Here is a 54,098-nt window from a genome sequence, read left to right as displayed (position 1 = left end):
CGCCGCATCCGGCAATGGTGACAAATGCCTGATGCGACGCTCGCGCGTCTTATCAGGCCTACAGATTCTTGCGCCATTCGCAGGCCGGATAAGGCGTTCTCGCCGCATCCGGCAATGGTGACAAATGCCTGATGCGACGCTCGCGCGTCTTATCAGGCCTACTGATTCTTGCGCCACTCGTAGGCCGGATAAGGCGTTCACGCCGCATCCGGCATAAACATGTAAGTCAAACGCCGTAACGTTCGCACCAGCCAAGAATGGCTTTCTCGAAGCAGGCGAATGGTGGATGCACAATGCCCGCGCCAATCATGCCGACGCCTGCATCTTTATGAGCGATGGCGGTGTTGATCACCGGCAGAATGCCGCTGCTACCCACACGGGTGATGTCGATAGCCGATGGCACGCCCATAAAACCCAGCAGCGGAATGGTGACGTTAGGGTTTTCACCGAGGGTGATTTCACGCATCTGACGGGAGAAATCGATAGCCTCTTCCACCGTGCCGCCCACCAGCGCGACGATTGCAGGTGCGGTCGCCATAGCAAATCCACCAATGCCATAAGTTTCGGTAATAGCACTGTCTCCAATATCCAGCCCCGAATCTTCCGGCTTATAACCGGCAAACATCGGCCCGATGACCTGCTGCGCCGGGCCGGTAAACCATTGCCCCGGTAATCCACTGACCCGCAGGCCGAACTCGACGCCGTTACGCGCCATCGTGGTCACTACGGTGCTGTATTCAATGCCGTGCGCCGCATCCATCGCCGCTTTACACATTGCCATCCACGTCGGGCCGGAGAAATAATCGCTGCTGGCGACAAACTCAAACACTTCGCGCTGTTGTTCGACGGAATAACCTGCCTGAATAATCCCCGGCGTCAGCGCCTGAATCAGCAGAGTCGTCCCGGCGTTATTGCGGTTATGGCACTCATCGCCCATATGCAGCGCTTGCGCCAGCATTAAGCGCAGATCGATCTCACCGATAATTTTCATCGCGTCGCGCAGCATTGGCCCCTGCACATCACGCATCCAGTTGAGGCGGTCAATCACGCTCTGGTCGTTAGCGCCCATACGCAAAATCTTCGCCATCTGCTCGCTCATGTTGGTGTAAGCGATGTTGCCGTAGGTTTTGTTTTTCACGATGTGCATAAACATCGAGGCAGAGGTAACGCCCGCCATCGATCCCACACAGTCGTGTTCGTGGCACGGCGAGAAAGTGATCTCCCCGGAAGCCGCCAGTTCAGCCGCCTCATCGAGATCTTTCGCCAGCCCTTCAAACACCAGCGCACCGGTGACCGCACCTTTCATCGCGCCGCACATTTTTTCCCAGGTAACCGGCGGCCCGGCGTGAAGAATGGTTTTCGCCGTCATGCCCGGCACCACGTTAATCGCCTGATCAAAACCAATCAGCACCGGATGCGACTGGGTAATGCGCTCCAGCGCCTGCTGGTTAGCGGCAGCGATTTTGTCCGCCAGCGGCGAATCAGCAATGTTGTCCAGCGCCTGTACCACCTGCATATTGCCCTGTCCCGGCGGCGTCCAGTCGAGTTGGGTCACTTCTACATGCTGCTTTTTCAGATCATCGCTAAACATGGCGATGCCGACGTTAATAACGTTCAACGGTTGGCTAAACAGTGACTGGCTCATCAGGCTTCCTCCCCTTTGCAGATAAATTCACGCGCCAGCAATCCGGTATTGGTGCTGCTGCTGGCCAGAATTACCCCGGCATCAAGCAGCATCTGGCTTTGTTGTGCTAACGATGGCGTATCAAGATCGGTGCCCAGTACATAGGCGAGAATGATCAACTCACGGCCTTCGGCTGCGGCGATCGCTTTCGCTTCTTTGATCGCATCGAGGGTGGAGCCGACCGGATCTTCATGCGATCCAAATCCGAGCACGAAATCCATCACGATCACCGCCACTTCTGGATCGCGCGCTTCTTCGATCAAGCGACTGATACGGTTGGTCGGGTCAATCATCGGGTGCGGCTTGCCGTTGGTGAAGTCGTCATCGCCAAAGTCGAGGAAGGTGTGTTTGATGCTGCGGTTGATATCTTGCAGGCGGAATTCCGGATCGGGCTGGATGTTGCTATAAACATCGCCATGTTTTTCCATCACCGCGAACATGGTTTCGTCACACAGCGTGCCGCCGCAGAACAGTCCACGAATGTATTTCTGTTGTGGTTGCAGACGCGCACGGACATCAGCAATCAACGGCTGGTTCAAGGTATGCAGGTCGAGATGTTCTTGTTTCACGCCGGAGAGCATTACCGCTTTCAGCGCCGCCTCTTTGCTGCCGCGGGCAAACTGTAGCCCCTGCTCATCCACTGGTGTTTCACCACGACCGAGGAAGCAAACCACCACCGGCTTGCGGCAGGCGCGCGCACGTTCCAGCACTTTGCGAGCCACCGCAGGCGCAGGCGGTTTGGAGATCAGCGCGATGATTTCAGTTTGCGGATCGTTTTCCAGCATTCCGATGGCATCGAGCATCATCAGACCGCCAATTTTCTCGCTCAGGTCGCGCCCACCGGTGCCGATCAGTTGCGAAACGCCGCCGCCAAATTCATGGATACGGACGCTCAGTTCCTGGCTGCCGGTGCCGGATGCACCAACAATACCGATGTTGCCGCGACGCACGGCGTTACCAAAACAGAGCGCCGCGCCGTTGATAATCGCCGTGCCGCAGTCCGGCCCCATCATCAACAGCCCTTTTTCGTGAGCGAGTTGCTTGAGCGCCAGTTCATCTTCAACTGAGACGTTATCGGAGAACAGCATCACGTTGAGGTCGTTTTGCAGCGCCTGACGCGCTTCGCGCGCGGCAAACAGGCCATTGACAGAAATCACTGCCAGGTTACTTTCCGGGATATGCTTTTTGGCGCTGGCAAGGGTGGCGTAACGCGCCTCATGCGAGCCGCTTTGCGCTTTGCTGTTGAACAGTTCTTCAATCTCCGCCAGCAACTGCTCGTTGTCTGCGTCTGGTTTGCCGTTGATGACAATCATCAGGTCGCCGTTTTTGGCCTGTTCCAGCTCCGGCGTCAGCAGCCCTAAATTTTTCAACACGCCTTTGTTCATTTCGGTCGCCATCGCCACAAATGCCTGCTCGACGCCGTCGAGTTTATTTGCGCGCGTGGAGATGGACATCAGCGAGACAGAATCAAAATAGGTATTCGGTTTAATGACTATTTTAACTGACATAATTCCCTCCGTAGGTTTGGCTCAGCGCACAACCATCGGCCATGCCATACAGCATGTCGCAGCCGGAACTGGAGCCAATATGTTTAATCTTTTCTATTGCCTGAGTTGAGTTCCCAGAGACGCCATAAATAATGTCGTAAATAAAATGATGAATATTTTCCCGACAACGTTGTTGCAATGCCGCTTCTAACGTTATGGCACTTAATAACGTAGTGTTATTTCTGCCGCATTGCAGGCCGCGATAAAATTCCCCTTTGTATTTTTCTGCCGGATGTCCGTAAATAAATAAAACAAGCGCCAGACCTGTTAAATAATCATCGGCTGAAGGTGTCAGACCAATCCCTAACCCCATCATGTTAGCGACCGCTGATGCGATATTTTGTTTATCGCTTAATGCCTGAATTACACGACGTCTTTTAATCTGTAACTCTTTATTTAACGCCTGATAAAACGGATTATCACCGCAATAATTAAACAGGGTTTCATTTTCCCCCAGATGCTGATGAATAATGTCGTGCCACTGTTGCCAGGCGATAAAGTGGAAATTCTCAGTGGTCAATTGCAGTACTGGAGACAGCCAACGCTGGCAACAACGCTTATCTATATGAATATGTTGACCAACCGTAATCCCGTGATCGTCAAACTGAACCTTATCGCCATGACGGAACAGACCATCAAAGTGAGTGAGTGCCAACCGACAACTGTTTGGCGCATTGTCGTACTCTTCACAAAGTAGCGTCAGCAACTGTTGGTGAGCCGGGAGTGCAATGTTTACCGCTCTGGCAAAGACCTGTTCAACCTGACCTTCTCCCCGCTGCGCCAGAAAATCCGCATCCGCAGTTAGCGCCCACACACACCGTCTTTCTGGTGTGTCGATAGCAAGCCTCCCGGTTTATGCGCCTGCGGCAATCAGCAACTGCGCAATCTCTTCAAAACCGCGTTCCCGCGCCAGTTCCAGCGGTGTTTTGCCATATTTATCCGTCAGATGCGGGCTGGCACCGTGTTCCAGTAATAACTGGACTATCGCCTGTTGTTTAATCCCGCCATCATTAAGCACAATCGCTTCCAGTAGCGGCGTCCAGCCAACATAATTGGTCTGGTTGACGTTAATATCCGTATGCGTCAAAAGCTCTTTCACAATACTTAAATGGCCTTTTTCACAGGCTGGCGTCAGGCCGACACCGCCAAAACGGGTGACGCAATTAAGATCGGGTTTAGCCGGTAAAATAATTCGTAGTAGCGTTAAATCATCGTTCAGGCAACTCATTAAAAAAGGATTTAAGCAGATATGATCTTGTTTGTTAATATCTGCACCGGCATCAATTAACGCCTGCACACATGCATATTGCTGATATAAACTTGCCAGCGTAATTGCCGTTTTCCCCTGGCGATCGCAGGTATTAATATCGACACCCAGCGCAAGGCAGGTTTTTAATTTATCGATATCACCTTGTAGGGCAGCCAATAAATAGTCGGCAGGTAGATTTTTTATACTCATTCACATTCCCCTGGTTTTTGTGGCTGTTTTCGATGAATTGAGAATAGCAACGAAACTCAACCAAAAGAACCCGCTTAAATTTAATTCGCTGTATTCCGTCTTTTTGTTGAATGATGCTCAACAATCTTTTAGCAGTGTGCGCCAGTGCAATATTTATCTTTTTCTCCCCATACCCTTTCACTCAATCAGGTTTTATTTCTCTATAGTCTGCATATGTATTAACAGCTTCCGTCCACGTCTAACCAGAGGAGAACAAGATGAACGGACTCACTGCAACGGGTATTACCGTCGGTATTTGTGCAGGGCTTTGGCAGTTAGTGTCTTCACATGTCGGGCTTTCTCAAGGATGGGATTTATTAGGAACAACAGGCTTCGTCGCCTTTTGCAGTTTTTATGCCGCAGGCGGCGGTAAATCGGGGTTTATCAAGAGTCTGGCGGTCAATTATTCCGGGATGGTGTGGGCATTTTTCGCTGCACTGGCTTCCGGCTGGCTGGCCTCTGTGAGTGGGCTTTCCGGATTCTGGGCAAGCGTGATTACCACCATTCCCTTCTCGGCGGTGGTGGTCTGGCAAGGGCGTTTCTGGTTACTGTCATTCATTCCCGGTGGATTTCTTGGCATGACGCTGTTTTTTGCCAGCGGGATGAACTGGACAGTAACGCTACTGGGTTTTCTGGCGGGTAATTGCGTGGGGATAATTTCAGAATATAGCGGACAAAAATTAAGCGAAGCGACAACCAAAAGCGGCGGGTGTTAAAAGTTATTCAAAAATGATTATCTATCTTTAATAGATACCTCTACAGTCATGGCTGGAGAAATTCATATTAGAAAATGGCGGGAATGGTTTAATGAACTCAATTTTTACCGAAGAAAATCTGCTGGCGTTTACTACCGCTGCACGTTTTGGCAGCTTCAGTAAAGCCGCAGAAGAGTTGGGTTTAACGACTTCCGCCATTAGCTACACCATCAAGCGAATGGAAACGGGGTTAGATGTGGTGCTGTTTACCCGCAACACCCGCAGCATTGAGCTAACGGAATCCGGGCGCTATTTTTTCCGCAAGGCCACCGACCTGCTGAATGATTTTCACGCTATTAAACGCAGTATCGATACTATTTCGCAAGGCATAGAAGCGCGGGTACGCATTTGTATTAATCAGCTACTTTATACACCCAAACACACCGCACGCTTATTGCAGGTACTGAAAAAGCAATTTCCCACCTGCCAGATTACCGTCACCACCGAAGTGTATAACGGTGTCTGGGACGCGATTATCAATAACCAGGCGAATATCGCCATTGGCGCGCCCGATACGCTACTGGACGGTGGCGGTATTGATTACACCGAGATTGGTGCGATTCGCTGGGCCTTTGCCATCGCCCCGGCTCATCCGTTAGCCTTCATGCCGGAGCCAATCGCTGAAAGTCAGTTACGTCTCTATCCCAATATCATGGTGGAAGACACCGCACATACGATTAATAAAAAAGTGGGCTGGTTGCTACACGGTCAGGAATCGATTCTGGTGCCAGATTTCAACACCAAATGTCAGTGCCAGATTCTGGGCGAAGGGATTGGTTTTTTGCCGGATTACATGGTTCGCGAAGCGATGGCGCAATCACTGCTGGTTACCCGCCAAATTCATAACCCGCGCCAGGATTCGCGCATGTTACTGGCAACCCAGCACTCCGCAACGGGTCAGGTGACGCAGTGGATTAAAAAACAATTTGCGCCAAATGGCATATTAACAAGGATCTATCAGGATTTACTGCATCGGGAGAATTAATACCCGGCACTCTCCCGATGCACTCTGAACTGCGGCTTATATCAACCACCCGCTTTCATTACCCATTCAGAGATAAATTTATCACCCGGTACTGGCGGGGAGAACAAATAGCCCTGCAAAAAGTGAACGCCTTTGCCGATCATTAAATCCGCCTGCTCCTGAGTTTCAACCCCTTCCGCCACAATATTAAGACCAGGCTTACGTGCCAGTTCGACAATATTATCCACAATATGGCCGGAGATTTCGTCCACACTGGCCATTTGCACAAACGACTTATCGATCTTAATAAAATCGACCGGGAACGCCTGCAAGTAACGATAGGTCGCATAACCAGTACCAAAATCGTCCAGAGCAAATGTGATGTTATGGCGATGCAGGCTGTCAAAAATCGCTCTGGCTTCTGGCGTTACCGGAATTGGGTTACGTTCCGTCAACTCGAGAACCAGCTTGATTTTATCGTTGCCTAATTTCTTAACCAGGTTCAGACACTCCTTTTCAAACCCGGATGCCAGGAAACAACCCGCGGACACGTTAATACCAATATGGAAATTATCCGGCAGCAAATGTTTTACTGGTGCCAGAATATCCGCGGTTTGTTTCATCAACTGACGGGTCATTATCACAATCAAGCCGGATGATTCCGCCAGAGGAATAAACTGATCCGGAGGAATAATTCCCGTTTGCGGATGCTCCCAGCGAACCAGCACTTCACAGCCAGTCAGTACCCCTGTCTGTGCGCAGAAAACAGGTTGGATCCACGGTTTGAATTCATGGTTTTCCAGCGCCAGACTGATTGCCTCAGGTGTGACAATATGGTGATAGTGGTTGTCAGAGATATATCTGTGACTGTTATTACCACTGGCGGATATGATCTCCGGATTGTACTGGAAGAAAATATCGCGCCAGAAAGTAATATCGCTTTGGATCCCCAGTTTCTCAAAGAGCTGTTTCTTTTGATGTGAAATTGTCTTTGCGCTGCGATTTCTATATTGTGATATTTCTGTAACCGACATCCCCTGCATCAGCAGCTTGAGTAGCAGTCGCTCTTTCTCGGATACGTTACCGGGCAATGACAAATGAACCGTTGTACCGAACTCTTGCAGAAAAACACGAAAATCACATGAATCCATGAACACACCTTTTATCTTTTATCGCTGTTCAGTATGAGTTACTACTGGTGGATTCCCGAGCACGCATAAGGGGTAACCATAAACATCAACAATGCCGTATCGATAACAACAAACATCACTATCAATCAGTTTATCGTTACCTCTAATGTTTGCTCAATAATGTTTACGCTAAATACCTCAGAAATGTAATCACAAGTGAATCTCAGTAGATAATAACGCAAGTTTAATATTAAAAGCCAACAATCTCAGTCACGCATTTGGGGTACTATAGAAGTAGTTCGACTATTTCTATATTTATAATTTACCACTAAGTACTGACCTTCATTCACGAGCGAAGGCGCATTATATGAATTTAACAATCCAAATCAACTTAAAATATCCCAACTGATATGAACATGGCGTCAACATCCGATTACAAAATGAGTAAAGATGTGTCTTAAACACACAAATTATTCATACTATGCACATACTTTCATAGCATCAACTTTAAGGCTGAATCCATTCAGCTTATATTGAAATATTAATAAGAGATTAAGAATGAATAATATTTAAAACATCCAATAAAATATCATACACAGACAATTAAACCTTAATTAACATGTAGTTACAATAATTCTGACGCATTAACTCCACACGCCTTGCATGAATAAGACCCCAATTCGAATATGTAATTACAATTACCTCAAATAAGAATAAACTTATTGAACAATGGTTTCGACCCGGTGGTGATTTTGGGCATCAATGTTTCTTTTTATGTTTTTATTATTCACTGTCTGGCAGACCATCAGTCTAAACTAATGGCTTCGCTGTATAGATATAACCTCTGCGAGAGGATACACGATTATCTACAACGGTGATGATGCGCTAAAGGTATAAGAAAGTGCGCCATATACAGGACATGGCGCAGACTTGTGTCCCACTGTGTAAATCGGTAATAGCGGTATAGTCGCTGTCTTTCTTGCTACTGAATACCAGAATGGCTATCAATATTTCTCTCAGCAATCCTCAATAATCAGGTATACCGCTTTCACCGGGCCATGAACTCCAACGACTTTGATAAGCTCAATGTCCGCTGTTGAACTGGGGCCACTGATGATGTTAATGCAGGATGGCATACGTTCACCGGCCTGCGCTTTCTGATGCAATTTTTCTGCAAGTTGTGCCACTCGCGGCAAGATGGTGCTTTTACGCAGAATAAAAATAGAGGACTCCGGTAGCAGGCTCAACGAACGCCCGCGCTCGGCAGCGGAAAAAAGTACCACGCCTCCCGACTCTGTTAAGCCATATTCAGCATACACAACGCCAACTTTCGCCTGCTCCGCCTGAGAGATATTCTCTACACCTTTCGCCGGGTCCCAAACAATGGCATTGCATTCCTGCTGTAAACGTTCGCTGATCCCCAGTTCCTCCAGTCGCGAGTCACCGCTAATCACAACAGACTGATCTCCCAACTCTTTACACAGGCGTAATGCGGCTTCTGCAGCCTGCGCCTCGCTGGTCAGTTCACAACGCGTCAACATGACATCGCTGGCAAACTGGATGAACGCATCACAGCGCTGCTGCTGATTAAGTTCAGTAAGCCGCTCGTTAGCATAGTTGTTAAGCGGCACATCTTCTGCTTGCGGTTCGAGTCGCAACGGGCGACCCAGAGCCTGAGCAATGTTGTTCAAAAATTCGCTACGATTATCCATTCTTTTTCTCCTGCGCCTGATGTTTCTTAAACCAGCTACGGAAACTCTCGCCGTCAGCTTCAGGAAGATCGCGTGCTTCCATCCAGTCACTAATCGCGCCAATCCTGAGCGGTGTTTTGCCGCCATTGATAAACCAGCTCGCCGCATGAGCGCCTGCCATCATTCCGACTTTCCACAATCCCGGATGACTATTGGCATAAGCGAACATTTTTATCGCTCGTTGCTCTGCTTTTGCTGTGATCCCTTTTTCAGCCATCACCCGACGATGACGCAAAATCAGTTTCGACAGAGGAATACGTACCGGACAAACGCTGTCACAGGCTGTACATAAAGAACAGGCGTAGGGGAGATCTTTAAAATCTTTATAGCCGCCAAGCAGTGGCGAAATCACTGCGCCGATTGGCCCTGGGTAAATAGAACCATATCCGTGGCCGCCAATATGGCGATATGCCGGACAAGTATTCATACAGGCCCCGCAGCGAATACAACGCAGCACATCCCGAAATTCAGAGGCCAGCACCTCAGAGCGCCCGTTGTCGACAATAACCAGATGAAACTCTTCAGGGCCATCAACGTGTCCGGCTTCGCGCGGCCCTGTCAGCCAGGTGTTGTATCCCGTCAAACGCGCGCCAACAGCACTGCGCGCCAGCATGGTAATCAATACATCAACCTCGGCAAAAGTGGGGGCAATACGCTCCATCCCCATTACCGCAATGTGCGTTTTAGGTAACGTGGTACACATCCGCGCATTGCCTTCATTGGTCACCAGGCATACCGAACCCGTCTCTGCCACCGCGAAATTACAGCCGGTAATACCGATTTCAGCACTGAGGAAATCTTCGCGGATTTTTTGCCGGATGAATAAGGTCATTGCTTCAGGCGTTTCCGGGCCGTCATAGCCCAGGCATTCATGTAGCACCCGGCGGATCTGGTGGCGATCTTTATGGATAGCCGGAACCACGACATGAGATGGCGGATCTTGATCCAACTGGAGAATATATTCACCCAAATCAGTTTCAATCACCTGAATGCCCGCATCCTGCAACACATGGTTGACACCAATCTCTTCGGTCACCATTGATTTGGACTTCACCACCTTCCGCGCGTTTTTACGTTGGGCGACCTGTAAAATATAGCGGGTAGCGTCTTCTTTAGTTTTTGCGAAATAGACGTGGCCGCCGTTTTGCGTCACTTTTTCTGAGAGCTGGTACAGATAAGCGTCAAGATTACTCAGAACATGCTCACGAATCTGGGCGGCACGATCACGCCACTCCTCCCAGTGCCCTAATTCATCAACCATTTTTTGCCGATTTGCACCAATACGCTGCTGCGCGTTTGCCACCGCTTTGCGCATGATCGGATCTTCAATTTGCTGACGGATGCGTGTTTTAAATTCTGTATTACTGGTTTTGATCGACATCTTTATATCCTCAGCGACTCATCAGCACTTCAGCAATATGCATCACTTTGACTTTCTGCCCTTCCCGTTGTAACCGCCCACTAATGTTCAGCAGGCAACTCACGTCAGCACCAATGAGATACTCAGGACGAACCTCCATCAGATGTGAAACCTTTTCTTTCACCATCTCGCCGGATATTTCGGCCATTTTGACCGAGAATGTGCCACCAAATCCGCAGCAGGTGTCCTGTTCGGCAAAGGGCAACAACTCCAGCCCGCGCACATTTTTCAGGAGCGTAAGTGGCTCATCCTTCACCCCCAACTTACGGGCCAGACTGCAAGACGGGTGATACACAGCCCTCCCTTGCAAGCTGGCTCCTACATCAACTACCCCTAATTTATTAACAATAAAAGAGGTGAGATCCTGCATACGCGCAGCGACCTTTTCGGCACGTAATGCCCATTCAGGCTCCTCAGCCAGATAGGTCGGGTAACTTTTTACGGCATAGGTGCAGGAACCGGCAGGAGAAATAATGGGATCGTCGTTTTCCTCCAGTGCGGCGATCAGATTTTTCATCCCTGGAATCGCTTCTTTGATATAACCACTATTGATCGCTGGCTGACCGCAGCATCCCTGTTTCTCCGGGAAATTGACGTGACAGCCGAGTTTTTCCAGTAGCAACACGGAGTCTCGTGCCATCCTTGATTTCAGTGCATCACCAATACAGGTAACAAAGAAATTTACATTCACAACCAATACTCCATTACTTCATTTCTGTTTATGCCCGATGGCAACCACCCCTTATGGGTTATCAATCATCAACAAAAATAGGGGCTCTTTTTTAATCAGGTAGCAAAATACAATTTCAAACTCATTTGTATGACAAAACAGATAATCCGTCATTCAATTCCGGGATGCAATAACTAATTTTATTTCTTTCGGCATCGCTCACATTTTTATAATGACACACACTATCAACACGGGATCATGAATTTGATTTAAGAAGGCAATAAAGTTCATAACCATGAACTCCAATACCTATTTTGAGCTACTCATTTTGGGGCTGTGAAAATATACACTCATTGTTTTATACGTCGAGTAATCAACAATAAACATACAATCATCAACAGCCATAATTTTATTTTACTGAAGCGATTCAGTTTGCATTTTTTATTTTTACAATGAGATAGCCTTCTTCGGAAAAATATATAAACAAGGTCAAGCAATATAGTTGGAAATAGAAATGCACGGATATTTAATGTTTGCTATAGCACTCTCACCTTTGCTCCTTATGGTATTTCTGATTCTGAAACTGAAGATGCCTATCCATTATTCAGTTCTGATATCACTGGCATTCACTGCTGTTTTATCTGTCCTGTTCTGGGACATGCCAGTACAAAATCTTAAAGCCTCCGTGAGTTATGGCGCACTCAAAGGGTTATGGCCGATAGTGATTGTGATCCTCGGCGCGATATTCAGTTATAACGTGATGCAGGCAACCAAAGCGCTGGATATTCTCCGCGATATTCTCGCCAGTATTAGCGAAGATAAGCGTATCCAGGTACTCCTTATTTCGTGGTGTTTTGGTGGTTTTCTTGAAGCTGCCGCCGGTTACGGTACAGCGGTCGCAATCCCTATCGGTATCCTCATCGCGCTGGGATTCAACCCACTGAAAGCCGCAATTGCTTCACTGGTTGCTAATACCGTACCTACAGCGTTTGGGGCAGTGGGTATTCCGGTTTCGATTCTGGCCGAACAGGTTAACCTGTCGGTTTACACCTTAGGTGGCACAATTATTCTGCAATTGGCGATTTTTAATCTCCTGCTGCCCTTTGTCATTATTGGTATTATTGGCGGCGGTGTGAAAGCAATTCGCGGCGTATTCCTTATCACGCTGCTATGTGGCATTGCGACACTTGTTCCGCAGTATTTTGTTGCCATACATCTCGGTGCCGAATTACCCGCTTTTGCTGGCAGCCTGGTTAGCCTTTTCACTGTCGCAATTGCCAGCCGTTTACGCAAAAGAGACGTAGATCCCGAGTGGCGTATTGAAGCCAGCCATACCCGTGAAATGGCACCACGCTCAGTAAAGGTGCTGTTTCGGGTCGGCTCTATTTACCTGTTCATTTTTATCTTTATTCTGCTGTGCTCACCGTTATTCCCAACGATAAAGGCGGCAGCATCTCAGTTAGCTTCAGCACTGCATTTTTCACTGGTCGATGGTGGAACATTGGTGTTAAAAATCGAATGGCTCACGACGCCAGGAATGCTGATTATCTTTGCGACTATTCTCGGCGGTTTTATTCAGGGGGCTTCAGCACGCGGTATGCTGGAAGTTTTTGTCAAAACCGTGCTCCAACTTAAAAATTCTATTATTGCAATTATGGCTATTGTCGCTATGGCAACAGTTATGGATCTCAGCGGCATTATTTCTACGCTGGCACAGTCAATTGTCGACCTCACAGGAAGTTCATATGTCTTCCTCGCCCCGGTCATTGGTGCTCTGGGTACTTTCGTCACTGGTAGCGACACTAACTCGAATATTTTGTTTGGCAAACTGCAAACTATTGCAGCCAGTAAGTTACATATCGATCCCAACTGGCTGGCGGCGGCAAATACCTCCGGTGCAACGGGAGGAAAAATGATTTCGCCACAAAGTATCGCCATTGCCGTTTCAGCCACGAAAATGGAAGGACAGGCTAATCAAATAATGTCTGGCACCATGAAATATTGCTGTGCCTACATCGCGATACTTGGCTTAAAAGTTGGCCTCTTTTATTTCTGGTTTATGCGATAATATGCTTTTATATTTGTCAGAACACAAATAAAGGCTAAGTAACAGAAATCTTATCTCCAGAATGCCAGGATGTTCTTTATATCTTCCAGAACATCCTGCTGTTTTCCTCCACTACGCTAAGTATGACAGACTCTATTTTTATGCCCGGTAATCTTATTCATACTTAGCTTACAAGATAACCTCCTGAAGTTGTCTGACTCTTTCCCGATATTCTCCCGGAGTACAAGCAAACTCCCGGACAAAAGCCTTGTGAAAAGATGATTCACTGGCATAGCCTACCGACTCAGCAATCACCACAACGGGGAGCGTTTCCCGGGAAAACATCTGGGCCGCTATTTGTAGGCGTAACTTTGTTAATACAGCCAGTGGCGTAGTTCCGGAAACATCACGGAAAAGTTGGGCAAAACTTGCCCTGGACATGTGAGCGATGCTGGCCAGTGATTCGACGGTCCAGGCGTGTCCGGGCATTTCCAGCATTTGCTGGATCACCGCACCAAGACGCGGATGCAGTAGCAAACTGAGAATGTTTTTCTCTGTATTAGCCTGTGCAATCCATTCACGTACCGCGAGTGTAAATAGTGTCGCGCAGACCTGGCTACACAGTGCATCCGCTCCCGGCATTGCCGATCTGGATTCCTGTTGTAAAAAAGGAATCGCTTCCCTCAGCCAGTGAAATTCCACACTGTCGCTTTCCGGTGCCAAAACCAGCACTTCCGGCAAAGAGGTTAAAAAATAACGCGCCGAACGTTGCAGTCGAAGAGTGCCGCAGACAATACAGGTCGATTCATTTTCGACGTGACTCAGGCGATGCGCTGAATTGTGTGGTAACAGAACCACACTCCCTGAGCGTAACGTAAAGGTCTGCCCCGTCGGTATTTCCAGTTTCGCCGCACCTTGTGTTAGCGCATGCCAACGAATAACCGACAGTTCTCCTGCGCCATGTGGAAGCTGCCAGTCGCTTCCTAACTCGCAATTTTTATCGATCGTTCCTTGTGGAGCGTTAAGCATCAACAAACGGCTAAGGGCATCCATATCAGACTCCTGAGTAGTTATTGATTACAGACAGCAGCAATCTTATATAAGCATTAATCTAATATCATCAACTAGTTAATCATCATCGTCATATTGTGACCCTGATTAAAAAACAATAAACACCAGACGATAAGACAAAATTTTAAGCGTTGTGAAGAAATATTATTTTTGCCTTTACGTCTATAGTCATTATGTCAAATGAATACGTTTCGACAGGAAATTATCATGAATAAATATCAGGCAGTTATTATTGGTTTTGGTAAGGCAGGAAAAACATTAGCCGTCACGCTGGCTAAAGCGGGTTGGCGTGTGGCCCTCATCGAACAATCGAACGCAATGTATGGCGGGACTTGTATTAATATCGGCTGCATCCCGACCAAGACGTTGGTTCATGATGCACAACAGCACGTAGATTTTGCCAGTGCCACGCAGCGTAAAGATGAGGTCGTCAGTTTATTACGCGATAAGAATTTCCATAATCTTGCAGATATGACCAATATCGACGTGATCGACGGACAAGCGGAGTTTATCGATAACCATATTCTGCGCATTCATCGACCTGAGGGAAATCTGGAGATTAGTGGCGAGAAGATTTTTATTAATACCGGTGCGCAAACCGTGATTCCGCCAATTCCCGGAATAACCACAACGCCTGGCGTCTATGACAGTACCGGATTACTGAATCTGAAGGAATTACCCGAGCATTTAGGTATTTTGGGCGGGGGATATATTGGCGTTGAGTTCGCCTCTATGTTCGCCAATTTTGGCAGTAAGGTTACTATTTTCGAAGCCGCACCTCTGTTTTTGCCTCGTGAGGATCGGGATATTGCTGATAATATCGCGACTATTTTACGCGAACAGGGCGTCGATATTATCCTCAATGCCCATGTGGAGCGAATCAGCCACGATGAAAATAAAGTGCAAGTGCATACCGGGCACGCCCAACTGGCGGTGAATGCATTGTTAATAGCTTCCGGCCGTCAACCGGCTGCTGCTTCGTTAAAGCCAGGAAATGCCGGTGTCGCGGTAAACGAGCGCGGAGCAATTGTCGTTGACAAGCAATTACATACCACAGCGGACAATATTTGGGCGATGGGAGATGTTACCGGCGGGCTACAGTTTACCTATATTTCACTGGATGACTTCCGCATCGTGCGCGATGAGTTACTGGGAGAAGGCAAACGTAGCACAGACGATCGGAAAAATGTGCCTTATTCCGTATTCATGACTCCACCGCTGTCCCGGGTTGGTATAACGGAAGAGCAGGCCAGGGAAAGCGGCGCGGATATTCAGGTGGCAACATTACCTGTAACAGCAATTCCGCGCGCCAGAGTGATGAACGATACCCGTGGGGTATTAAAAGCGATTGTCGATAATAAAACCCAACGCATATTAGGGGCATCACTGCTGTGTGTTGATTCCCACGAGATGATCAATATAGTGAAAATGGTGATGGATGCCGGACTGCCTTATAGCGTATTACGCGATCAGATTTTTACTCACCCGTCGATGAGCGAATCGCTCAATGATCTATTTTCATTAGTCAAATAACCCAAAAATCAGACGCCAGGACAAATATTCTGGCGTCTCAGAGAAAAGCATTTTATTAGATTTTGCTTATTCTATAACTTCTTAATCACTTCATTGATGGTATTTTATATGTTTAAAAAAACTGTTTTATTTGCAACGCTATTATCTGGCGTTATGGCTTTTTCCACCAATGCAGATGACAAAATAGTTCTGAAACATGTCAGCGTCTCGTCAATATCAGCCTCACCAACAGTTCTGGAGGATGCCATTGCCGATATTGCCAGAAAATACGATGCTTCATCATGGAAAGTCACCTCAATGCGAATTGATAATAACTCAACCGCAACGGCAGTATTGTATAAATAAGGATGTTTACAATGGAAAAATACCTGCACCTGTTAAGTCGGGGGGATAAAGTTGGCCTGACATTGATTCGACTGAGCATTGCGATTGTTTTTATGTGGATTGGGTTATTAAAGTTTGTCCCTTACGAGGCAGACAGCATTACACCATTCGTCGCGAACAGTCCGTTAATGTCGTTCTTCTATGAACATCCGGAAGACTATAAACAGTATCTGACTCACGAAGGCGAATACAAGCCAGAAGCCCGGGCATGGCAAATTACCAATAATACCTATGGTTTTTCCAATGGCCTTGGCGTCGTGGAGGTGATGATTGCGCTACTGGTTTTGGCTAACCCTGTTAACCGGTGGTTGGGTTTATTGGGAGGACTGATGTCATTTGCCACACCTCTGGTAACACTCTCATTTTTAATCACCACACCTGAAGCCTGGGTGCCCGCACTGGGGGATGCTCATCATGGTTTTCCTTATTTATCCGGTGCCGGTCGTCTGGTGTTGAAGGATACCCTGATGCTGGCTGGCGCAGTCATGATAATGGCCGATTCAGCACGGGATATCCTCAACCAACGAAGTCATGAATCATGTTCAGATTTTAAAGTTTAAATTCTTATAATCAGAACAGAATTTGTTTCTCATTATTCAGGCGTCAGTCTTCTCTTTGTACAGGCGAGGCTGACGCTATTTTGATGCTCAATGTTTCTTTGTTGAGTATATAAACTTCCTGATATAAAGCATCGACATTATTCACATTAGCCTGTATTGGAAAATTTAGTACCTGTGTCCTTATTCCCAGCGACGAAGAGTGCGCGAATGCTCCCCAGCCTGCTGGAGAGCATCGGAGGTTAATTAAATATTCTTATCAAAGAAAACGTCTAATTTTTGCGTCGCCTGGTCAACGTATTCAGGCACCCAATATGTCTCAATATGGGTAGCGCCATCGATCAGGAAGAGTTCTTTGTTTTTCGTACCTGTGGCTTTAGCGAATGCATCTTCAGTCATGTACAACGTATCCGCTTTTGTACCGGCAATCATCAGCAGTGGTTGATTGATGAGATCGATATGGTCTGTCACGTCAAAGCTCATCAGATCCAGCAAACTACTTGTGGTGTATTTAAACGTTGAATTTGGATGTGCGTGCGTTTTCCAGTAATACTCGTAGCCCTGTCGGTACAAAGCAAATGGCAATTTAGCGATCTGTTCATCAGTCAGGTTGGCATCACCGGAGTAAAGCACTTCACCTCCGGCTGCTTCCTGAGCGCGTGCGTCAGAAGCCTGCTGGAGCCGCTGCTGGATAGTATCCAACTGTGAATTCTGAAAACCATTACGCCGCACAAGACCTGAATTAAACATGCTGATGGTGGCAATCGATTTGAAGCGTTTATCCGTCTCAGCGGCAACAAGTGAATAGCCGCCTCCTCCACAAATCCCCAGCAAGCCAATACGGGTGCTATCAACACCGGGATACTGACTGATGAAGTCAGCCATGCCGTGGATATCTTCAATACGATTTGCGGGCTTGTCTACGTTACGCGGCAGACCTCCGCTGGCCCCCTGATAAGCAGCATCGGCGGCGATGGTAATATATCCGTGTTCTGCCAGGCGTTGGGCATATAACCCGGCAACCTGCTCTTTTACGCCACCATTAGGGTGAGCCACCACGATTGCCGGATATTTTTTCGCAGGATCATAGTTAGCCGGTGTATACACATTTGCTGCAATTTGAATGCCATGGAGATCATATTTCACCGGATGGATATTGACCTTACCTGCGACATTCTCGGTGATAGCCCCGTCATAAACGAGAGTAAATGGGTTCTTTTTGTAATCTGCTGCATTGGCTGAGGTGATACCGACTACCGCCGTCATCAGCATTGCACTTAAAAGAGTCAATTTCATGGTTTCTCCCGATAAAAATGCGTGTTCATAAGGCAAGCGAGATGGAACATTCAGACACAGGGTAGAGAGAAAAAACTGTCAGCATCATGACCGCTAAATAACATTTTTGTCAGGAAACGCCCCTGACAATCGCGTTTTCTGTTGTCGGTGGTTGAAATGAGAGAACGCAGACCCTTTCCCTGACCTGATTTATGAATCAGGCTGATTAACCCTATCGGTAAAGCTCTCTCAAATGCACATAAATATGTTGCTATACTCAACCTGACTTAAGCGGTTGTGATATACCCCGTATAAAATAAGTCACTTATAACAGTTCAACAAATAAAATTCACAGCTTCCGGGTTAATAATTATTATATATACCATGGCAAGGATATTAATATGGCGACACTTGAGCAACTTATCATTTTCTTTCTTCTTATTGGCGTTGGCGTTATAGCTCGTAAAGTGGGAGTCATTACACCAGGAAACACTCCCCAACTCACATCTCTTGTTTTTAACTTTGCGATGCCAGCCATTATATTTTCCGGAATAACCACTGACCAACCACATATTTCCGGAAAAGAACTTTCCATCGTGCTTGCATCTGCATTTACTGCGCTTATTTTACTGATTATTTGCAGCCGTATACTGGCAAGAGTTTTACGATATGAAAGAGAATATCATGGTGTGGTTACTGTTATGACAACATTTACCAATATTTCCATGATGGGGATCCCAATGATATATTCATTGTATGGCGCTGAAGCCATGATTTATATCACTGTGTTTTTACTCCCATATAACTTATTATTCTTTTCATATGGCTATTACTGCATGAAAGACCAGAGTGGAAATGCTGAAGCGCTTAGCTTGAGAAATATGTTAAACGTCATCAACCCAGGGATTATTGCCTGTATCCTTGCTTTGATTTTATATATTTCAAATATACACATTCCTTACGTCATTGCACAACCAATCAAAATGCTGGGCGCAATAACTGGCCCGGTTTCAATGCTACTGATTGGCTCATTCCTGTTAGACATCGAATGGAAATCTGTTTTTAAGGATGTAAAAGTATGGGTATTCACTTTTTTTAAAATGATCATTATTCCGCTTGTCATTATATTAATAATGAAGTTATTCATTACAAATGGGCTATTACTGGGTGTCCTGCTGGCTGCGGTAGCGACACCGGCTGGTGCCGGAACTCCCTTATTAGCTCAGATGTTAAATAAAAAAGTTTATCCGTTAGCTCTTAAAGGTGCAACGTTAACCACACTGGTGTCACTTATTACGATGCCTCTCGTAGCAATGATGACAGGTATTGGATAATACCTGGAGCACTATTTGAAGCCATAATAAAATATCAGAGATAATATATGAGCCATAAAACTTCCTTCAAAAAAACGGTCGGTAATGTTTTGTTGTCCGGACTGATATTTTCTGTTTCTGGTTGCGCAATGCACAACATTCAGAGCCAAAGTGCAGAACCGCATATTGTATTACAAACCCAGGGAAGCTTTACTGTAGGTGGTACAACGGTAAAACATTCAGGCACATTTTCAGAACAAAATTTTCTGTCTCCTGATGGTCAGACAGCTTATGGCGATCATGCTTACGTCTTCTACCAAATTCCGGTAAATACACATAAATATCCTCTGGTCTTCCAGCATGGCGGGGCACAAACCAAAAGAACATGGGAAAGTACACCAGATGGACGCGATGGATTCCAGAATATTTTCCTGAAAAAAAACTATAGTGTTTATCTCGTTGACCAACCCCGTATGGGTGAAGCCGGTTTATCAACCAAAGATGATACGGGTAAAAATCCCTGGGCGGGCAATCCTATGTATGCCGACAAGACATTTTTTCTGTTGTCCCGTGTTGGCAATGAACAGGGCGTATTTAAAAATTCGCAGTTTCCTGACAATCCTGAAAGTATTGAAGCATTCCAGCGTTCCTGGAATCCCTACTCAGGAGAACTTGATAATGAGCTGAATGCGAAAACACTTGCTCAGTTATTTGAAAAAATTGGCCAGGGTATTTTAATCACTCACTCGATGGGCGGCACTATTGGCTGGAGAACCCCCTTTTATACCGACAATGTAAAAGCTATTGTTGCTTATGAGCCAGGTGGAACACCATTTATCTTCCCGGAAAATGAGATGCCATCCCCGGTGAAAACCACATTTGCCCCCTTGAGCGCTTCCGCGATAGGAGTTCCCATGAACGAGTTTCTCAAACTCACGCGGATCCCAATCGTTATTTATTATGGCGATTTTATTGCTGAAAAACCGGATACGGCCGTTGGCCCGGATAAATGGAGAAGTGAATATGAAATGGCAAAGCAATTTGTTATGGCCATCAACCGTCACGGTGGAGATGCTACCCTTGTCCATCTCCCTGATATTGGCATCAAAGGCAATTCTCATTTCCTGATGGCGGAAAAGAATAATCAGGAGATTGCCGGGATAATGGCATCGTGGTTACACGATAAAGGACTCGATAAATAAACCAGTGCCCTAAAATCATTAATGGAGCGGGATAAATATTATGCGCCTTTTACTTATAGAAGATGAAGAGAAAACCTCGACATATATCAGCCGTGCATTAAAAGAATCAGGGTTCATCGTTGATATTTCTGCCAATGGCGCTGAAGGGCTTCATTATGCGCTGGAATTAGACTACGACGCGATAATTCTTGATGTGATGCTACCCGGAATGGATGGTTATCAGGTACTGGAAGGCGTCCGGGCCAGGAAACAGACCCCCGTACTGATGCTGTCAGCACGGGGATCGGTCGACGAACGCGTCAAAGGGCTGCGTCTGGGAGCAGATGATTATCTCCCTAAGCCCTTTTCACTCATTGAATTGGTGGCGCGTATTCAGGCGTTGGTGCGTCGCCGCCCTACGGATGGCGCAGACATCACTCAGCTTCATATTCAGGATCTGCATCTCGACTTACTGGCGCGCAGGGTATTTCGCGGAGGAACGAGACTGGAACTAACCGCGAAAGAGTTTTCCCTGTTGAGTTTGCTCGCTCGCCATCAAGGGGAGATCCTGTCAAAGATGATGATTGCCGAACAAGTCTGGGACATGAATTTTGATAGTGATGCCAATGTGGTTGAAGTCGCTATTAAACGTTTACGCGCCAAAGTTGATGCCCCATTCGACGTTAAGTTGCTTCATACCGTTCGCGGCATGGGGTATGTCCTCGAAGTCCGGCCTGAGTAAATAAAGGGGATAAGCATGCTCAGGCGTTCCATCTCTGTCCACCTGGCGCTGATGTTTGCCTTATCCGCGCTGCTGATTGTTTCCGTTATTGGCATCCTGCTCAGAAGCTCTTTGCATGATTCCTTACAAAAACAGATGCACAACGAACTGTTGTTCAGGGAATCATTGATGAGTCCGTGGATCACCGCTCGAACCTCAGCCGACGGTTGGTCCACGCTTGCCAATAAATTCACCGTATTAGCCAATTCCGAAGGTGAGCGCGTGCGCTACTGGATAGTCAGCGATAACCCGCGTTTCAGCGTGGGAGGAATACCGCCAGTGGGAGTTCAGTGGTCTTCTTTGCGGGAGGGATTTAATAAAGTACCCGGCGCATCAGAGGGCGCATGCTCGCTGTTTCTGTTAGTGAAAACGATTCCGGCAAACGGTGAAAGACCTGAGTTACGTTATGTGGTCGCCATTGACTCCACGCCGTACATGGGCACGCTCAATGCCTTTACGCGGACACTGTTGATCATTACTGCTCTGGGCGTAGCGATCGTCGCCCTGCTGGGCTACGTTGTTTCAAAGATTGGCCTGCGTCCGGTGGGAATGCTCAGTAAGCAGGCGCAACATCTCGCACCAGGGGATCATAGTCAGCGACTGGATGCCAGAGCCTTGCCCGAAGAGTTGCAGCAACTGGCCTCATCATTTAATGGCGTGCTGGAGCGCCAGGAAATCGCCTGGCGGCAACTTGAAAGTTTTAATGCTGATGTTGCTCATGAACTTCGCACGCCGCTGACTAACCTGATTGGCCAAACGCAACTGGGGCTATCACGCCGACGATCTTATGAAGAACTGGAAGAATTATTGGGCTCGAATCTGGAAGAGCTTGAACGTATGACGTCTATTGTCAATGACATGCTGTTCCTGTCTCATGCCCACGCGGGGGAACATGCGTCTCAGCTTAAACAAGTCTCCTTGCGAGAAGAAACCCTTAAGACAGCAGAATATGTCGAGCCTTCTTTTACAGAAAAACAGCTTTCGCTGGATGTTGAAGGCGATGTCACTGCGCTTATCGATCGGCGGCTGTTCCACCGCTCACTGGCCAATTTACTGGAAAATAGCGCAAGACATTCCCCCTCCAATAGCACGATTACCGTGCGGTTAAGCGAAAGAGATAATCAGGCCTGTGTTGAAGTTTCCAATCCGGGCGATCCGATAGCACCTGAGCACTTACACCGGCTTTTTGAGCGGTTTTATCGCATCGACACCTCCCGGGCAAGAAGTGATGCCCATCATGGGTTGGGTCTGTCGATTGTGCGCGCCGTCGCTATTATGCACCGGGGAGATGCCTTTGCCCGTAGTGAAGGTGGCATCAATACATTTGGCCTCACCTTTGCGATGCAAGCAAATAAAACAGCGGGCAATTCGCCTTCAGGCACTGAGTCTGGTGCAGCGTTAACTGACAAAATTGTCAGGGAGGCGTCAGCCTGACGACATGTCACGCTGATTAGAATCATTGCATCCCCTCCATCATCGTAGATAAGGACGCTTTGCATGATCAGACAGTTACGTTATCTCGGGTTACTACTGCCACTCTTCACCGCTTCATCCTGGGCAGTGGAGCAAAATTCCGCTGTCCATATTGCTCCCGCCGGAAGCCAGAATGCGGTGTACGGATCAGCGGAGAACTTTACCGGTCGTGTCCGGGTTGATCCGCTGTTCAACGCAGACAACGACATCCGTGTTTCCGCGGCTTATGTCACCTTTGAACCAGGCGCTCGCTCCGCCTGGCATACTCATCCGGCTGGTCAGCGGCTGATTGTGACCGCTGGTGTTGGGCTCACCCAACAAGAAGGCCAGCCGGTACAGGTGATCCGTGCTGGCGATGTTGTCTCTTGCCCGGCGGGCGTCAAACACTGGCATGGCGCAGCCCCCGGTAGCGCGATGACACATCTGGCAATAACCGGCGTGGTGGATGGCAAAAGCGTTAACTGGAAGGAGTTAGTGACAGATGAACAATACCACGCCCATTAAGATATTAACGGCAGCGGTACTGCTAACCTTTGGTTTTGCGCTTACCGCAAATGCTGCGCTCATCAATAAAGGAGCTACCAAAATGAATCATGAATACACGGTTTCAGATACGCTTTCAGCTCGCCAGCAGGCCATCCCGTTGATTGCCGCCTCAATGGCCAGCAGTCAGATGGATAAGCTGAATGCAGCACTTAATCAGGGACTTGATGCAGGACTCACGATAAACGAAGCTAAAGAAATTCTCATCCAGCTCTATGCCTATACCGGATTCCCCCGCAGCCTGAATGCTCTGAATGAGCTGATGAAAGTCGTCGAAGCACGTAAACAACGTGGCATCGAAGACATTGAAGGTAAAGAGCCAATCGCCCCGGTTCCCGTCGGGGATGAGCTTCGCCGTGTCGGTATCGCAAACCAGACTAAAATCGCAGGAGCGCCTGTCCAGGGGCCACTGTTTGATTTTGCGCCCACGATAAATCAATTCCTGCAAACGCATCTGTTCGGGGACATTTTCGCCCGCGATAACCTCGACTGGCAAAGCCGTGAACTGGCAACAGTTGGCGCATTAGCAGCCACGCCAGGCATTGAAGCCCAATTGTTGTCACATACGCGAGCAAGCATGAGAGTTGGCCTGACAGCAGCGCAGTTACGGCAGTTGGCACAGGTTCTGCGTGAACATGGTGACCATGATGCGGCCACAAGAGCTGAAGAGGCACTGCAAAAAGCGATTGAAAGCAAATAGAGAAGGTCGCCATGCAGACTGGCCCCCTGATCAGAGAACATATGTGATTCATCATCCGCATTCATGAATCTGCCAAATAAAGGCAATCAAGGGGGCAAAATAATTAACGCTGGTAACTCAGATATGATTGAACGGCAACCATAACAGAGGATGTAATCTTGAAAACTGTCTTAAAAACGCTGGCTATCTGCATGATGGCAGGAGGTCTGGCGGCGCAGTCGGTCTCTGCCGAACCATTGGTCATTCAGGAACAAGGAAGCTTTTCTGCCGGGGGCACCATCATCACCGCGCCAGGAACATTTGATGCGAAAAAGCCGCTGGGCTCGGCGGGGCAAACTTATCATGGCGATCATGCGTCAGTGTTCTACCAAATCCCGGAGAATCCGCATAAATATCCCATCGTTATGCTACACGGCGCAGGTCAATCTTCCCGTACCTGGGAAAGTACGCCGGATGGTCGTGAGGGATTCCAGAACATATTCCTGCGTCGCGGATTCTCCACGTATATTGTCGATCAGCCGCGTCGGGGTGATGCCGGACGTACCACTGTAGAAAGTACGGTTACACCAAAACCCGATGAGCAGATGTGGTTTAACCAGTTCCGTGTTGGCGTGTGGCCAGCGTATTTTAAAGGCGTCCAGTTTTCCCACGACAAAGAGGCACTGAATCAGTATTTCCGCCAGATAACCCCGAATACAGGGCCGTTTGATGTCAATGTCATCTCTGATGCGATGTCTGCCGTAGTAGATAAATCAGGTTCGGCAATCCTCTTCACTCACTCTCAGGGTGGTGGTCCAGGCTGGTATACCGCGATAAAAAACAACAAGGTAAAAGCCATTGTCGCCTTCGAGCCAGGAAGTGGCTTTGTGTTCCCGGAAAAAGAACTCCCACCCCCTATGCCAAGTGCGTTCGACACGCTGAAGGGTGAACCAGTGCCAATGGAGCAGTTTATGGCGCTGACTAAAATCCCGATTCTGATTATTTACGGCGATAACATACCGGATAAGCCTGTAGCCATGCCCGCGCAGGACAGTTGGCGAGTACGCCTGGCAATGGCGCGTACGTGGCGTGACGTGGTTAACAAGCATGGTGGGGATGTGACGGTGACGCATCTGCCTGAAGTAGGGATAAAAGGTAATACCCACTTCCCGTTCTCTGACCTGAATAATGTGCAAATCGCTGATTTGGTCAGTAAATTCATTCATGACAAAAAACTTGATTAATTAAGCAAAGGGGGCTGACTCGCGCTCCCTTTATGTTGGGACTTCCCATATTCCGTCACATCAGGATACAAACTGATACTCTTTCCTTTCCGCAATGAGAGGCACGAAAGAATCTTCATGATTTGATGGCATTCATCGTTGTTGCGCGTAAAAGGAGTTTCACCAGAGCAGCGGTTCAATTTTGTGATTTATTGGTAAATATAAAGAATCGCTGCTCTGAATTACTCCGTTACTCAGCCATTCAGTGAAGCCATGTCAATGACAAAACGATGCGCCATATCCCCTTTTGCAAGGCGGGCAAAAGCATCGTTTATCTGATCAATATTGATCATTTCACATTCGGGATAGACATTATGCTTCGCGCAGAAATCCAGCACTTCCTGTGTTTCTGCAATACCACCGATGAGTGAACCTGCAACACGGCGACGCCCCATAATCAGAGGGATCGTTGAAGGTTCTTCCACAGGACCAACCTGGCCAACAATAACTAATGAACCATCAATATCTAGTAATGGGGTGTAGATATTCAGGTCGTGTTTAACGGGAACTGTATCGATAATCAAATCGAATGCGCAGGCTGAGCTTTGTAATGCCTCGGGGTCTGAAGACGGGAGAATGCCTTTTGCACCGAGCGATTTTGCCTCATCCTCTTTGCTTTTCGTCCGGCTAATCACAGTAACGTCAGCCCCCATCGCAACGGCCAGTTTTACCGCCATATGGCCTAATCCGCCTAACCCAATAACACCCACACGGCTGCCAGGGCCAACATTCCAGGTACGTAATGGTGAGAACGTGGTGATACCTGCACAGAGAATCGGCGCGGTTTTCGCTAAATCCATATTTTCAGGGATCCGCAGGACAAATTCCTCACGTACCACAATATGTTTGGAGTAGCCTCCCTGAGTGATTTCGCCGCTAATCCGATCCTTAGCACCATAAGTTGGCGTCATCCCGTGGCGGCAATACTGCTCTTCGCCCTGCTCACACTGGTCGCAGTGCATACAGCTATCGACCATACAGCCAACGGCAACATGATCACCTACCTGATATTTTTTAACCCCCTGCCCCACTGATCTCACGACACCAACAATTTCGTGCCCCGGAATTAACGGATAAGGTTGAGGCCCCCAGTCGCCATTAACTGTATGTAAATCTGAGTGACAAACGCCACAATAAAGAATTTCAATGGCAATATCATTGTCACGTAACTCACGACGTTTAAAATGATAAGGAACCAGCTTTGCGTCGGCAGAGAGTGCAGCATAACCAATAGTTTTCATAACGTGCCTCTTCATTGTGAAATGATTAATAATTTAAGGATCATATCCTTAAAGCACTGGCTAAAAGCCATATTGTCTGAATGTGACTACTTTATAAAATAAAGCCTGTACGCTCAGATAAAACATCCTTATCCAAATGATATAGCTCAACAAATACTAAAATCAGTCATGTATTTTTACGCCAAGACAACCACGAACAAACTCAGGATTAAAATGTTTTACGGATTCGCCAACATAGCCTAAATCGAGTGAACTAATTTGTTCCATTTCTTCATCTTTCAGGGAAAAATCCCAGATGGCGAAATTTTTCTCAATACGGTGTTGATGAGTCGATTTCGGTATAACAACTACGCCTCGTTGAATATTCCAGCGCAGGATTACCTGAGAAATCGATTTCTGGTGAGTATTTGCAATACTCTGAAGCATTTTGTTTTCAAATGGCTTATGTCTTCCACCGCCTAATGGAGCCCAGGCTTCAGGCTGCACATTATAGTACTTCATCGTTGCCAGCGCCTCAGGTTGAGCAAAATAGGGATGCAGTTCCACCTGGTTTACCATTGGTTTTACTCTGACAGTTTCACAAAAATTTGCTAATACATGAGGATAGAAGTTGGAAACACCAATCGCTTTCAGTTTCCCCTCATCATAAGCCTCTTCCAGGGCGCGCCACGCACTGAAATAATCGCGCATTGCCTGGTGCAATAAATAGAGATCAAAGTATTCAAGGCCCGATTTTTTTAACGATGCTTCAATTCCTGCTTTTGCTGTATCGCGATCGACCATGTCCTGTACCCAAAGTTTTGAGGTAATAAATAATTCCTCTCGGGTACAAAGACCTTCCGAAATGGCCTCACGAACCGCTTCACCGACAGCATCTTCATTACCGTATACCGCAGCAGTATCGATAAGACGATAACCTGTCCGGATAGCACTCAACACCGACTGTTTACACTCTTCTTTATCGGTAACCTGAAAAACCCCAAAACCGACCATCGGCATTTTAAGATTGTTGCTTAATACAGAAAATTCCACGGTAAGCACCTCCATCACGTATGGATCATTATTCTAAGTTAAAATACAACTCCCGATTAGTATGCAAATTGTGATTTCACTTATGCAGATAATTCATTAATAAAATAGCCCCACCTGGTTACGAGGCCACTCAAATCTGCATTCTGGCGGATTAATGAATTTTGTTCATAGCCCCTGACAAATCCTTCCGTCTAATCTCATCACTCCCTTTACGTTATGCTTCCCGTGAACAATAACGGGAGGTAACACCATGCAAACTGTAAAACTGAACAACGGTATTGAAATGCCCTTGCTGGGTTTTGGTGTATTTCAGATGACAGATGCCGCCGAATGCGAAAGAGCGGTTATTGACGCTATTGACACCGGTTATCGCCTGATTGATACCGCCGCTTCATATCAGAATGAAACCCAGGTTGGGAATGCGCTAAAACAAAGTGGTATTGCGCGTAACGAACTCTTTGTCACCACTAAACTCTGGTTGCAGGATACGAATTACGAAGGTGCCAAAGCCCAGTTCGAACGCTCACTGAATCGACTGCAACTTGATTACGTTGACCTGTATTTGATTCACCAGCCATACGGCGATGTCCACGGTGCCTGGCGCGCCATGGAAGAACTGCAACAGGCAGGCAAGATCCGCGCTATTGGCGTCAGTAACTTCCACCCTGACCGACTGGCTGACCTTATCGCCTTTAATAAAGTCGTTCCGGCGGTGAACCAGATTGAAGTTAACCCCTTCAACCAGCAATTACAGGCCGTTCCGTGGATGAAAAGTCGTGGTATTCAGCCAGAAGCCTGGGCACCGTTTGCGGAAGGTAAAAATGGTCTGTTCCAGCATCCTGTATTGGCGGCAATAGGCAAGAAATACGGCAAAAGCGTGGGTCAGGTTGTTTTGCGCTGGATCTACCAACGAGGCATCGTTTCGCTGGCGAAATCAGTACGAAAAGAACGCATGGAAGAAAACATTAACATTCTTGATTTTGAACTCAGTCCTGAAGATATGCTGCAGATTACTGCCCTTGATACTGCAACCAGCGCGTTCTTCTCTCACCGCGATCCCGCAATGGTGGAATGGCTGACTGGCCGCAAACTTGATGTTTAAGCCGCGATAAAAGAGGTATTCATTCAATGCAAAAACGTTATCTGGGTAAATCCGGACTCGAAGTCTCCGCCCTTGGACTCGGTTGCATGGGCTTGAGCTACGGCTACGGTCCGGCAACAAATACCCGTCAGGCTATCGAACTCATTCGCGCTGCCGTTGAACGTGGCGTTACCTTCTTCGATACCGCCGAAGTGTATGGTCCGTATCTGAATGAAGAAGTTGTTGGCGAAGCCTTAAAACCGTTTCGTGACCGCGTGGTGATTGCCACTAAATTTGGCTTTACCTTCGGTGATGATAATAAGCAGCAGATTTTAAACAGCCGCCCGGAACATATCCGTGAAGCCGTTGAAGGATCATTACGCCGTCTGAAGACAGATGTTATTGACCTGTTGTATCAACACCGTGTCGATCCAGATGTCCCGATTGAAGACGTTGCTGGAACGGTGAAAGACCTTATCGCAGAAGGTAAAGTCAAACATTTCGGACTGTCCGAAGCGGGTGTGCAAACCATTCGTCGTGCACATGCAGTACAACCTGTCACCGCTCTGCAAAGCGAATACTCCATGTGGTGGCGTGAGCCTGAGCAGGAAATTCTGCCGTTGCTGGAGGAGCTGGGAATTGGTTTTGTGCCATTCAGCCCATTAGGTAAAGGTTTTCTGACGGGGTCAATTAAACCAGGGACAACTTTTAGTAAGGATGATTACCGCAGCACCGTACCGCGTTTCGCTGCACAAGCCATTGAAGCCAATGAAAAACTGGTCACGTTGTTGGGTGAGCTGGCTGCAGAGAAAGGGGTAACGTCTGCCCAAATTGCACTGGCCTGGCTGTTAGCACAAAAACCGTGGATTGTTCCCATCCCGGGCACCACTAAACTGCACCGGCTGGAAGAAAACCTGGGCGCTGTCGACATTATTCTTTCGCAGAAAGATACACAGCAGATAACCCAGGCACTGGAAACAATTAAAATCGTCGGTGAACGTTACTCGCCTGAGCACCAGGCACGCGTAGGTCGTTGATGCCCAAACGGGTCCACAGCAAAATGCGGACCCGTTATTCCGAGTAGCGAAGTGCATCGATCAACAGCGCAAAAGCAGGCGGGTGCTGCTTACGGCTGGGATAGTAAAGATAATATCCAGGGAAAGAAGGACACCACTCCTGTAAAACCTGAATAAGTTCGCCTGACTTTACATAATCCTGAACCGAGTTTTCGGGAACACAGGCGATACCAAATCCTGATAATGCGGCATCAATTCTTTCTGGCAGCAGATTAAACGTCAGTTGCCCATCAACTCTGACCCGTAACGGTTTGCCTTCTCGCTCAAACTCCCAGTGATAAATTCCACCGGCAGTTGGCAAACGCATATTGATACACTGATGATTTTGTAGATCGTGAGGCGTTTCTGGTAAGGAATTAGCCGCAAAATACGCCGGTGCTCCCACCACGGCCATCCGCATATCAGGTCCAATCTTCACGGCAATCATATCTTTATCCACACTTTCACCCAGACGGATCCCGGCATCAAAGCGGCCTTCAACAATATCGACAAAACCGTTATCTACCACCAGTTCAACATTGATTTCGGGATACTCCCTGAGGAACGGTTTTAGCTTCGGCCAGACCAGACTGCGCGCAGCATGTTCCCCGGCAGATAAACGAATATTCCCGGAGGGCGTGCCGTTCAGTTGAATAAGTGATTCCAGCTCCTGTTCAAGCTCGTCAATACGAGGCTCAAGACAGGCAATTATTCTCTCCCCTGCTTCCGTGGGAGCCACGCTGCGGGTAGTTCGGGTTAAGAGGCGGATATTTAGCCTTTCCTCCAGCGCCTTAATCGCATGGCTGAGAGCAGACTGAGAAACACCGAGTTTGCCCGCGGCTTTGGTAAAACTTCGCTCCCTTGCCACCACAAGAAATATTTGCAATTCGTTGAAGTTTTCTTTGAGCATTGGCAATTTCCTTGTAGAAGCATTCCCTTCAAAACGCACTCATGAAGGGTGTTCATAGACACAATCATTTTAGCCCCATTATTGACAATAATGATAATTGATATTCTGGCTGTATCGAAAATAAGGCTGAATTATCAGAAGGTTTATCATGAAAATACTCGTTGCAGGAGCGACAGGAAGCATTGGCATTCATGTTGTGAATACTGCTATTGCAATGGGCCATCAGCCCGTGGCTCTGGTCAGGAATCGGCGGAAAATCAAATTACTCCCTCGTGGAACAGATATTTTCTATGGCGATGTTTCAATACCTGAAACACTCACCGATTTACCGAAAGATATTGATGCCATCATTTTTACACTTGGCTCCGATGGTCAGGGACGTATTGGTGCCAGAGCGATAGATTACGGCGGTGTACGTAACATTTTGCGAAGATTCATGGCTACACCTGTTCGCATCGCCCTGATGACAACAATTGGCGTTACTGAGCGCCTCAGTAGCTGGAATCAACGTACTGAAGTTCATGACTGGAAAAGACGAGCTGAACGCCTGGTCAGAGCCAGTGGGCATACCTACACTATCGTCAGACCCGGCTGGTTTGATTACAACAATGATGATGAGCACAGAATCGTTATGCTTCAGGGGGATAGACGCCATGCGGGAACACCGGAAGATGGTGTTATCTCCCGGGAACAAATCGCCCAGGTTCTGGTAACTGCTCTGAGCAACGATGCAGCAAAAAATAAAACGTTCGAACTGGTCGCAGAGCGAGGAGAAGCACAGCAGGATCTCACCCCTCTGTTTGCAGAGTTGCAAAGTGATAATCCACAAAAAAATGATGGGGTTTTCGATATAAACAATATGCCCCTTACTGAAGAACCGGAATGCATTATTAACGACCTGAATCTGTATTCAAAAAATTCAAAAATCTGACAACGTTGTCATATGACAGTCAGTCTTATGACAGTTTAGAACTGTATATTTACATATCAAGAAGGAGGAGGCTCCTCCTGATATTCGTCAACTTCCAAATATATCGTTCAAAACAGGTATCAGATATGAAAGCACTACTAATTACTGCATTATTCATGGGATTCATTTCGGTAAATACCGCATCTGCTGCTGAGGAGATTCGTCATGCAGATGGCAAAGAAAAGATTGGTGTAGTTTCAGTCAGTAATGCCCTGACGCTTGATGAGGTATCAAATGCGCTTTCTCGTAAAGCTGATGAGCAAGGAGCAACGTCGTTCAAAATCCTGTCTACGACTGGGAATAACAAACTGCATGGTGTTGCTGAAATCTATAAGTAAATAGTAACTGACTGTTTATCATGAGCATCGATTCCATGACTTGCCCTTACGGCGAAAATACAGCCTCTGCGGGCTGTAAATACGGTGCTCTCTAAATGTGAATAGCACAATTACGCGGGGATCTTACAAGAAGAGCAGAGTAATCCTCAGGACCAATTTCAGGTGTCGAATATGGATCACTTTTGTGCGATTAGTAATAATTGATGTAATACATCTTTTCAAATTTGTGATACACCTCAAAAAATTGGTTGACCAAACTCGCTATCTATATACAAGGCGCTTATGAGGTGCGCTCTTTTTAAAGCGAGGAAATACCAATGAAAGAGAATAAGATACAGGAAATCAGTAATAAACTGATTAATATTGTTGTTTTTGTTGCAATTGTAGAATATGCCTATTTATTCCTCCACTTCTATTAATTACATCAAAAACAATTCCCTTAGGTGATATTTAATATATGTATCTTCTACCTCCTTCATAATAGCTATGCCTGTGGGAGAGGTATTTGTACTGTTTCAAAGGGAAGCTTAAAAAAACCGTATTTGTGCCGCACTGAAAGAGATTGCGCATTGAGTCAGCATTTTAGTTACCCAATGCGCATGTTGGTTCACTAAATTGCTACTTTGGCTGTGTGATAAATAATCAGCCGGTAAAGCAGAGCTTACCCACATTCTCAAATGCTTTCATACTGCTCCGCGGGTCGCGTCGTAAATCAGCAGTTCGGCTGCTGAATAGTGCCGTTACCAACGATAGCCAACAACATCTCTCACTTCCGGCACGTTCGGTTAGCTGCAGGAATCCCGCATATCCAGGTGGTCATAGGATTTTGTTGAAATTATCTGGACGAGAATGTATCTTTATTGTTATGTTATAACGTAACAGGAAGAAGTAATGAAACAAAATATCCATCCTGAATATCGTACCGTGGTGTTCCACGACACCAGTGCTGATGAGTACTTTAAAATTGGCTCCACTATCAAAACAGACCGTGAGATTGAACTGGATGGCGTAACGTATCCGTATGTAACGATTGATGTCTCTTCAAAATCACACCCGTTCTATACCGGGAAACTGAGATCCGTTTCATCAGAAGGAAATGTGGCGCGATTTACCCAGCGTTTTGGTCGTTTTGTTAGCACGAAAAAGGGGGCATGATGAAAGTCCTTAACTCTCTGCGCACAGCAAAAGAACGCCACCCAGACTGTCAGATTGTGAAGCGAAAAGGACGGCTATATGTTATTTGTAAATCTAATCCCCGTTTTAAGGCTGTTCAGGGGCGCAAGAAAAAGCGTTAACTCTGAGTTCGAAGGTTCAACAATACTTGTCTGGCTGGTCGCATAATCATGCCTGATTAATGCTGGTGTATTCAGTACGCCAGCATTAACTCACCTACTGCTGACGCTGTGTATTAGCTGCATCAATCGCTTTTTGATACCACTTTTCAGCCAGTTGGGGATTTTTCTCGACGCCCAATCCCAGTGAATAAATATCACCTAAAGCCACAAAACTGGGGGCAGTGATATGATCCATTCTGTTGATATGTTTAAGATAAAGGTTTATCGCTTTTTGGTAATCGCGCTCTACACCATAACCTTGCTCATAAAGTTTCGCCAGACGATACTGCGCCGTAATATCATTATGTTTATCGCCGTTCTTATAATATTCCGCTGCTTTTTTATAGTCCTGAGAAACGCCTAATCCTCTTTCATAAATAATCCCAAGATAACGTGCAGCTTTCATTTCTCCCGCTAAGTCAGCTTGCTCAAAAAGGCTTAAGGCTTTGGCATAATCAAACGGTACGCCATACCCATTAAGATATAAAATCCCTAAATCCAGTTTCGCTCGGGGATTTCCGCTGGCTGCTGATTTCGTCAACCATTTAAAAGACTGAGCGTAATTCACCGTTTGATTGTAGTTTCCATTTAGGTATGCTTCCCCCAATCTGGCTTGTGCTTCTGCATCTCCTTGAGCAGAGCGTGTAAGTATTTCATCAAAATTCATTTTTGATGCCGTATCTGCATATACAGATGCAGAAAAAAATAGAATTACAAATAATAATGTCTTCATTCTGTCTCTCGGCAAAAATGACTGCCAACACGTTACCTGATGACAGTCTGGTCTATTTTTTATTGTTTACGTTGGTTAAATAACCATTCGCGAATAGGTTCTATGCTGTAAGCAATACGCCATGTGTTACGATGCCCACTTGCCCCTTCTCGCGAAGAGTATTCATCAAATACACTGTCTTTTATAAAAACGGTATAACGGATATTAGTTTGTTCTTCAAACAAAGTGTCGGCAGCAAATCGATATTGCTCAGGCTCCCACTGGCCATTCCATGCCGCGCGAGAAACCTTTCCGCCAAATTGCTCAAGACGTTCAGTAATCGCGTTGAAGCTGGGAAAAGCTCCTGAATCATCCTCTGAGGCCATAAACCATAATTTGTTTTTAGCTATTGGAGCAACCTGTTCCGCATCCCACTTTCCTGCAACCAGGTAACTTGCTGTGAAAAAATCAGGATATTTAATATTCATGGCGATGGCCAGCATACATCCCCCTGACTGACCAGTAACATAAATACGCTCAGGATCTATTTTATATTCTTTTACCAAATACTGAACAAGATTTATTGTTGTATCAAGCAATGTTGAGGTACGCCAGTCATCATCAGCAATGATTTCATTATATTGAGGAGCTAAAACATAACAGGGACGTTTCATTTGCTCTTCAGGTTCTGCCCAAATTACTGCGCCTAACCCCTGAAACAGAGTCGTTGTAACTTGTGCACTGGTAGCCCCTGCATCATGCATAAAAAGAACCAGTGGTAATGGTTTATTTTGTTCTTCAGGAATAAAGAAATTATATTTTAGTATTTTCCCGCTTTCTTTATCTTTATATTCATCTTGTCTAAAACTATCCACTACCAGGTTTGAAACGGCGTTAGTTTCCAGTGTGGTATTTTGTGTGACGACAACAGCAGAAGCATCTTTATATTTAATTGTTTGGTTTAGTTTTTCTCCTGCAACCCAGGTAGGTTTACCTTGCCCTTGTTTGGGCGCTGCTTTTTGTATTGTTGGGTCCGTTATAGTTTCTTGCCATTCATTTTGTGGTTTGCTGTGTTCCAGTTCAAGTATCGCGTACTTACCTGATTTTGCTTCAACCAAAGCTGTTGACTGGCTGACAAATGTTTTATTGATGTGATAATTTTTTACACTAAACTCTATTGTTGAAAGTTCTTCCTTGTTTATAGGTTTTTCAAATTCTACAGAGATCGCAATAAGTCGAACTCCGTCACCAAAAACTTGTGTAATAGCTGTAGCATTTATTGCTTTGTTATTTGTGTTTGCAAATACAATGCGAGGCATTGAAACAATTAAAGCACCCGCAACACTTTTAATTAAAAACTCTCTGCGCGTCGGCATAAATGCCCCTTTACTTCTGATAAAAAGTAGATGAGTATCAGTATGAACAAGGACTATGATTTTTCAACTTTATCATTCGTACTTATATTTAACTTATCTTCAGTGCTAACTCTGTACCTCGTTTTATCGGTAATGTTATAGAAATAAAACCATTCTGTGGATCACGAACATAAGATAAAAAATCTGGTTCTGCGTTATCATTTAATATATATCCTCCCACTCGTAGCTGCGGCGCAACAATCTCAGTAACCTGACGAGCAAGACTTGGGCCATCAGCAAGAGGGAAACCATCAATAAGAATAAAATCGACAGGACCACCGAGATCTTTCAGTGTTTCTCTCGCATCACCGACACGAATATCAACAAAAGACGTAAGACCAGCCTCTGCCAGATTTCGGGACGCGACTTCAGCCTTTTCCCGAACCATTTCAGAACCAATCACCAGTCCGCCACCATTATCTTTCATCGCAGCGGCAAAATAGAGTGCTGACATACCTACAGAAGTTGCAAAGTCCACAACACGAGTGGCTTTCATTGCCCGGCACAGTAAGTAGATAAGTTCCCCCTGCTCTGGGGCTATGGAAAAGCCATAACCGGAAAATTTTTCAGGATCAAGTACAGGAGCTTCGCGAAACATCTCCTGCGGGGGATGTTTACGTTCATTATTCATGCGTTCCAGAACACGTATAACCTGAGGATCACGAATGGGGCTGATGCTATTATTTAATCGACTCATAAATAAGGACCTGTATTTTATGAAGTGATGCTACCTGGTTGTTTTCATACACCATGTTATGATCATTGCTTATGTTGTTGGTATAGTGATACCATTTTTGGTACTGGTCAAGTACCAAAAATGAATACAGGAGTAAATGTCTTTGATGAACAAGAGCGAAGTGAGTACACCGGTGCGACGGGGAAGACCCAAAAGTGCGGGACTTGATGAGCGTAAGAAAGCAATAGTTATTGGTGCGTATAGTGCCTTCATTGAGCTTGGTTTTGCCCAAACCTCAACCACAGAAATTGCTCGTCGGGCAAAAGTATCAAAAAGAACAATTTATGAAGTATTCAGTAATAAAAAGGAAATTTTTTCTGAAGTAATTAAAGAGTATAAAACCCTGTTCCTCGATCTTCCAAGACCGGAAAACGAGATGCTTCCTATTAATGAAACTCTGTTTCGCATATTCCGATTAGATATAGGTCAGGAAGAAGCTAAAGAGAGAGAAGCACTCTTAAAATTAATGACACGTGAATCAATTCTTTTTCCAGAGCTTTCAGACTATTTATATGCCACTAAAACGCTTCATTCAAGAGAACTGTTAATAGAATGGCTGGATATTCAACAAGCTCAAGGGCGTATTGCTGTTAAAAACACGGGTAATTGCGCGGGGATGCTAATGGATATTGTTTTTGGCGCATTAATTCCTCGTCGATGGGTTTTGGACGTTAATGAAGATCAGACACTAACACCTGAAGGTCGTCAGCAGCAACTTGAGGAAATAAAAGAACGTATCGAAACCGTTATACAAGGGATCAAAACTGAGCCTGCTCATCCATAGCATTTGATGGACGTTTTTTATGCAAATTACGAGGTAGCACTCATACTTTATACAAATAATCTGCCATCAAAGATGAAACCGGCTTACTCAATCTGACTGATGAAAGTGTCGAAAAGCGCCGGAAGGCGCAGGATGAAAAATATTTAATACGCGTTGCTAATCCGGAATAACACCATCGACAATAAGTTGTAACAAGCCCTGAGAACAATGCTCTATCCGTCCACGAATATGATATACACTAGCCAGATTCTCTGGCGTAATGACCTCTTCTGGATTTCCGCTGGCAATAAGTTTACCTTTTTTTAGCATGACGACATAATCACCGTATCGTAATGCGATATTTATATCATGAACTACCATAACTGTGACTATATTGCGACTCCGTGTCTCGCTTCTGACTAAATCCATAACATGAAACTGGTGGTTTAAGTCCAATGCACTCAGTGGCTCATCCAGTAGTAATATAGATGGATTTCGGGCCAATGATTGTGCCAGCCCAACCAGTTGCCGCTGACCTCCGGATAATTGATCCAGATAACAAAAGGCCAGATGTTCTATTCCTAGTTGTCTGAGAATAGCTATTGATTGTGTTTTTTCATCTATGCTCCCTATCTTTGAAGCACGCAGAGCAACAAAAATAGATTCCAGCACATTCAAATGCACGTCATGCGGTAAGAACTGTGGTAGAAATATTGTACTGTCGGCACGGGCTGAAAATGGCATCTGCATAAGGTTGACCCCATCAAGAAATATATTACCGCTAACCTTATTCAGCCCCGCCAGGGCACGTAGCAACGTCGACTTTCCACAACCATTTGGCCCCAGAATGATGGTTATTTTTCCGCGAGGAAGTTCAGATAAACTAAGATCACATATTACGTTTTTTTTCTGATAACCCGCGTTTAATTTATACAGTGAAAGGCCTTTCATAACAAACTCCTGCGATAACGCAGAATAATACTAATAAATAATGGAACACCAACAAGTGATGTGACAATACCAATCGGGATAATGACACCAGGAATAATACTTTTCGAGGCAATTGAAGCCAGAGAGAGCACCAGACCTCCAGTTAATGTGCTTCCCGTCAGATAAAAACGATGTTCCTCACCAAATAGCATTCGGGAAATATGCGGAGAGACAAGACCAATAAAACCAATCGGACCAACGAAGGCTACCGACAATGCAGCAAGTAAACTTATACGTAACAGGGAAGAAAGACGCAGTTGATAAGCATTGATACCAAACCCCATAGCCCTCTCTTCTCCCATGCGCAATGCTGTAAGTTGCCATGAGCGAGAAAATGACCATAGAAAAACAATGATAAACACGCCTAATAAAACGCCCAGTCTGCTCCAGGATGCACGAGCCAGACTGCCCATTGTCCAGAATACCAGTCCCTGGAGAGTATCCTCATCCGCAATAAACTGCATCATTGCCACAAGTGCATTGAATGTGAATACCAATGCGATACCCAGAAGAATCACTCCCGAAGTTGCTATTCTTAGCCAACGAGACATGCTATCGAGTAATAAAGCTGACAGAAGAGAAAATATAAAAGCGTTTGCTGGAACAAACCATGTTGCCGATATACCAGGAATACCGATCCCCAGGACAATAGCCAGAGCTGCACCAAATGCCGCTGCAGAGGAAACCCCAAGTGTAAAGGGACTGGCTAATGGATTGTTGAGGATCGTCTGCATTTCTGCGCCCGCGAGTCCCAAAGCCATGCCAACCAGCAAAGCCATTAAGGCGTAGGGTAATCGGATTTCCCAAACAATGACCTGGATGCTGGTATCAGAGCTAAATGGATGCACTAATGCGTGCCATAACTCACTGACTGACAAACTGGAAGAACCCAGAATAATATCCAGAAATAGTGAGAAAAGTGTCGCCAGTGTTATTATTGAAATCAATATAATTCGTTTACGGACAAGTTGGTGGTACTGATACTCTATCGCATCAGGTGATTGTGAATAGATGAGGTACGGCAACGTAACGACTCCTTTATCTCTGCTATTCTGGCAATACGTCTTTGGGGTTACAGATAACTGAATTGAAAGTTTCTGCTGAACAAATAAAAATCACATTCTCTTCATATAACCACATCAAAAATATCCCCGAATCACTTTTCCCAGCGCCTGACTGGTGTTACCATTTCGGTATATAACCATTTATATACCGATTTTTAGTGTGATGGAATATGAAAATAAATAATAAGTTGTTTTTATTAATGATTTTTTTGCTTTCTTTATCATTTACTACGCAAGCTGAACGAACTTTCACCGATCAGATTGGTCGTGAGGTGAAAGTACCCGACAAAGTTGATCGTATTGTTGTACTTCAACATCAAACTTTGAATCTTTTAGTGCAGATGAATGCCACCGATAAAATCGTGGGTGTTATGTCAAACTGGAAACAGCAACTTGGCAGCAATTATGCACGTCTTGCACCAGAATTAGTCAGCAAGGCATCATTAGGAGATTTAACCCATGTCGATGCTGAAAAATTGGTGGCCTTGCATCCACAGGTCGTTTTTGTCACCAATTATGCGCCGCAAGAAATGATCGACAAAATCAGTAGCCTTGGAATTCCAGCAGTAGCAATTTCTTTGCGGCACGATGACGAGGGAGAGAAGAATAAACTTAATCCAACAATGGCTGATGAAGAACAGGCTTACGTAAAAGGGCTATATGAAGGGATTATGCTGATAGGCAATATCATCAATAAGCCTGAAGAGGCTAAAGCGTTAATCAAGGCCACTGAAAATGGTCGTAATATTGTGAGTGAGCGGCTGCAGAATCTACCCGAAGAAAAGCGTATTCGTGCCTATATGGCTAATCCAGAATTGACAACGTATGGTTCCGGAAAATACACAGGATTAATGATGAAACATGCCGGTGCAGTAAACGTCGCCGCGTCCACCATTAAAGGGTTCAAACAAGTCTCAATGGAACAAGTAATTGCATGGAATCCTCAGGTAATTTTTGTGCAAAATCGCTACCCTGGCGTGGTGAATGAAATACGGTCAAATCCGCAATGGCAGGTAATAGATGCTGTCAAAAATCATCGTGTTTATTTGATGCCAGAGTATGCAAAAGCATGGGGTTATCCGATGCCCGAGGCTATGGGTATTGGAGAGTTGTGGATGGCGAAAAAACTGTATCCTGAAAAATTCAATGATGTCGATATGCATAAAATAGCCAATGACTGGTATAGAAAGTTTTACCGTACTAATTATCAAGGTGAAGAATAATGCGTGTACTTGCTGCGGGTAGTTTACGCCAGGTATGGAAATCACTTATATTGGGATTTCAGGATGATAATGTTCATTGTGACTTTGGTCCAGCCGGTATATTGAGGGAACGTATTGAAGCGGGTGAGAGATGTGATCTTTTTGCATCAGCGAATATGGCTCATCCGCAAGTGTTAATGGCCACAGGACATGCCTTGTGTATTAAACCTTTTGCCTATAATCGTTTGTGCCTGTATGTTCGGGCGAATAAACTTAATGAAAATGACGATTGGTATTCTTTATTAAACAGGGAAACGTTGCGAATCGGGACATCAACCGCGGGATGTGATCCCGCTGGTGATTACACTCACCAGTTTTTTGAAAATATGGGTAGTGTTGGAGTAAAAATAAGACAACGAGCGGTTGCATTGGTGGGGGGAAGAAATTCATTAGCTCTTCCAAAAAATGTGATAGCCGCGCAGTGGCTAATTGAAAATGATTATACCGATTTGTTCATAGGTTATGCCAGTTACGCTCCCGGCTTACAATCAATTGAATCAGTAAAAGTTATAGAAATACCTGAACCTTATAATCCGATTGCTATCTATGGATTTGCCTGTCTGACCGAGAAAGCCAGGCCACTTTGCAACTTTTTAGTTTCGCCAGATGCCAGGGCGATACTTGAGCAACATGGGTTTATGTCATCACGTTGAGCCTACACTCTTCGCATTACAAACTATAAATACCATTATATAAATAAATCAGTTAATTCATCATAACTGCATTTCCACACCCTGTCCCAAAATATGTGAAACTTTATGAATCTCAGTTTTACCCAGTATGCGTATTGATACCTGCATAGTCCAGGAGAAAGTAAATGGCGATGTAGACGTATGAAAAGAAGAATAAAGCCACGGCTTTGATCTATAAAAATGGCGCTATATCTGCGCCATTTTTATCATTCAATTCGTTATCTGTTTGAACCTAAAGGGATCTCAGGATCAGGCTCGTGAGTAATTCTGTTTCGTAAATCTCTACGAATAATTTCAATAGACCAGAACCATACTAAATGTCCAAAAATTTCAGAGACATTCTCATACCACGGAAGATCAAAAAGAGGTGGTGTAAGTCCCATTAGAGGGAATGAAATCATATGAACAAAAAGTTGTGCTAAAGCGCCTGCAAGCAAGCCCTGCCAAAGTTTAATTTTGGGAAATACTTCGGCTACTACGCAATAACCAACAGCAAAAACTATCGAAAAGATTATGTGCGTTACACCAACCCAGTTAAAGACATGCCCGGCGAAGGTATAAACCGCCGAATTTGGATCTGTCAGTCCCAACCAATCCCGAAGAAAAATATACGGAGGATTGAGAAAGTTACGGGAGCAATCAATTTGTCCTGCCGCCCTGATTAATGATTCCGGACCACACGCTGCATTAAACATATCAATCGGACTACGTGGCGGCAATGGGACTTCTGCTCCCCACTTAACAAATGCTGAAACAACGCCAGCAATCAGCCCGATAAATGCAGCAAGACCATAACGTCTACGGTTCGGTGGAGTTTGCTCAAATATATTCATACTTACCCTGTTTATTTCATTACGTTAAAGCACCTCTTTAGGAGTATTCATAAAAATAATGAGAATGTAAAGAACTGTATTGTTTTGTATTGATAACAGGTTATTTAATAACCTGATAACGTATACTCCATAATTTCTCCACATTTTCATGTTAAATATAGTAAAGAGAGTATGATGTTTCTCTCAGAGATAATTAATCATTCCTTTTGCCCACCTCAACGGTGGGCTTTTTTTTATGCAAAGTCTAAAAATTACACAGACAATAAAAATAATTCAAAATAACCGTAACTTATCACTTATCCGACTGTTACAAACTACAATAGTTAATCTTTTCTGGTTATATTTTATCTGACTGCTAATATTTAAACAGACAGGAAAATTAATAAGAATTGCTAATCATTCAACACACATACCACTGAAAGGTCACCAACCTGCCGCAGGTGGTAAAAATGGTATTGCTGCGGTTTTGTTGTGATTTTTATAAGCAGTATTGGTGAATTATGAACCATCAGCCCCATGCATGACGTGCATTTTTCCGAGTATCCTTGTTACTGAGCCGGGATGCCGGATAGTGCACGAATAATAAAAGTGTCTCAGCCGAAGAATAAACGGCTCCGCTGGATGGAGTCTCATGAAGCACAAAGGCTGATTGTTGAATTTGTATTGATAACAGACTTCGTTGCAGGAAATGGGAGGCTGGGAGTCTATCGAAATGGTTCGTCGATATGCTCACCTTTCAGCCAGGCATCTCACCGGACACGCGAGCAAAATCGACGCAATTATAAGCCGCAATGACACAAATACGGCACAAGAGGAGAACGTGGTTTACTTAAAGCAAGATAATTTATTGATTTAAATGGTGCGATAATAGGAACAAAACATAAACAAAAAATACATTGATATTTAATGATATTTTCATATTTCATTTTTATAGATACCCCCAAAAGTACCCCCAATAAATTTTCCCTTATCCCAAACCAGGCAAAAATCGACTATCTAGCACTCTTTTTCTTCGAGCCTCAGCCTCACCGGCAGGCAATGATGAAGGGCTGGTGGATGCCCAAGGATAACCACTAGCGTGAAGTATTTTTTATTTCGCGGGTGTGAAAATTTGACGAGGTGGGTAGTCACGAACAACTGGGTTACAGAGATTATACCCGCCACCACCTATGTTAATGAGGGCAATTATTAGTTGATATACCCACGCTCGTTTTCGCTTAATAGCAGAGCGTGCACAAAATTCACATATTTCCGTCTGCATTCATCTATCGACACAGAAATTCGAGATAGTGGATATGATGAAACAAATCAGTGCTGACATGTGAACATGTTTTCCCTACAAAAATGACTTAAAGCAGTCCATGATTCGGATCTGAAACGCATAAGTTATGGCAGGAATCTTGTTGCACATGGATTACATGTCAATAGCAAGCACGTCTCTGAATGAAGCGTAATTTAACGCAGATATTATTGAAGCTGCTTAAGCTCATACAGATAAAATTGATAAAAAAATACAAATGCTCAACCTATCTCAAATAACGAGATGAATTAATAGCTTGATGGGCAATAAAATATATAAATAAAAAACACAACATTTAATATTGTAAGACTATGAGCAAGGGTGTTGATAATAACACCCTTGCTTAATTACCAATTAAAAATATAATCTTTTATTTTAAGATACATATCAACTTTCCCAGACCATTTTGATGCACTCTCTTTCATATTTTCAATAACATCATCAATCAGTAAGTCTCTTCCTTTTACAATCAATTGATCATCATCAATACCCTCTGGTGCAAATTCATATATGTGCATGCTTAGATTAGACTTCTGAGTATGAGGGAATGAATCTTTTTCCACACACATATCAATAAACTCATTAATAGATAGTTCTTTCTGTTTACACATCATAAGTAATAATTCGAACTCATCAATTGTTATATAGTAAATTCTTTTTAGATCAATGGGGATACTATGATATTTTTCAGATAACTCAGTTGATAAATCAGGGTTAATAAAATCCTGCACAACCATTGCATTTGATATATGATGATCCCGATGCACCACAATTAACATTGAATCTTTCGAAGATGGTTTTCTCATCTCTATTTTATTTAAGTTAAAAGCACATTCCTGACCTTGATAAATCCCTTTAATAAAACTCTTATTCAACCTTTCCTTTAGCAACTGAGCATTATTAGATGTTTTAACGAACTTTGCAGGCTCTATTGCCTTCGAGTCAATATAAACTATTGAATCTCCCTCTGAAATAACAAAATCTACGGACTTGCAATTTTTTATTGCATTATCACTATAAATCCTCTTAACCTCCCTTTCAGTCTTAAAGTTATAATTGTACTTATCAAGAAAGCGAGAAATATAAAGTTCCATCGTCTTACCAAATTTTTCTTTATAAGATTCCTTATAGACCTGCTTGAACAATTCTGGAACTAGGTTGACAAACCCTGACTTCATGATTCTTTTGCATAATATCACTACACCATCGCCATCTAAAAACATTGGTTTACTGAGGAATGGTGTATCTTCATAATACTCAGCGGTAATGTTTTTATCCAATTTATATGGGGCAATAAAATCTCTCACACCATCAATTTTTAAGCATGTTAATTCCAAAAATCTTTTCACTTGTTCCGGACCAAATATCGGAACCAAGTTTATTATCAAGTGTTTAAATGGAATAACCTCTGATTCTATATCAGGATTAATACATGAAATAGCGGTAAAATAACATGCCATTTTGTAATAGTTTTCCAAATGTAAACCAGTACATTCTAAAAACTTATCTTTATAATATGATTCATCATTCAAGCAATACCAAATATACTGTCTTGTTAATGAATTGGCATTAAATTTATCAGTTGATTGATAAAGCAACTGATTTATCACCATTCGTCTAAGGCTTAGCATAACTTTATCATCAACGATTAAATTAGATGCTTCTAGTTGCAAGTTATAGATTAAGTTGATAATATCAACAAAATCATTTTTACTCATTTCTTTTGCAGGCTTTTTTTCCTTCATGCAAAACTTCCATTTCATTGCCAGATAGCAACACCAAGGGAAATTGGAAACAATACCCACCTCGACATCCCTTACTTTTTGGAAGTGTTCATAAAAATTTCTCAAAAAAGAAACATCACTAAAATATGACAATCTTTTCTTAATCGCATCAACTTTTATAGAATATGACACTGGTGTCATTGTTTTTATTGCCACGCTCATAAAAAACCTTTTATGATAAACATAGAGAAATATTTTATTTAAAAATTATCAAATACACGTTAATAAATATACATTTTTTAATTTTGCGTGCAACCCTATCCCCAATCAATACAAAATATTGTGCACACAAAATTGAAGAAGCCTATAACTATAGGTGCCTACTGACACCTATCAAGAAACTTGTTCACCCCCGACACAATTTAATTTGGCGTAGCTCACAATGTTCTCCTCAGCACACCTACCCCCCACTTTATAGGACAGTTTTCATGCAGTACATGCATAAACAAAAGCTCATCAGTTCTGGTGGTTCCTCACCACGAACATGCAGATAATACCTCAAAACATCATGTAACAATGTTGGCATTACGCCACCAGCCACAAAAAAGCCCTACCCTTAGGCTTAATGTTTGGCTTGGCTGTTGGCTTACTATAACGCCCCGCTCACCGTCGCAGCCTGTTCGGTTTCCGCCACTGATACGGCCTCACATCATCATGCTGATAGATGTCGACGGGCTACCAGTACCATTTGCTCACCAACCCCATATTTTCCATGTTAATCTTCTCTTTCCACATGCTTTGTATGGTAATAAGCAAAAGGAAAAATGATGAACACTAAGGTGAAAGAAGCAGTAAAATGTTGGGCTTCTAGTCCAACGTGGTTTAGCAGGCATCCAATGGATACGGCGGAGTTCCGACGGGCTGTTTCAAATCTCAAGCGCATTACCCCTACCCCATCTTTCGAAGAAATCAAAGAAGCGATCATGTTCTTTGTTTCCGATGCGCCAACAATGCTAGGTACGCCGTCGGATATTCCTCAGGCGGTTCATGACTTCGCTGGAAAAATTTATAACAAGCTGTGAGCAAAATGCGGGCTATCCCAGCCCGCATCCCTAATTAACGCCGTAACTTGTTTGGCTTCGTCCATTGGTACGCCTTTTCGTTTTCCCGCCGCTGGTGGCGTTCCTGTTGCAGCACAACGGAAACAGGCGCTGAACACCTGTTAATTTTGCTTGCTGGTTGTTTGATTCCGGCAATGCTGCGGATCATCTCCAGCATATCGGCTTCGGTGATGGTCATAGGTTTCCTATCAGCACTCATATCCAATTAATAAGTTCAATACAATGGATTATCCCGTTTTAGTGACTAACCATTGCAGAATAACGATAATTAAATATGTTAATGTGCCAGTTCCAAGAAGTATTAATAATTGATAGCAACGTAGGGCAATATTACTAATCGATTTTTGCATCACGATATTCACTGGCTCAGCCACACACTCTTTAGATCTTATCGATAGAATACTTGGAACTTCTCTATTTATTGATAATATTTCACATTGAATAGACTCACCAGGTGCAAGGCTTTCAAACTTGATAATATAGCGACCATCCTGTTCAATATTTTCTTCAAAATGGTGGACAGGCCAAAAATTAATATGCATTGGCTTATAGTTAAAAACCAATGAGATATTAGTAGCACTTTCTCGCCCTTCATTAACAAGAATAATAGATCGTGTATACACCAACTGTGAATTAGATATTACCTCACCATTGGCATTCCGTAAGGGTTCATTGAGAAGAAAAGTAAATCCATGCTGATAACCATAGGATAACTTTGCCTTGCTTTTAAATCTGTTATTCAGTATCCATGTTAAAATCGTTATAAAAAAAGAAAATAGTTCTTTCCCATAAAGACTAAAAAAACTCATCACACATTTCCTTCAGTAATCTGATTCTGCTGTCAAAGCTACCAGCACTATAGTCATTCATCCACATTGCGACAAGAAGGTTACAGCACGTCCAATCACACATTAGGAAATCTTAGGGGGCTGGTTGACACTTTCCGGCTTAAGACCTTAATAAATCTTAATATCGCAGGTTGACACACTTGACACTTTTTCGCGAAAAACCTTAGCATTTCTAAGCATGGCAACTTGACATTTTTCGCGGTTTTTTCGGCTTTTTGACGTGGTAAATCTGGCACAAACCCAGTAATTGCGGGGCTTACAGCGAGGTTGACACTTTTTCGCGTTCAGAGTGTAAAGTGTCAACCTGGCAAGCTGGCAAGCTGGCAAGCTGGCAAGCTGGCAAGCTGCTCAACTTGACACTTTTTGATGTCATTGATGGTCTGATTTTTCCCACTCAGCCAGGGCGTTTAACCCGGCTTCACTCCATGATTCCGGTTCATCGGGATAATCACCTGCAACATAGCAGAGTTCGCAACGCAGCATACGAATTGCCAGCCTGGCATTACCTCGCAAATTGTATTTTTCAAAGTAATGCTGCCCTTCATCATCCTCAAGGCAGATAGCACCATCATCAAGAAAGTGCACTTCCCAGCCTAATTCCCCGGCTGCATACAGCACACGCTGCTGTATGCCCTCGTCCGTTACTGGCGCAGGAATTTTACCGTCTCTGGCCTTAACTGCTTTCCAGAACTCGCCCCATGTCATTTCCAGCGTTCTTTCTGGCCACATTTCAGAAATGGTGTCTTTCCCCTGTGCTGGTGGGCTGTTCCGCTGCTCTGTCGCTTCCACATCAATTTTTTTACCGGACATGACCACTTCGCCTTTCTCGAGCCAGTCGTAAACTGTCTGGCGGCTTACGCCTTTGTATTTGGCGTATTCGGCTTTACTCATCAACATGTAGCTCACCTCATGCATATACGATAAAAAATAATTTCATGCGGAAAGGGAATGCGTTGTGGGTATGGAGGAAAGGGGCAATAACCGCCCCTTACTGATTCAGTTGCGCCAGGATGGCTGGCTAAGCGTGGTTTTCATTACATCATTGACGACCTGTTTTACGATTTCTGTGTTGGCAGTCGTGCTTTCAACATCAACAAAGCCATAATCGCCAATTTCCACCGTCAGGGATTCCAGTTTCTTCCCTAGAGCATCAGGCAACTCTCCACTGAACCGATGCTGAAGATTTTCCACCAGCAACGCCCTGAATGCCTCGCTGTTCTCTTTTTTCTGCCATAGCTGGCGTTTATCCACTCTGATATTTAATTTCACAGTCTCACCTCTTTAAGTGCCTTATCCATCAGTTGCCGAGCGATAACATGAATCGACGGTGCCACACCAAGCACAGATTTCTGACGCTCTTCGTCCTGGATGCGTTGCAGGGCTTCGATCCGCCTCCGGGAAAGTAAAACTGGCTTTACTCCGTGATTTTTCATGATGATCCCTTCTGAATGACAATAATTGCAATTATTGCACAAATTGAAATGATACCAGAGACAATTGCAATAAATGAAACGAAAAGCATCAATAAACCAACCTTCGGCACTGAATGCTCTGATTTTTCTGCAAAGGTATGGCAGATGCAAACATAAAGGCAATAGCAGAAGAAGCAGCGGGGAGTGAAAAGGGGAAGTTTTTATAAATACACGATTGTCGCCTCACTGCAGGTTAACAGCCACAAGCTCCATGATAATAACTTGTTAATTATTTCATCAGATTTTTCATTATTTGCGCGATTGAGTACACAAGCAAAAACTCGGCAGCCGCAAGAGTATAAAAAACATAAATTCGCTTAGCCCACCGACGATGAAAGAACTCCTCAGCATGGCCGGATGTTCGAGATACAAGCCATGCACCTACTGCACACAGAGCAGGTGCAATGAGCACAGTTATAAACCAGATTGTGATGCCCATCCCATGCCTACTGATAATAGCCATTGGTATTGCAAAAATGAATGTTAGAGCAGCATTAGCTAATAGAATATCTTTTAAAGTATTTTCAATTAGTTTTGCTAGATTATCTTTCATCTAATCCCCCACGTTGAACATTAATATATAAAAGCCCCTTACTAAGGGGCTTTGCACGGATTGTTTAAAGGGAACTATTTTTCGCCCCTTCAATTTCTGCCTGACAAATTTCGTCATTTGTAAATGAGTACTGCAGATAGACATATCCCTGAGTGGAATTGTTCGCTCTGGCCTCAATAGATATAGTATCAATATTGTTTTTTAATGGTATTTCTTTTGTTCCCTTCCATGTGGCAGATAAGAAGCGTTCTTTTTTGTTTAGCCCCCTCATCCAGTCCTGAGGATCTTTCCAAATTGAACCAGCCAGCAAAAAGTCTGTAGTATCAGCCTTTCCATACAGAGAACTTAAAGAATTACTCAATTCTTCAAACTTGGATTTAAGAGCCAATCCATAGCTATCAGTATCAATATTTTTTCCTAAAGCCCGTATTTGACATAAACCAGCTTTCGGGGAGATCAGCAAACCATACATTTCAAAATCTGCGTTTTGCTTCGGTAATTTATCAGAAGTATACAGATTCACACTGTCTGGTAGTGGCTTGAGCTTAGCACCGATCATATCTTCGATGTTTTTCTGTGTAAGACCGGCTTCTAAGCCAAACGGACCATCCGCTGGCGGGAGTAAAGGAAGTTGCTCTTGGGAATTTTTGGCTGTTACTTCCGTTTCAGTACTGTTTTTTGCGTCATTAGCTTGTACTGATGCCAGCTTAACTTCAGCGAGGCCATACTTGGCTGTGAGGTACTTTTGCTGCAACATTGCCATGGTCTGCTCTTCAGTGGCAACAGTAGATAATTTTAGTACCTTTATCAGACCACCACTATACTGACGAGCATCAGCTTTGGCTTCGTTGATTTTTGCATCTAAGCTGTCAATTTCAGTTTTAATTGAAGCCGCAAGCTCAGGATCAGGTTTTACTCCAGATACAACAACATCAATTTTGGCACCTGATTCAATAGCATTAATACGCTGTTCCAAAAGCGCTTTATTAGTTCCTAATATTTCCAGTCTTGCTGTTGTCAGATTTTTTATCAACCCACCAGAAAACTGCTGGTCAACTTCCTTAGCTGCTGATATTTCACCTTCCGTTTGCGACAGTTCAGCTTTAAGAGCAGCTACTTCCTGTTTCTGTTCTGGAGTTAACTCTTCTGGCCCACATCCGGTTAACATTACTATACCGACTAATGTTGCAATTAAAGTTTTATTCATATCCCTATTCCAAATGAAAATATTCAGATTAATCTTATCAGGAACCCAGATGCAATTGAATATTCATCTGCTCAGCAACGTAGTAGATTTCCTCAGAAAGCATCAACAAAAAACCAAGAGAATCCCATCCTCTGTTACTGACTACAATTGTTCTTTTTTTGGTATTTCCTGAATGCCTCACCATTGGGCTGATGTAATCCCATCCCGGCATGTGCCCGGCTGATGGTTTCGCGCATCTCCCCGAAATTATCCTGCCTTGCTGGTGGGCGTGCTGCCTTGTGGATACATTCCGCGCGACGTTTTGCCGCCTGTTCCCGTGCCTTGTCATCATTCGCCAGCATGATGACCTCAGCCCACCGCGCCGCCGCTCTCCGGTACAGACCACGCGCTTCCAGTGCTTCCGCTTTGCTGTCGTGAATCATGCGCCTGTTTTCTCCTTTGCTGCCCGGCGCTGACGTTTGCGCTTCTCATTCAGCGCCATCAGCCGCGTTTCTGCGTCCTGTTGTTCCTGTGGTGTCACCTCGCCGCACGGCTGGCCTTTCAGGTCGTAACGCGCCCCACCAGCAACCAGGGCGCGGTAATAGCGCGGAGACTGCGCATAAGATGCCAGCGTCGCACGTAATGCCCCTGGCCCAAATGCCAGCCCCCTGACGGCGAGATCCTGCATCAGGTCGTCGAATATCCCCACCTTAAGCGGCTTCGGTGCTTCCCGGCTGAATAATTCTGGCCACAGTTCGATAAGGCGGTTAACGCGCCTGCGGTTTTTGCGCTGGCGTTTGGTCATATGCCGCCACGGTGTCGCCCCTGTGGGCTTCTGCTGCGCGTTCTGATTACCGGGCATCACTTTATATGCCGATGTGGTTTTATCCTGCTGTTGCGTCTCCTGTACCATTTTTGTGGCATACCGTAATTTCTGTTGATGGTCAGCTTTTCCATGTGTACTTTTCATCGATATTATCCGTATTATCGTCGTTCCTTTTGATGGCTTATTTCTATAGAAATTTCTTTATTGCTTATTACCCAGATAATTAACTGACTATTAGTGCTTTAATACTCAGGTACGCAGAAAGAATAACACCAATAAAAGAAGGGTACAGCAGAATCCCAAACAAAAACTTCATGTACTTATGTTTTCCTGTCACTTCGTTAATAACAGATATTATACTCAACATACATAATGCAATACTTATAGTTGCAATAAATGCAATAGTAAGCAAGATGAAATACCTTACACCTGTTTGAGAAGATAAATTTGCAATTATACCTATCATAACGAGACTCTGTATAATCCCGAAAGACAAAGCACCAGAAGACTTTTCCACTATTTCACTAAATTTCTTCACAAAGTAAATCATATATATCACCTTTATATAACGCTATGCTAAGGTTTATTTATACGATATCCCCAAATGGTATTCCATCACCGTACGGATCACTCTGCTGGCCTTTTTTGCCGCCCAGCCGCACCGTTCGCGCACTGATTACGCTGTCTGCGATAACCAGACCAGCCACGTTTCGCCGTTCCGTCATCTGCCTGGCTGCGCGGAAGGGGAACTGCCATACTCGCCATTGCCATTGGTGTTCCCTTGCTGGTGGTTTTTGAGTGCAGATCAGCCACCTGCCGCCCGTAAGCGGATATTTGTACCGTCATGCTGTTTGCTCTCCGGTTTTAACGTTGATGATTGTCACCTGTTCAGCTTCGGCAATCTCCCGTTCTGTCAGCGTGGCAAAGTTTGCCGCTGCCGTTGTCATGAATGCGCTTATCAGTTCGGGATGTACTTTCGCGTATCCTTCCCCGGCGTTGCGGTCGATAATTTTTATCGCCCCCCTCAGCCTGTGTTCTGTCAAATCAAGGGCGTGAGATTGTGTTTTTTGTGTGTTTCGTTGTCACAGCCTTTACCTCACAGCAATAAAATAAAATTTTTGCATTTTAACCCTTCACCTGTTCACCTTTTCCGTTTCTCCTTTTAATTCATTGTGTTAAGGGGTGAACAGTTTCACAAAAACTATTCACCAACTGTTCACCACTGTTCACCCTTAAAGCTCAACAAATAATCAAAAAGGTGAACAGTGAATAGTTTGATGAACAGTTATTCCATAAGTTTAATTTTTGCCATCGTCATTTGTGACCGATGCACATGAGGGCATCCAGTCTTCTGAATCCTCTGTCAGTATCACGTTTGAACGCAAGCCATGCTTCGTTTTCCGTTTCATATACTCCCTGCCGTATTCCGCCATTGCCCCTGGCATATCCTTACCGAAGCGTGTCAGTGTTACGGGCTTACCGAATCCGTGTGCCCTCATATACGCCAGATAGGCGTGATAGAGATACCTGCGCGGGCTGAACGGAATAATTTCAGCATTACCCACTAACAGGCCATCGCACATTACCGACGACATGAGATAGCCGCAGAAGTCCACCAGCGAATCGCCCTCGCGTTTTATCACCAGGGCTTCTTCTGATTTCTGCTGCTCATATAGCAGGCGTTTAGCTTCGTCCTGGTCAGAAAAGCGTGTAAGCAGGTGGCGAATCACTACCGCCAGCTCTCCTTCTATTTTTTCAGCCAGCATAGGGTCACGTTCGTTCTCCGGTACAACTTCCGAAAAATTGAATATTACCCGACGACGTGATATCCCACCGCTGCGGTCACTGAATGACATGGCGTTATTGTTCACCGCCAGCACGACCGCCTGAATGCGTGTTGAGTAGGGGGCTTTATGTTTCGGGTCGATTGCCACCTTATCACCGCCTGTAATGGCCTTAATCCCTGCACCATCACCAGCGTAACGGGTCATATCCGGCATGATAATCAGCGAAAAGCCAACCACTAACGCACGTTCCCTGGCATCTTCCAGCGCCTTCATGCTTGCCGATACCGTGTTGGCCTTACCCGCCAGCATAGTGCAAATCTCCGCCATTACGCTTTTACCGCTTCCACCCGGCCCCGTTACCTCAAGAAATAACTGCCAGTCGTACCGATTCGCCAGCACCATGAATAACGCCGCCAGTACGCGATCTGCCTTGCGGTCATTCTCAGCCACCGAACGGCGCAACCACTTCCAGAAATTCGGCGCATGTGTTGCCAGCGTTTCCCCCTCTGCTGGTGGGCTGAAAGGTAATTCACTGGCAATTAACAACCAGTCGTTTTTGTTATGCTCCCGAAAATTACCAGTTCTGGTATCAAATACCCCGTTACTGAATCCAATCAGGTTACGGGCTGTATTCCCCATTACGGGCAAACTTAACTTCATGGTATCGACCGCCGATTTGATGGCGTTCTGCGAATAGCTGATTTCCGCATCAATAAAAATCTGCGCCATAGCCCGCTGGAGTTCCTTATCAGATACAGGCACCCAGACAATTCCGTTGTAATGGTGAACTACATCAGAATCATCATTTATAGCCAGTGCTCTTCCATAATATTCAAGTAACACTTCCCCTCTCTGGCTGGCTCCCATCTGATTTAGTGCTGGCCTAGATAGGTCAATATTTTTTGTGGCTAATTTCATCGCTGAAACTTCCCCACTCTCTGCCTGTTCGCGGATCCGTTGCAGGTAGTCGCGCCAGTTTTCCGGCTCCCGGTCGGTGATACCTTTGTATAATTTCGCGTCCTGTACACCAGCCAGCGCCAGCTTTTCAGCAATAGCATTGATCTGGATTGGCTCTATCTCCCCCGCGAGATAGACACGCGCAAAGCGGCGTTCATCGTCGACAATGCGGATATTCGCCAGGTCTGCCAGTTGCTTTGGCCCCAGGTAAACAGGAGGCACGTTATCGCCGTGTTTTCGTCCTTCGCTTTCAATCCAGTGTTGAGCATGGGCGTAAGCATCCGTCCCGGCAAAAATGATTACCTCGGTGAATTTATCCTTCGGCTGATATTTTAAATTCGGTGCGTTTTTCACTTC

General features: G+C 45.0%; 55 protein-coding genes and 3 pseudogenes. 25 read left to right on the top strand and 33 right to left on the bottom strand.

What is annotated here, in order from left to right; translation table 11 throughout:
* Positions 1 to 226 precede the first annotated feature (226 nt).
* The 4 genes from BEA93_RS19940 to BEA93_RS19925 are packed head-to-tail and all read right to left on the bottom strand — an operon-like array spanning position 227 to position 4,690.
* Positions 227 to 1,645 carry a DUF1116 domain-containing protein gene (locus tag BEA93_RS19940; RefSeq protein WP_000083466.1) on the bottom strand — a complete coding sequence of 473 codons (1,419 nt, stop codon included), beginning with the start codon at positions 1,643 to 1,645 and terminating at the stop codon, positions 227 to 229.
* A complete protein-coding gene (gene fdrA / locus BEA93_RS19935; RefSeq protein WP_001515822.1) occupies positions 1,645 to 3,192 on the bottom strand; it encodes an acyl-CoA synthetase FdrA in 1,548 nt (515 codons plus the stop codon). Before fdrA ends, BEA93_RS19940 begins: the two co-directional genes overlap by 1 nt.
* Positions 3,182 to 4,045 carry a DUF2877 domain-containing protein gene (locus BEA93_RS19930; RefSeq protein ID WP_105224959.1) on the bottom strand — a complete coding sequence of 288 codons (864 nt, stop codon included), beginning with the start codon at positions 4,043 to 4,045 and terminating at the stop codon, positions 3,182 to 3,184. The genes fdrA and BEA93_RS19930 overlap by 11 nt, the downstream gene beginning before the upstream one ends.
* 39 nt (positions 4,046 to 4,084) lie before the next feature.
* Positions 4,085 to 4,690, bottom strand: coding sequence for an ankyrin repeat domain-containing protein (locus tag BEA93_RS19925; protein ID WP_105224958.1), 606 nt, complete (start codon positions 4,688 to 4,690; stop codon positions 4,085 to 4,087).
* Between the two features lie 257 nt (positions 4,691 to 4,947).
* Here BEA93_RS19925 and BEA93_RS19915 point away from each other — a divergent pair, with 257 nt between their 5' ends.
* Positions 4,948 to 5,445: a DUF1097 domain-containing protein gene (locus BEA93_RS19915; protein WP_001515819.1), complete on the top strand. Its 498-nt coding sequence runs from the start codon at positions 4,948 to 4,950 to the stop codon at positions 5,443 to 5,445.
* A 91-nt stretch (positions 5,446 to 5,536) separates the two neighbouring features.
* On the top strand, positions 5,537 to 6,469 hold the full coding sequence (locus BEA93_RS19910; protein WP_001084382.1) for a LysR substrate-binding domain-containing protein: 933 nt from the start codon (positions 5,537 to 5,539) through the stop codon (positions 6,467 to 6,469).
* Between the two features lie 41 nt (positions 6,470 to 6,510).
* On the opposite strand, the gene pdeL is transcribed toward BEA93_RS19910, so the two are convergent.
* The 4 genes from pdeL to BEA93_RS19890 form a co-directional block, all read right to left on the bottom strand.
* On the bottom strand, positions 6,511 to 7,599 hold the full coding sequence (pdeL, locus tag BEA93_RS19905; protein WP_010377096.1) for a DNA-binding transcriptional activator/c-di-GMP phosphodiesterase PdeL: 1,089 nt from the start codon (positions 7,597 to 7,599) through the stop codon (positions 6,511 to 6,513).
* Between the two features lie 995 nt (positions 7,600 to 8,594).
* Positions 8,595 to 9,290, bottom strand: a complete 696-nt coding sequence (locus BEA93_RS19900; protein WP_000370394.1) for a LutC/YkgG family protein — start codon at positions 9,288 to 9,290, stop codon at positions 8,595 to 8,597.
* Positions 9,283 to 10,710, bottom strand: coding sequence for a LutB/LldF family L-lactate oxidation iron-sulfur protein (locus BEA93_RS19895; RefSeq protein WP_105224957.1), 1,428 nt, complete (start codon positions 10,708 to 10,710; stop codon positions 9,283 to 9,285). Before BEA93_RS19895 ends, BEA93_RS19900 begins: the two co-directional genes overlap by 8 nt.
* 10 nt (positions 10,711 to 10,720) lie before the next feature.
* Entirely contained in the window at positions 10,721 to 11,440 is a 720-nt protein-coding gene (locus BEA93_RS19890) for a (Fe-S)-binding protein (protein WP_001102096.1), read from the bottom strand.
* A gap of 493 nt (positions 11,441 to 11,933) precedes the next feature.
* On the opposite strand from BEA93_RS19890, the gene BEA93_RS19885 reads away from it, so the two are divergent.
* Positions 11,934 to 13,487, top strand: a complete 1,554-nt coding sequence (locus tag BEA93_RS19885) for an L-lactate permease (protein WP_024191840.1) — start codon at positions 11,934 to 11,936, stop codon at positions 13,485 to 13,487.
* 168 nt (positions 13,488 to 13,655) lie between these two features.
* On the opposite strand, the gene rclR is transcribed toward BEA93_RS19885, so the two are convergent.
* Positions 13,656 to 14,519: a reactive chlorine-specific transcriptional regulator RclR gene (gene rclR, locus BEA93_RS19880; RefSeq protein ID WP_000339576.1), complete on the bottom strand. Its 864-nt coding sequence runs from the start codon at positions 14,517 to 14,519 to the stop codon at positions 13,656 to 13,658.
* A 225-nt stretch (positions 14,520 to 14,744) separates the two neighbouring features.
* Here rclR and rclA point away from each other — a divergent pair, with 225 nt between their 5' ends.
* The 3 genes from rclA (at position 14,745) to rclC (ending at position 17,014) form a co-directional block, all read left to right on the top strand.
* Positions 14,745 to 16,070 (top strand): reactive chlorine resistance oxidoreductase RclA, encoded by a 1,326-nt coding sequence (gene rclA, locus BEA93_RS19875; protein WP_105224956.1) that lies wholly within the window; start codon positions 14,745 to 14,747, stop codon positions 16,068 to 16,070.
* Between the two features lie 108 nt (positions 16,071 to 16,178).
* Complete coding sequence (gene rclB / locus BEA93_RS19870) at positions 16,179 to 16,415, top strand: reactive chlorine resistance periplasmic protein RclB (protein WP_000475158.1); 237 nt, start codon at positions 16,179 to 16,181, stop codon at positions 16,413 to 16,415.
* A gap of 11 nt (positions 16,416 to 16,426) precedes the next feature.
* Positions 16,427 to 17,014, top strand: coding sequence for a reactive chlorine resistance membrane protein RclC (gene rclC / locus BEA93_RS19865; RefSeq protein WP_016248385.1), 588 nt, complete (start codon positions 16,427 to 16,429; stop codon positions 17,012 to 17,014).
* Positions 17,015 to 17,257: 243 nt separating this feature from the next.
* Here the strand turns inward: rclC and BEA93_RS19860 are convergent, their stop codons facing one another.
* Positions 17,258 to 18,283 carry an alpha/beta hydrolase gene (locus tag BEA93_RS19860; RefSeq protein WP_370567165.1) on the bottom strand — a complete coding sequence of 342 codons (1,026 nt, stop codon included), beginning with the start codon at positions 18,281 to 18,283 and terminating at the stop codon, positions 17,258 to 17,260.
* 404 nt (positions 18,284 to 18,687) lie between these two features.
* On the opposite strand from BEA93_RS19860, the gene BEA93_RS19855 reads away from it, so the two are divergent.
* The 7 genes from BEA93_RS19855 (at position 18,688) to BEA93_RS19825 (ending at position 25,500) form a co-directional block, all read left to right on the top strand.
* On the top strand, positions 18,688 to 19,620 hold the full coding sequence (locus tag BEA93_RS19855) for an AEC family transporter (protein WP_105224955.1): 933 nt from the start codon (positions 18,688 to 18,690) through the stop codon (positions 19,618 to 19,620).
* A gap of 47 nt (positions 19,621 to 19,667) precedes the next feature.
* Positions 19,668 to 20,801: an alpha/beta hydrolase gene (locus BEA93_RS19850; protein WP_105224954.1), complete on the top strand. Its 1,134-nt coding sequence runs from the start codon at positions 19,668 to 19,670 to the stop codon at positions 20,799 to 20,801.
* A 40-nt stretch (positions 20,802 to 20,841) separates the two neighbouring features.
* Positions 20,842 to 21,522, top strand: coding sequence for a heavy metal response regulator transcription factor (locus BEA93_RS19845; RefSeq protein ID WP_085448712.1), 681 nt, complete (start codon positions 20,842 to 20,844; stop codon positions 21,520 to 21,522).
* Positions 21,523 to 21,537: 15 nt separating this feature from the next.
* Positions 21,538 to 22,995 (top strand): heavy metal sensor histidine kinase, encoded by a 1,458-nt coding sequence (locus BEA93_RS19840; protein ID WP_105224953.1) that lies wholly within the window; start codon positions 21,538 to 21,540, stop codon positions 22,993 to 22,995.
* A 63-nt stretch (positions 22,996 to 23,058) separates the two neighbouring features.
* On the top strand, positions 23,059 to 23,538 hold the full coding sequence (locus BEA93_RS19835; protein WP_001515808.1) for a (R)-mandelonitrile lyase: 480 nt from the start codon (positions 23,059 to 23,061) through the stop codon (positions 23,536 to 23,538).
* Positions 23,516 to 24,277 (top strand): carboxymuconolactone decarboxylase family protein, encoded by a 762-nt coding sequence (locus tag BEA93_RS19830; RefSeq protein WP_001515807.1) that lies wholly within the window; start codon positions 23,516 to 23,518, stop codon positions 24,275 to 24,277. The genes BEA93_RS19835 and BEA93_RS19830 overlap by 23 nt, the downstream gene beginning before the upstream one ends.
* Before the next feature lie 158 nt (positions 24,278 to 24,435).
* Positions 24,436 to 25,500 (top strand): alpha/beta hydrolase, encoded by a 1,065-nt coding sequence (locus tag BEA93_RS19825; RefSeq protein WP_105224952.1) that lies wholly within the window; start codon positions 24,436 to 24,438, stop codon positions 25,498 to 25,500.
* Between the two features lie 233 nt (positions 25,501 to 25,733).
* On the opposite strand, the gene BEA93_RS19820 is transcribed toward BEA93_RS19825, so the two are convergent.
* Both BEA93_RS19820 and BEA93_RS19815 read right to left on the bottom strand, forming a co-directional pair.
* The gene (locus BEA93_RS19820; RefSeq protein WP_000848740.1) at positions 25,734 to 26,780 is read right to left on the bottom strand and encodes an NAD(P)-dependent alcohol dehydrogenase; all 1,047 of its coding nucleotides are present in this window, start codon (positions 26,778 to 26,780) and stop codon (positions 25,734 to 25,736) included.
* A 162-nt stretch (positions 26,781 to 26,942) separates the two neighbouring features.
* Entirely contained in the window at positions 26,943 to 27,812 is an 870-nt protein-coding gene (locus BEA93_RS19815) for an aldo/keto reductase (RefSeq protein ID WP_123057422.1), read from the bottom strand.
* A 250-nt stretch (positions 27,813 to 28,062) separates the two neighbouring features.
* Between BEA93_RS19815 and BEA93_RS19810 the strand changes: the two genes are divergently transcribed.
* Together BEA93_RS19810 and BEA93_RS19805 are read left to right on the top strand one after the other, a co-directional pair.
* Positions 28,063 to 28,914, top strand: coding sequence for an aldo/keto reductase (locus BEA93_RS19810; protein WP_105224950.1), 852 nt, complete (start codon positions 28,063 to 28,065; stop codon positions 28,912 to 28,914).
* A gap of 26 nt (positions 28,915 to 28,940) precedes the next feature.
* A complete protein-coding gene (locus tag BEA93_RS19805; protein ID WP_105224949.1) occupies positions 28,941 to 29,930 on the top strand; it encodes an aldo/keto reductase in 990 nt (329 codons plus the stop codon).
* Positions 29,931 to 29,964: 34 nt separating this feature from the next.
* Here BEA93_RS19805 and BEA93_RS19800 read toward each other — a convergent pair whose 3' ends face one another.
* Positions 29,965 to 30,858 (bottom strand): LysR family transcriptional regulator, encoded by an 894-nt coding sequence (locus tag BEA93_RS19800; RefSeq protein ID WP_000910707.1) that lies wholly within the window; start codon positions 30,856 to 30,858, stop codon positions 29,965 to 29,967.
* Positions 30,859 to 31,006: 148 nt separating this feature from the next.
* On the opposite strand from BEA93_RS19800, the gene BEA93_RS19795 reads away from it, so the two are divergent.
* From BEA93_RS19795 to ykgO, 5 genes are all read left to right on the top strand, one after another.
* Positions 31,007 to 31,789 (top strand): SDR family oxidoreductase, encoded by a 783-nt coding sequence (locus BEA93_RS19795; protein ID WP_000699099.1) that lies wholly within the window; start codon positions 31,007 to 31,009, stop codon positions 31,787 to 31,789.
* 125 nt (positions 31,790 to 31,914) lie between these two features.
* Positions 31,915 to 32,166, top strand: a complete 252-nt coding sequence (locus BEA93_RS19790; RefSeq protein ID WP_000645741.1) for a DUF1471 domain-containing protein — start codon at positions 31,915 to 31,917, stop codon at positions 32,164 to 32,166.
* A gap of 317 nt (positions 32,167 to 32,483) precedes the next feature.
* Entirely contained in the window at positions 32,484 to 32,585 is a 102-nt protein-coding gene (ykgR, locus tag BEA93_RS19785; RefSeq protein ID WP_000662202.1) for a small membrane protein YkgR, read from the top strand.
* A 472-nt stretch (positions 32,586 to 33,057) separates the two neighbouring features.
* Positions 33,058 to 33,321 carry a type B 50S ribosomal protein L31 gene (locus BEA93_RS19780; protein WP_000812360.1) on the top strand — a complete coding sequence of 88 codons (264 nt, stop codon included), beginning with the start codon at positions 33,058 to 33,060 and terminating at the stop codon, positions 33,319 to 33,321.
* On the top strand, positions 33,321 to 33,461 hold the full coding sequence (gene ykgO, locus BEA93_RS19775) for a type B 50S ribosomal protein L36 (protein ID WP_000866436.1): 141 nt from the start codon (positions 33,321 to 33,323) through the stop codon (positions 33,459 to 33,461). Before BEA93_RS19780 ends, ykgO begins: the two co-directional genes overlap by 1 nt.
* A 94-nt stretch (positions 33,462 to 33,555) precedes the next feature.
* Here the strand turns inward: ykgO and BEA93_RS19770 are convergent, their stop codons facing one another.
* The 3 genes from BEA93_RS19770 to BEA93_RS19760 form a co-directional block, all read right to left on the bottom strand.
* The gene (locus tag BEA93_RS19770; RefSeq protein WP_001515804.1) at positions 33,556 to 34,233 is read right to left on the bottom strand and encodes a tetratricopeptide repeat protein; all 678 of its coding nucleotides are present in this window, start codon (positions 34,231 to 34,233) and stop codon (positions 33,556 to 33,558) included.
* Between the two features lie 59 nt (positions 34,234 to 34,292).
* Entirely contained in the window at positions 34,293 to 35,588 is a 1,296-nt protein-coding gene (locus tag BEA93_RS19765) for a prolyl oligopeptidase family serine peptidase (protein ID WP_105224948.1), read from the bottom strand.
* Positions 35,589 to 35,676: 88 nt separating this feature from the next.
* Positions 35,677 to 36,324, bottom strand: coding sequence for an O-methyltransferase (locus tag BEA93_RS19760; RefSeq protein ID WP_001515803.1), 648 nt, complete (start codon positions 36,322 to 36,324; stop codon positions 35,677 to 35,679).
* Positions 36,325 to 36,469: 145 nt separating this feature from the next.
* Here BEA93_RS19760 and BEA93_RS19755 point away from each other — a divergent pair, with 145 nt between their 5' ends.
* Positions 36,470 to 37,147: a TetR/AcrR family transcriptional regulator gene (locus tag BEA93_RS19755; protein WP_001515802.1), complete on the top strand. Its 678-nt coding sequence runs from the start codon at positions 36,470 to 36,472 to the stop codon at positions 37,145 to 37,147.
* Positions 37,148 to 37,303: 156 nt separating this feature from the next.
* Here BEA93_RS19755 and BEA93_RS19750 read toward each other — a convergent pair whose 3' ends face one another.
* Together BEA93_RS19750 and BEA93_RS19745 are read right to left on the bottom strand one after the other, a co-directional pair.
* A complete protein-coding gene (locus BEA93_RS19750; protein ID WP_016248374.1) occupies positions 37,304 to 38,077 on the bottom strand; it encodes an ABC transporter ATP-binding protein in 774 nt (257 codons plus the stop codon).
* Positions 38,074 to 39,141 (bottom strand): FecCD family ABC transporter permease, encoded by a 1,068-nt coding sequence (locus tag BEA93_RS19745; protein WP_001146466.1) that lies wholly within the window; start codon positions 39,139 to 39,141, stop codon positions 38,074 to 38,076. The genes BEA93_RS19750 and BEA93_RS19745 overlap by 4 nt, the downstream gene beginning before the upstream one ends.
* 209 nt (positions 39,142 to 39,350) lie before the next feature.
* Between BEA93_RS19745 and BEA93_RS19740 the strand changes: the two genes are divergently transcribed.
* Entirely contained in the window at positions 39,351 to 40,403 is a 1,053-nt protein-coding gene (locus BEA93_RS19740; RefSeq protein ID WP_016248373.1) for an ABC transporter substrate-binding protein, read from the top strand.
* Positions 40,403 to 41,095 (top strand): substrate-binding domain-containing protein, encoded by a 693-nt coding sequence (locus BEA93_RS19735; RefSeq protein ID WP_105224947.1) that lies wholly within the window; start codon positions 40,403 to 40,405, stop codon positions 41,093 to 41,095. Before BEA93_RS19740 ends, BEA93_RS19735 begins: the two co-directional genes overlap by 1 nt.
* Positions 41,096 to 41,352: 257 nt before the next feature.
* Here BEA93_RS19735 and BEA93_RS19730 read toward each other — a convergent pair whose 3' ends face one another.
* On the bottom strand, positions 41,353 to 41,967 hold the full coding sequence (locus BEA93_RS19730; RefSeq protein WP_001019913.1) for a YagU family protein: 615 nt from the start codon (positions 41,965 to 41,967) through the stop codon (positions 41,353 to 41,355).
* A gap of 679 nt (positions 41,968 to 42,646) precedes the next feature.
* On the opposite strand from BEA93_RS19730, the pseudogene BEA93_RS25360 reads away from it, so the two are divergent.
* A pseudogene (locus BEA93_RS25360) lies at positions 42,647 to 42,823 on the top strand (integrase); the annotation flags it as partial.
* Between the two features lie 791 nt (positions 42,824 to 43,614).
* On the opposite strand, the gene gapS1 reads toward BEA93_RS25360, so the two are convergent.
* On the bottom strand, positions 43,615 to 45,213 hold the full coding sequence (gapS1, locus tag BEA93_RS19720) for a GapS1 family protein (protein WP_001526660.1): 1,599 nt from the start codon (positions 45,211 to 45,213) through the stop codon (positions 43,615 to 43,617).
* 605 nt (positions 45,214 to 45,818) lie between these two features.
* Between gapS1 and BEA93_RS19715 the strand changes: the two genes are divergently transcribed.
* Complete coding sequence (locus tag BEA93_RS19715) at positions 45,819 to 46,073, top strand: hypothetical protein (protein ID WP_001093516.1); 255 nt, start codon at positions 45,819 to 45,821, stop codon at positions 46,071 to 46,073.
* 34 nt (positions 46,074 to 46,107) lie between these two features.
* Here BEA93_RS19715 and BEA93_RS19710 read toward each other — a convergent pair whose 3' ends face one another.
* The 13 genes and pseudogenes from BEA93_RS19710 to BEA93_RS19650 form a co-directional block, all read right to left on the bottom strand.
* Positions 46,108 to 46,290, bottom strand: a complete 183-nt coding sequence (locus BEA93_RS19710) for a hypothetical protein (protein ID WP_000156295.1) — start codon at positions 46,288 to 46,290, stop codon at positions 46,108 to 46,110.
* A 49-nt stretch (positions 46,291 to 46,339) separates the two neighbouring features.
* Positions 46,340 to 46,921 carry a hypothetical protein gene (locus tag BEA93_RS19705; protein WP_000007757.1) on the bottom strand — a complete coding sequence of 194 codons (582 nt, stop codon included), beginning with the start codon at positions 46,919 to 46,921 and terminating at the stop codon, positions 46,340 to 46,342.
* 408 nt (positions 46,922 to 47,329) lie between these two features.
* Positions 47,330 to 47,857, bottom strand: a complete 528-nt coding sequence (locus tag BEA93_RS19700; protein ID WP_000930136.1) for a hypothetical protein — start codon at positions 47,855 to 47,857, stop codon at positions 47,330 to 47,332.
* Between the two features lie 99 nt (positions 47,858 to 47,956).
* Positions 47,957 to 48,229: a hypothetical protein gene (locus BEA93_RS19695; RefSeq protein ID WP_000773311.1), complete on the bottom strand. Its 273-nt coding sequence runs from the start codon at positions 48,227 to 48,229 to the stop codon at positions 47,957 to 47,959.
* On the bottom strand, positions 48,226 to 48,393 hold the full coding sequence (locus BEA93_RS25355) for a hypothetical protein (RefSeq protein ID WP_172954573.1): 168 nt from the start codon (positions 48,391 to 48,393) through the stop codon (positions 48,226 to 48,228). Before BEA93_RS25355 ends, BEA93_RS19695 begins: the two co-directional genes overlap by 4 nt.
* A 268-nt stretch (positions 48,394 to 48,661) precedes the next feature.
* On the bottom strand, positions 48,662 to 48,985 hold the full coding sequence (locus tag BEA93_RS19685) for a hypothetical protein (RefSeq protein ID WP_000654335.1): 324 nt from the start codon (positions 48,983 to 48,985) through the stop codon (positions 48,662 to 48,664).
* Between the two features lie 64 nt (positions 48,986 to 49,049).
* The gene (locus BEA93_RS19680; RefSeq protein WP_105224945.1) at positions 49,050 to 50,192 is read right to left on the bottom strand and encodes a hypothetical protein; all 1,143 of its coding nucleotides are present in this window, start codon (positions 50,190 to 50,192) and stop codon (positions 49,050 to 49,052) included.
* A gap of 134 nt (positions 50,193 to 50,326) precedes the next feature.
* Positions 50,327 to 50,614, bottom strand: coding sequence for a PerC family transcriptional regulator (locus tag BEA93_RS19675; RefSeq protein WP_000581045.1), 288 nt, complete (start codon positions 50,612 to 50,614; stop codon positions 50,327 to 50,329).
* Positions 50,611 to 51,128 (bottom strand): annotated as a pseudogene (locus BEA93_RS19670) (ProQ/FINO family protein). Before BEA93_RS19670 ends, BEA93_RS19675 begins: the two are co-directional and overlap by 4 nt.
* A gap of 92 nt (positions 51,129 to 51,220) precedes the next feature.
* Positions 51,221 to 51,547, bottom strand: coding sequence for a hypothetical protein (locus BEA93_RS19665; protein WP_000639079.1), 327 nt, complete (start codon positions 51,545 to 51,547; stop codon positions 51,221 to 51,223).
* Positions 51,548 to 51,711: 164 nt separating this feature from the next.
* Positions 51,712 to 51,843: pseudogene (locus BEA93_RS26385) on the bottom strand (single-stranded DNA-binding protein); the annotation flags it as partial.
* The gene (locus BEA93_RS19655; protein ID WP_000134817.1) at positions 51,840 to 52,040 is read right to left on the bottom strand and encodes a hypothetical protein; all 201 of its coding nucleotides are present in this window, start codon (positions 52,038 to 52,040) and stop codon (positions 51,840 to 51,842) included. The gene BEA93_RS19655 and the pseudogene BEA93_RS26385, both read right to left, overlap by 4 nt.
* A 255-nt stretch (positions 52,041 to 52,295) precedes the next feature.
* Positions 52,296 to 54,095 (bottom strand): DNA primase family protein, encoded by a 1,800-nt coding sequence (locus tag BEA93_RS19650; protein ID WP_105225194.1) that lies wholly within the window; start codon positions 54,093 to 54,095, stop codon positions 52,296 to 52,298.
* Positions 54,096 to 54,098: the final 3 nt, after the last annotated feature.

It is taken from the genome of Escherichia sp. MOD1-EC5950, assembly GCF_002965345.1.
Classification (GTDB): Bacteria; Pseudomonadota; Gammaproteobacteria; order Enterobacterales; family Enterobacteriaceae; genus Escherichia; species Escherichia marmotae.
The sequence above is the reverse complement of the archived record's forward strand: the minus strand, read 5'-3'. Positions and strand labels throughout refer to the sequence as shown.

Coding starts and splice junctions, on each gene's coding strand:
- BEA93_RS19940 (WP_000083466.1), bottom strand. CDS start 1,645: ATGAGCCAGTCACTGTTTAGCCAACCGTTGAACGTTATTAACGTCGGC.
- fdrA (WP_001515822.1), bottom strand. CDS start 3,192: ATGTCAGTTAAAATAGTCATTAAACCGAATACCTATTTTGATTCTGTC.
- BEA93_RS19925 (WP_105224958.1), bottom strand. CDS start 4,690: ATGAGTATAAAAAATCTACCTGCCGACTATTTATTGGCTGCCCTACAA.
- BEA93_RS19915 (WP_001515819.1), top strand. CDS start 4,948: ATGAACGGACTCACTGCAACGGGTATTACCGTCGGTATTTGTGCAGGG.
- BEA93_RS19910 (WP_001084382.1), top strand. CDS start 5,537: ATGAACTCAATTTTTACCGAAGAAAATCTGCTGGCGTTTACTACCGCT.
- pdeL (WP_010377096.1), bottom strand. CDS start 7,599: ATGGATTCATGTGATTTTCGTGTTTTTCTGCAAGAGTTCGGTACAACG.
- BEA93_RS19900 (WP_000370394.1), bottom strand. CDS start 9,290: ATGGATAATCGTAGCGAATTTTTGAACAACATTGCTCAGGCTCTGGGT.
- BEA93_RS19895 (WP_105224957.1), bottom strand. CDS start 10,710: ATGTCGATCAAAACCAGTAATACAGAATTTAAAACACGCATCCGTCAG.
- BEA93_RS19885 (WP_024191840.1), top strand. CDS start 11,934: ATGCACGGATATTTAATGTTTGCTATAGCACTCTCACCTTTGCTCCTT.
- rclR (WP_000339576.1), bottom strand. CDS start 14,519: ATGGATGCCCTTAGCCGTTTGTTGATGCTTAACGCTCCACAAGGAACG.
- rclA (WP_105224956.1), top strand. CDS start 14,745: ATGAATAAATATCAGGCAGTTATTATTGGTTTTGGTAAGGCAGGAAAA.
- rclB (WP_000475158.1), top strand. CDS start 16,179: ATGTTTAAAAAAACTGTTTTATTTGCAACGCTATTATCTGGCGTTATG.
- rclC (WP_016248385.1), top strand. CDS start 16,427: ATGGAAAAATACCTGCACCTGTTAAGTCGGGGGGATAAAGTTGGCCTG.
- BEA93_RS19860 (WP_370567165.1), bottom strand. CDS start 18,283: ATGCTGATGACGGCGGTAGTCGGTATCACCTCAGCCAATGCAGCAGAT.
- BEA93_RS19855 (WP_105224955.1), top strand. CDS start 18,688: ATGGCGACACTTGAGCAACTTATCATTTTCTTTCTTCTTATTGGCGTT.
- BEA93_RS19850 (WP_105224954.1), top strand. CDS start 19,668: ATGAGCCATAAAACTTCCTTCAAAAAAACGGTCGGTAATGTTTTGTTG.
- BEA93_RS19845 (WP_085448712.1), top strand. CDS start 20,842: ATGCGCCTTTTACTTATAGAAGATGAAGAGAAAACCTCGACATATATC.
- BEA93_RS19840 (WP_105224953.1), top strand. CDS start 21,538: ATGCTCAGGCGTTCCATCTCTGTCCACCTGGCGCTGATGTTTGCCTTA.
- BEA93_RS19835 (WP_001515808.1), top strand. CDS start 23,059: ATGATCAGACAGTTACGTTATCTCGGGTTACTACTGCCACTCTTCACC.
- BEA93_RS19830 (WP_001515807.1), top strand. CDS start 23,516: ATGAACAATACCACGCCCATTAAGATATTAACGGCAGCGGTACTGCTA.
- BEA93_RS19820 (WP_000848740.1), bottom strand. CDS start 26,780: ATGAAAACTATTGGTTATGCTGCACTCTCTGCCGACGCAAAGCTGGTT.
- BEA93_RS19810 (WP_105224950.1), top strand. CDS start 28,063: ATGCAAACTGTAAAACTGAACAACGGTATTGAAATGCCCTTGCTGGGT.
- BEA93_RS19805 (WP_105224949.1), top strand. CDS start 28,941: ATGCAAAAACGTTATCTGGGTAAATCCGGACTCGAAGTCTCCGCCCTT.
- BEA93_RS19800 (WP_000910707.1), bottom strand. CDS start 30,858: ATGCTCAAAGAAAACTTCAACGAATTGCAAATATTTCTTGTGGTGGCA.
- BEA93_RS19795 (WP_000699099.1), top strand. CDS start 31,007: ATGAAAATACTCGTTGCAGGAGCGACAGGAAGCATTGGCATTCATGTT.
- BEA93_RS19790 (WP_000645741.1), top strand. CDS start 31,915: ATGAAAGCACTACTAATTACTGCATTATTCATGGGATTCATTTCGGTA.
- ykgR (WP_000662202.1), top strand. CDS start 32,484: ATGAAAGAGAATAAGATACAGGAAATCAGTAATAAACTGATTAATATT.
- BEA93_RS19780 (WP_000812360.1), top strand. CDS start 33,058: ATGAAACAAAATATCCATCCTGAATATCGTACCGTGGTGTTCCACGAC.
- ykgO (WP_000866436.1), top strand. CDS start 33,321: ATGAAAGTCCTTAACTCTCTGCGCACAGCAAAAGAACGCCACCCAGAC.
- BEA93_RS19770 (WP_001515804.1), bottom strand. CDS start 34,233: ATGAAGACATTATTATTTGTAATTCTATTTTTTTCTGCATCTGTATAT.
- BEA93_RS19765 (WP_105224948.1), bottom strand. CDS start 35,588: ATGCCGACGCGCAGAGAGTTTTTAATTAAAAGTGTTGCGGGTGCTTTA.
- BEA93_RS19760 (WP_001515803.1), bottom strand. CDS start 36,324: ATGAGTCGATTAAATAATAGCATCAGCCCCATTCGTGATCCTCAGGTT.
- BEA93_RS19755 (WP_001515802.1), top strand. CDS start 36,470: ATGAACAAGAGCGAAGTGAGTACACCGGTGCGACGGGGAAGACCCAAA.
- BEA93_RS19750 (WP_016248374.1), bottom strand. CDS start 38,077: ATGAAAGGCCTTTCACTGTATAAATTAAACGCGGGTTATCAGAAAAAA.
- BEA93_RS19740 (WP_016248373.1), top strand. CDS start 39,351: ATGAAAATAAATAATAAGTTGTTTTTATTAATGATTTTTTTGCTTTCT.
- BEA93_RS19735 (WP_105224947.1), top strand. CDS start 40,403: ATGCGTGTACTTGCTGCGGGTAGTTTACGCCAGGTATGGAAATCACTT.
- BEA93_RS19730 (WP_001019913.1), bottom strand. CDS start 41,967: ATGAATATATTTGAGCAAACTCCACCGAACCGTAGACGTTATGGTCTT.
- gapS1 (WP_001526660.1), bottom strand. CDS start 45,213: ATGAGCGTGGCAATAAAAACAATGACACCAGTGTCATATTCTATAAAA.
- BEA93_RS19715 (WP_001093516.1), top strand. CDS start 45,819: ATGAACACTAAGGTGAAAGAAGCAGTAAAATGTTGGGCTTCTAGTCCA.
- BEA93_RS19710 (WP_000156295.1), bottom strand. CDS start 46,290: ATGACCATCACCGAAGCCGATATGCTGGAGATGATCCGCAGCATTGCC.
- BEA93_RS19705 (WP_000007757.1), bottom strand. CDS start 46,921: ATGAGTTTTTTTAGTCTTTATGGGAAAGAACTATTTTCTTTTTTTATA.
- BEA93_RS19700 (WP_000930136.1), bottom strand. CDS start 47,857: ATGTTGATGAGTAAAGCCGAATACGCCAAATACAAAGGCGTAAGCCGC.
- BEA93_RS25355 (WP_172954573.1), bottom strand. CDS start 48,393: ATGAAAAATCACGGAGTAAAGCCAGTTTTACTTTCCCGGAGGCGGATC.
- BEA93_RS19685 (WP_000654335.1), bottom strand. CDS start 48,985: ATGAAAGATAATCTAGCAAAACTAATTGAAAATACTTTAAAAGATATT.
- BEA93_RS19680 (WP_105224945.1), bottom strand. CDS start 50,192: ATGAATAAAACTTTAATTGCAACATTAGTCGGTATAGTAATGTTAACC.
- BEA93_RS19675 (WP_000581045.1), bottom strand. CDS start 50,614: ATGATTCACGACAGCAAAGCGGAAGCACTGGAAGCGCGTGGTCTGTAC.
- BEA93_RS19665 (WP_000639079.1), bottom strand. CDS start 51,547: ATGATTTACTTTGTGAAGAAATTTAGTGAAATAGTGGAAAAGTCTTCT.